The 57,671-nt window shown below is 52.1% G+C and carries 59 protein-coding genes (1 of these 59 running past the window's edge); 57 read left to right on the forward strand and 2 right to left on the reverse strand.

Annotated elements, in window-relative coordinates; genetic code table 11:
- The 5 genes from BLQ59_RS05755 to BLQ59_RS05775 all read left to right on the forward strand — a co-directional run.
- The coding region (locus BLQ59_RS05755) for an RNA-guided endonuclease TnpB family protein (RefSeq protein WP_143005300.1) at positions 1-319 on the forward strand (319 nt) is incomplete at its 5' end.
- 517 nt (positions 320-836) lie between these two features.
- The gene (locus tag BLQ59_RS05760; RefSeq protein ID WP_074571953.1) at positions 837-2,639 is read left to right on the forward strand and encodes a M48 family metallopeptidase; all 1,803 of its coding nucleotides are present in this window, start codon (positions 837-839) and stop codon (positions 2,637-2,639) included.
- 169 nt (positions 2,640-2,808) lie between these two features.
- Positions 2,809-4,728: a sigma 54-interacting transcriptional regulator gene (locus tag BLQ59_RS05765; protein ID WP_074571954.1), complete on the forward strand. Its 1,920-nt coding sequence runs from the start codon at positions 2,809-2,811 to the stop codon at positions 4,726-4,728.
- Positions 4,729-4,756: 28 nt separating this feature from the next.
- On the forward strand, positions 4,757-5,407 hold the full coding sequence (gene trmB / locus BLQ59_RS05770) for a tRNA (guanosine(46)-N7)-methyltransferase TrmB (protein ID WP_074571955.1): 651 nt from the start codon (positions 4,757-4,759) through the stop codon (positions 5,405-5,407).
- A gap of 24 nt (positions 5,408-5,431) precedes the next feature.
- Entirely contained in the window at positions 5,432-6,607 is a 1,176-nt protein-coding gene (locus tag BLQ59_RS05775) for an FtsW/RodA/SpoVE family cell cycle protein (RefSeq protein ID WP_074571956.1), read from the forward strand.
- A 41-nt stretch (positions 6,608-6,648) separates the two neighbouring features.
- Here the strand turns inward: BLQ59_RS05775 and BLQ59_RS05780 are convergent, their stop codons facing one another.
- Positions 6,649-7,110, reverse strand: a complete 462-nt coding sequence (locus BLQ59_RS05780) for a nitrous oxide-stimulated promoter family protein (protein WP_014423648.1) — start codon at positions 7,108-7,110, stop codon at positions 6,649-6,651.
- A gap of 154 nt (positions 7,111-7,264) precedes the next feature.
- On the opposite strand from BLQ59_RS05780, the gene BLQ59_RS05785 reads away from it, so the two are divergent.
- The 20 genes from BLQ59_RS05785 to sdhB all read left to right on the forward strand — a co-directional run bounded on the left by BLQ59_RS05785 (position 7,265) and on the right by sdhB (position 26,161).
- On the forward strand, positions 7,265-7,465 hold the full coding sequence (locus BLQ59_RS05785) for a hypothetical protein (RefSeq protein ID WP_074571957.1): 201 nt from the start codon (positions 7,265-7,267) through the stop codon (positions 7,463-7,465).
- Positions 7,466-7,508: 43 nt separating this feature from the next.
- On the forward strand, positions 7,509-8,792 hold the full coding sequence (locus BLQ59_RS05790; protein WP_074571958.1) for a sensor histidine kinase: 1,284 nt from the start codon (positions 7,509-7,511) through the stop codon (positions 8,790-8,792).
- Positions 8,789-10,249 (forward strand): aminotransferase class I/II-fold pyridoxal phosphate-dependent enzyme, encoded by a 1,461-nt coding sequence (locus BLQ59_RS05795; protein WP_074571959.1) that lies wholly within the window; start codon positions 8,789-8,791, stop codon positions 10,247-10,249. Before BLQ59_RS05790 ends, BLQ59_RS05795 begins: the two co-directional genes overlap by 4 nt.
- The gene (locus BLQ59_RS05800; RefSeq protein WP_256324619.1) at positions 10,246-10,923 is read left to right on the forward strand and encodes a dTMP kinase; all 678 of its coding nucleotides are present in this window, start codon (positions 10,246-10,248) and stop codon (positions 10,921-10,923) included. Before BLQ59_RS05795 ends, BLQ59_RS05800 begins: the two co-directional genes overlap by 4 nt.
- A gap of 9 nt (positions 10,924-10,932) precedes the next feature.
- The gene (rnmV, locus tag BLQ59_RS05805) at positions 10,933-11,490 is read left to right on the forward strand and encodes a ribonuclease M5 (RefSeq protein ID WP_074571961.1); all 558 of its coding nucleotides are present in this window, start codon (positions 10,933-10,935) and stop codon (positions 11,488-11,490) included.
- Positions 11,487-12,353 carry a 16S rRNA (adenine(1518)-N(6)/adenine(1519)-N(6))-dimethyltransferase RsmA gene (rsmA, locus tag BLQ59_RS05810; protein WP_074571962.1) on the forward strand — a complete coding sequence of 289 codons (867 nt, stop codon included), beginning with the start codon at positions 11,487-11,489 and terminating at the stop codon, positions 12,351-12,353. Before rnmV ends, rsmA begins: the two co-directional genes overlap by 4 nt.
- A gap of 273 nt (positions 12,354-12,626) precedes the next feature.
- Positions 12,627-14,609: a D-alanyl-D-alanine carboxypeptidase family protein gene (locus BLQ59_RS15575; protein ID WP_256324615.1), complete on the forward strand. Its 1,983-nt coding sequence runs from the start codon at positions 12,627-12,629 to the stop codon at positions 14,607-14,609.
- 374 nt (positions 14,610-14,983) lie between these two features.
- Entirely contained in the window at positions 14,984-16,486 is a 1,503-nt protein-coding gene (locus tag BLQ59_RS05825) for a Na+/H+ antiporter NhaC family protein (RefSeq protein WP_074571963.1), read from the forward strand.
- Between the two features lie 117 nt (positions 16,487-16,603).
- On the forward strand, positions 16,604-17,383 hold the full coding sequence (murI, locus tag BLQ59_RS05830; RefSeq protein ID WP_074571964.1) for a glutamate racemase: 780 nt from the start codon (positions 16,604-16,606) through the stop codon (positions 17,381-17,383).
- Positions 17,384-17,448: 65 nt separating this feature from the next.
- A complete protein-coding gene (locus BLQ59_RS05835; RefSeq protein ID WP_074571965.1) occupies positions 17,449-17,895 on the forward strand; it encodes an acyl-CoA thioesterase in 447 nt (148 codons plus the stop codon).
- Positions 17,896-17,920: 25 nt separating this feature from the next.
- Entirely contained in the window at positions 17,921-18,472 is a 552-nt protein-coding gene (locus BLQ59_RS05840) for a hypothetical protein (RefSeq protein ID WP_074571966.1), read from the forward strand.
- Between the two features lie 12 nt (positions 18,473-18,484).
- On the forward strand, positions 18,485-19,144 hold the full coding sequence (locus BLQ59_RS05845) for a coenzyme F420-0:L-glutamate ligase (protein ID WP_074571967.1): 660 nt from the start codon (positions 18,485-18,487) through the stop codon (positions 19,142-19,144).
- A gap of 52 nt (positions 19,145-19,196) precedes the next feature.
- Positions 19,197-19,943: a ribonuclease PH gene (gene rph, locus BLQ59_RS05850; protein ID WP_074571968.1), complete on the forward strand. Its 747-nt coding sequence runs from the start codon at positions 19,197-19,199 to the stop codon at positions 19,941-19,943.
- An 18-nt stretch (positions 19,944-19,961) separates the two neighbouring features.
- Positions 19,962-20,561, forward strand: coding sequence for an RdgB/HAM1 family non-canonical purine NTP pyrophosphatase (gene rdgB, locus BLQ59_RS05855; protein WP_074571969.1), 600 nt, complete (start codon positions 19,962-19,964; stop codon positions 20,559-20,561).
- Positions 20,558-21,043, forward strand: a complete 486-nt coding sequence (locus tag BLQ59_RS05860; RefSeq protein ID WP_074571970.1) for a metallophosphoesterase family protein — start codon at positions 20,558-20,560, stop codon at positions 21,041-21,043. Before rdgB ends, BLQ59_RS05860 begins: the two co-directional genes overlap by 4 nt.
- Before the next feature lie 273 nt (positions 21,044-21,316).
- Positions 21,317-22,159: a fumarate hydratase gene (locus BLQ59_RS05865; protein WP_074571971.1), complete on the forward strand. Its 843-nt coding sequence runs from the start codon at positions 21,317-21,319 to the stop codon at positions 22,157-22,159.
- A gap of 22 nt (positions 22,160-22,181) precedes the next feature.
- Complete coding sequence (locus BLQ59_RS05870; RefSeq protein ID WP_014423664.1) at positions 22,182-22,748, forward strand: Fe-S-containing hydro-lyase; 567 nt, start codon at positions 22,182-22,184, stop codon at positions 22,746-22,748.
- Between the two features lie 72 nt (positions 22,749-22,820).
- The gene (locus tag BLQ59_RS05875) at positions 22,821-23,447 is read left to right on the forward strand and encodes a succinate dehydrogenase/fumarate reductase transmembrane subunit (RefSeq protein WP_014423665.1); all 627 of its coding nucleotides are present in this window, start codon (positions 22,821-22,823) and stop codon (positions 23,445-23,447) included.
- Between the two features lie 36 nt (positions 23,448-23,483).
- Positions 23,484-25,391, forward strand: coding sequence for a succinate dehydrogenase flavoprotein subunit (gene sdhA / locus BLQ59_RS05880; protein ID WP_074571972.1), 1,908 nt, complete (start codon positions 23,484-23,486; stop codon positions 25,389-25,391).
- Between the two features lie 17 nt (positions 25,392-25,408).
- Positions 25,409-26,161 (forward strand): succinate dehydrogenase iron-sulfur subunit, encoded by a 753-nt coding sequence (gene sdhB, locus BLQ59_RS05885; protein ID WP_074571973.1) that lies wholly within the window; start codon positions 25,409-25,411, stop codon positions 26,159-26,161.
- A gap of 101 nt (positions 26,162-26,262) precedes the next feature.
- Here the strand turns inward: sdhB and BLQ59_RS05890 are convergent, their stop codons facing one another.
- The gene (locus BLQ59_RS05890) at positions 26,263-26,805 is read right to left on the reverse strand and encodes a hypothetical protein (RefSeq protein ID WP_074571974.1); all 543 of its coding nucleotides are present in this window, start codon (positions 26,803-26,805) and stop codon (positions 26,263-26,265) included.
- Positions 26,806-26,935: 130 nt separating this feature from the next.
- Between BLQ59_RS05890 and BLQ59_RS05895 the strand changes: the two genes are divergently transcribed.
- The 32 genes from BLQ59_RS05895 to fliY all read left to right on the forward strand — a co-directional run.
- Positions 26,936-27,349, forward strand: a complete 414-nt coding sequence (locus tag BLQ59_RS05895; RefSeq protein WP_074571975.1) for a hypothetical protein — start codon at positions 26,936-26,938, stop codon at positions 27,347-27,349.
- Positions 27,350-27,502: 153 nt separating this feature from the next.
- A complete protein-coding gene (locus BLQ59_RS05900; RefSeq protein ID WP_143005301.1) occupies positions 27,503-28,240 on the forward strand; it encodes a hypothetical protein in 738 nt (245 codons plus the stop codon).
- Between the two features lie 65 nt (positions 28,241-28,305).
- Positions 28,306-29,772 (forward strand): flotillin family protein, encoded by a 1,467-nt coding sequence (locus BLQ59_RS05905; protein ID WP_074572018.1) that lies wholly within the window; start codon positions 28,306-28,308, stop codon positions 29,770-29,772.
- Positions 29,773-29,920: 148 nt separating this feature from the next.
- Positions 29,921-31,618 (forward strand): bifunctional diguanylate cyclase/phosphodiesterase, encoded by a 1,698-nt coding sequence (locus BLQ59_RS05910; RefSeq protein WP_074571977.1) that lies wholly within the window; start codon positions 29,921-29,923, stop codon positions 31,616-31,618.
- A 5-nt stretch (positions 31,619-31,623) separates the two neighbouring features.
- Positions 31,624-32,118: a preQ(1) synthase gene (queF, locus tag BLQ59_RS05915; RefSeq protein ID WP_074571978.1), complete on the forward strand. Its 495-nt coding sequence runs from the start codon at positions 31,624-31,626 to the stop codon at positions 32,116-32,118.
- Between the two features lie 20 nt (positions 32,119-32,138).
- A complete protein-coding gene (locus BLQ59_RS05920) occupies positions 32,139-32,966 on the forward strand; it encodes a pyridoxamine kinase (RefSeq protein WP_074571979.1) in 828 nt (275 codons plus the stop codon).
- Between the two features lies 1 nt (position 32,967).
- A complete protein-coding gene (locus tag BLQ59_RS05925) occupies positions 32,968-33,627 on the forward strand; it encodes a TatD family nuclease-associated radical SAM protein (RefSeq protein WP_074571980.1) in 660 nt (219 codons plus the stop codon).
- Between the two features lie 744 nt (positions 33,628-34,371).
- Positions 34,372-35,214 (forward strand): selenium-dependent molybdenum cofactor biosynthesis protein YqeB, encoded by an 843-nt coding sequence (yqeB, locus tag BLQ59_RS05930; RefSeq protein WP_074571981.1) that lies wholly within the window; start codon positions 34,372-34,374, stop codon positions 35,212-35,214.
- Entirely contained in the window at positions 35,207-35,875 is a 669-nt protein-coding gene (locus BLQ59_RS05935; RefSeq protein WP_256324616.1) for a ComF family protein, read from the forward strand. Before yqeB ends, BLQ59_RS05935 begins: the two co-directional genes overlap by 8 nt.
- A 100-nt stretch (positions 35,876-35,975) precedes the next feature.
- The gene (gene dprA, locus BLQ59_RS05940; protein WP_074571982.1) at positions 35,976-37,082 is read left to right on the forward strand and encodes a DNA-processing protein DprA; all 1,107 of its coding nucleotides are present in this window, start codon (positions 35,976-35,978) and stop codon (positions 37,080-37,082) included.
- 4 nt (positions 37,083-37,086) lie between these two features.
- The gene (gene topA / locus BLQ59_RS05945) at positions 37,087-39,333 is read left to right on the forward strand and encodes a type I DNA topoisomerase (protein WP_074571983.1); all 2,247 of its coding nucleotides are present in this window, start codon (positions 37,087-37,089) and stop codon (positions 39,331-39,333) included.
- Positions 39,333-40,667, forward strand: a complete 1,335-nt coding sequence (trmFO, locus tag BLQ59_RS05950; protein ID WP_074571984.1) for a methylenetetrahydrofolate--tRNA-(uracil(54)-C(5))-methyltransferase (FADH(2)-oxidizing) TrmFO — start codon at positions 39,333-39,335, stop codon at positions 40,665-40,667. Before topA ends, trmFO begins: the two co-directional genes overlap by 1 nt.
- A gap of 4 nt (positions 40,668-40,671) precedes the next feature.
- On the forward strand, positions 40,672-41,214 hold the full coding sequence (gene hslV, locus BLQ59_RS05955; RefSeq protein ID WP_014423681.1) for an ATP-dependent protease subunit HslV: 543 nt from the start codon (positions 40,672-40,674) through the stop codon (positions 41,212-41,214).
- A complete protein-coding gene (gene hslU / locus BLQ59_RS05960) occupies positions 41,214-42,614 on the forward strand; it encodes an ATP-dependent protease ATPase subunit HslU (protein WP_074571985.1) in 1,401 nt (466 codons plus the stop codon). Before hslV ends, hslU begins: the two co-directional genes overlap by 1 nt.
- Before the next feature lie 210 nt (positions 42,615-42,824).
- Positions 42,825-43,601 carry a GTP-sensing pleiotropic transcriptional regulator CodY gene (gene codY, locus BLQ59_RS05965; protein WP_014423683.1) on the forward strand — a complete coding sequence of 259 codons (777 nt, stop codon included), beginning with the start codon at positions 42,825-42,827 and terminating at the stop codon, positions 43,599-43,601.
- 192 nt (positions 43,602-43,793) lie between these two features.
- Positions 43,794-44,216, forward strand: a complete 423-nt coding sequence (gene flgB, locus BLQ59_RS05970) for a flagellar basal body rod protein FlgB (protein ID WP_074572020.1) — start codon at positions 43,794-43,796, stop codon at positions 44,214-44,216.
- Between the two features lie 32 nt (positions 44,217-44,248).
- Positions 44,249-44,698: a flagellar basal body rod protein FlgC gene (gene flgC, locus BLQ59_RS05975; RefSeq protein ID WP_074571986.1), complete on the forward strand. Its 450-nt coding sequence runs from the start codon at positions 44,249-44,251 to the stop codon at positions 44,696-44,698.
- A gap of 27 nt (positions 44,699-44,725) precedes the next feature.
- Complete coding sequence (fliE, locus tag BLQ59_RS05980) at positions 44,726-45,028, forward strand: flagellar hook-basal body complex protein FliE (RefSeq protein ID WP_074571987.1); 303 nt, start codon at positions 44,726-44,728, stop codon at positions 45,026-45,028.
- Positions 45,029-45,068: 40 nt separating this feature from the next.
- Positions 45,069-46,658, forward strand: coding sequence for a flagellar basal-body MS-ring/collar protein FliF (gene fliF, locus BLQ59_RS05985; RefSeq protein WP_074571988.1), 1,590 nt, complete (start codon positions 45,069-45,071; stop codon positions 46,656-46,658).
- 3 nt (positions 46,659-46,661) lie between these two features.
- Positions 46,662-47,693 (forward strand): flagellar motor switch protein FliG, encoded by a 1,032-nt coding sequence (gene fliG / locus BLQ59_RS05990; protein WP_371118271.1) that lies wholly within the window; start codon positions 46,662-46,664, stop codon positions 47,691-47,693.
- On the forward strand, positions 47,686-48,477 hold the full coding sequence (locus BLQ59_RS05995; protein WP_074571989.1) for a FliH/SctL family protein: 792 nt from the start codon (positions 47,686-47,688) through the stop codon (positions 48,475-48,477). The genes fliG and BLQ59_RS05995 overlap by 8 nt, the downstream gene beginning before the upstream one ends.
- Positions 48,478-48,487: 10 nt before the next feature.
- On the forward strand, positions 48,488-49,828 hold the full coding sequence (fliI, locus tag BLQ59_RS06000) for a flagellar protein export ATPase FliI (protein ID WP_074571990.1): 1,341 nt from the start codon (positions 48,488-48,490) through the stop codon (positions 49,826-49,828).
- A gap of 6 nt (positions 49,829-49,834) precedes the next feature.
- Positions 49,835-50,302, forward strand: a complete 468-nt coding sequence (gene fliJ / locus BLQ59_RS06005; RefSeq protein ID WP_074571991.1) for a flagellar export protein FliJ — start codon at positions 49,835-49,837, stop codon at positions 50,300-50,302.
- Positions 50,299-50,925 carry a lytic transglycosylase domain-containing protein gene (locus tag BLQ59_RS06010; protein ID WP_074571992.1) on the forward strand — a complete coding sequence of 209 codons (627 nt, stop codon included), beginning with the start codon at positions 50,299-50,301 and terminating at the stop codon, positions 50,923-50,925. Before fliJ ends, BLQ59_RS06010 begins: the two co-directional genes overlap by 4 nt.
- 17 nt (positions 50,926-50,942) lie before the next feature.
- A complete protein-coding gene (locus BLQ59_RS06015; RefSeq protein ID WP_074571993.1) occupies positions 50,943-51,602 on the forward strand; it encodes a MotE family protein in 660 nt (219 codons plus the stop codon).
- A 153-nt stretch (positions 51,603-51,755) separates the two neighbouring features.
- Positions 51,756-52,958 carry an N-acetylmuramoyl-L-alanine amidase gene (locus BLQ59_RS06020; RefSeq protein ID WP_074571994.1) on the forward strand — a complete coding sequence of 401 codons (1,203 nt, stop codon included), beginning with the start codon at positions 51,756-51,758 and terminating at the stop codon, positions 52,956-52,958.
- 39 nt (positions 52,959-52,997) lie between these two features.
- Positions 52,998-54,197 (forward strand): YecA family protein, encoded by a 1,200-nt coding sequence (locus BLQ59_RS06025; protein WP_074571995.1) that lies wholly within the window; start codon positions 52,998-53,000, stop codon positions 54,195-54,197.
- Positions 54,197-55,555, forward strand: coding sequence for an MATE family efflux transporter (locus BLQ59_RS06030; protein ID WP_074571996.1), 1,359 nt, complete (start codon positions 54,197-54,199; stop codon positions 55,553-55,555). The genes BLQ59_RS06025 and BLQ59_RS06030 overlap by 1 nt, the downstream gene beginning before the upstream one ends.
- 123 nt (positions 55,556-55,678) lie before the next feature.
- Positions 55,679-55,879, forward strand: a complete 201-nt coding sequence (locus BLQ59_RS06035; RefSeq protein WP_074571997.1) for a flagellar FlbD family protein — start codon at positions 55,679-55,681, stop codon at positions 55,877-55,879.
- A 65-nt stretch (positions 55,880-55,944) separates the two neighbouring features.
- Entirely contained in the window at positions 55,945-56,457 is a 513-nt protein-coding gene (locus BLQ59_RS06040; RefSeq protein ID WP_074571998.1) for a flagellar basal body-associated FliL family protein, read from the forward strand.
- A gap of 35 nt (positions 56,458-56,492) precedes the next feature.
- The gene (gene fliM / locus BLQ59_RS06045) at positions 56,493-57,497 is read left to right on the forward strand and encodes a flagellar motor switch protein FliM (protein ID WP_074571999.1); all 1,005 of its coding nucleotides are present in this window, start codon (positions 56,493-56,495) and stop codon (positions 57,495-57,497) included.
- Positions 57,490-57,671: the beginning of a flagellar motor switch phosphatase FliY gene (gene fliY / locus BLQ59_RS06050; protein WP_074572000.1), read on the forward strand. The gene runs 1,090 nt beyond the window's last position; only the first 182 of its 1,272 coding nucleotides appear in the window; the start codon lies at positions 57,490-57,492; its stop codon lies off the right edge, out of view. Before fliM ends, fliY begins: the two co-directional genes overlap by 8 nt.

The raw sequence follows: 57,671 nt of genomic DNA on the forward strand, positions 1-57,671 counted from the left end.
TATAGCCATAGAACACCTGCAAATTAAGAACATGATGAGAAACCACAAGTTAGCTCGTGCTATATCAGACGTAAGCTGGTCTGAGTTCTTCCGTCAGCTTGAATACAAGGCAGAATTGCATGGCTCTGAAATCTTGAAGGTAGATACATTCTACCCGTCAAGCCAGACCTGTTCAAAATGCGGATACCAGAACAAGGAAACTAAGAATCTTGGTATCAGGGATTGGACTTGCCCTGCATGTGGTTCACATCATGACCGAGATGCCAATGCAGCAATAAATATACTGCGAAAGGCAATAGAACAAAAACAGGTTGCTTAACATAAATTAGTACCGTGGGACACACGGGAATTTAAGCTTGGGGAGAACGTGTAAGTCAGTCTGGCTACGGTCAAACCGCAGTGTTCAGCGAACCAAGAATCCCCTGCGTTTACGCATGGGGAGTGTCAAGACTTCGTGGGGGCTATGGTGGGCAGAAAAAATAAAATGACCGGCAGTTCTTATGAACTGCCGGTTTTTCCATGCAGAAAACACAAAAAAGCCACGGAGTGGGATTGACTCCGTGGCCTTCTAGGGAAGGGATGATAAAAAATTTGAGAAATGGGAAGCAAGAAGGGTGGGATTATTCCTTCTTGTTTAGGGAATCAATAGGATCAACCGCTTGGGGGATTGTCCAAGCATTTCCTATCGACAAACATATAATAGCAAAGTTTTATGAAAAAAATATGTAACTGTGGTTACAAAAGGATTAAAATTTGATTTTTTTTCGGGGAAAATAATTTTCTTTAACAACTATTTCCTCTGTGTTACAATAGATGAGAGAAGCGAGGTGTTGACTATGAAAAACTGTAAGATAAAACATTTTCTGCTGGCAGGGCTTTTGGCTGGAGGGGCTGTACTGGCACCGATGAAACCGGTGCAGGCTGTGGATGCCTGGTCGGCGGCGGCGCAGGCCTTGGGCGTGTTTGCGGCTTACAAGTCCAGCTTGAGCGGGCTGCTCGCTTTGGGCAATAACGTCAATGCACAGGTGCAGAGCCGCCTGCAGGATGTACGAAAAAACGGATTGGATCCCAATGCCAATGATGTGGCCGTGGTGGACAGCGTGATGAATCAGCTGGTATCGCAGGGGGATTATGTGCTGCGCACGAATTCCCTGCCTTTTGTCTGGGCGGTGACGGACAGCAAGGATTTCAATGCGGCCTGCTATCCGACGAATTACATCAGTATCAATCGGGCATTGGTGCGGGGGCTCAATCTTGATCCGGATGAACTGGCGGCAGTGTTTGCCCATGAGATGACGCATGGGTTGGAACAGCACAGTGCCAAGAACTACGCCAAGGCCGTGGCACAGGCTATGGGCATGAGCATGATCAATATGGATACGAATTCCATGGACTGGGGCAAGCTCAATGGCCTGGTGAATTATTCCATTGCCAAGAATGTTACCTTGCCCACGGAGCTTGACGCGGATGCGGGCGGTTTTTATCTGATGACCAGTGCGGGCTTCAATCCTGGAGGCGGGGCGGCAGCTATGGCACGCATGGGCTATTATCTGACCTATGAGACGCAGAATTTCCTGGAGTATCAGGACCCCAATCCCAAGAAGCAGGAACGGGAGTCATACAGTGATCATCCGGAAACCCGTCAGCGGGAGGATAAGCTCTCCCAGATGATGACGGATTACAGTTGCGGTCATGTGAGGGTGGCGAACCGTAAGGATGTTCTTATTGATGGGGAAAAGCTGCTGGAAGTGGAATGGACCGGTGACGATTACGATAACACGGCGGAGAATGCCTATTATGTGGCTGGGGGACTAGCCAAGGCTTTCCATGATTACGATAATATCAATGGCTGGAATTTCCGCCGGGATGCTCATGGCAGGCTGACCTGTCTGGCCGATGTGCGCGTCAATCAGAGATTGCAGGAATTTTTGGAGCTGCGGAGTGCAGGGGAAAAGCTGCAGGAGCTGGTGCAGAAGGCCTATGCCGCTGAGCAGGGCACAGGGGCGAGAAAGAACATGCGGGCTGCAGAGTTGAAGCGGGCACAGGCGCGTTATGAACTGCGGGAAAATATTTTGAACGCCGATGCTAAGACGGTTAAAAAAATGCGGGAAAATGCCGATACCTATAATGACTATGGTCTGGGCGATAAGGCCAACTTCCAGATGCAGCGGGTATTTGCCAGCAGGAAAATCGATGATCTGGCAGAAAGTCAGGCCATCAGTGCGCGGGCCAAAGCTGTGAGTGGCGATTTTGCCGGAGCCCTGCAGGAAGCGGATCAGGCGGTAGCCACGAATGGCAAGAATATCTATACCTATCTGAATCGTGCGGATATCTACCATATGCAGGGGGACACGGACAAAGCACTGTCCGATCTGCAGCGGGCTAAGGAAGTAGATAAGAAGAATATCATTTCCTACCTGCTGGCCGGACAGATCTATGATGAATTGGGCAATGCGGAGAAGGCCAAAGAGAATTTTGCGGAAATGTATCGGCTGAAGCCGGAGTCCTGGAAGCGCATCCCCGTGGACTATCTCAAAGATATTGCGCCCAAGGAATACAATAATTTAATGAAGGAAAAAGCCGAGGCAAAGGCGAAATTTGCAAAGGAGTGGAAAAAGCAGAAAAAAGAAAAAAGTTAAAAATCAGGCATAAAATTGGGCAAAATCGTAAAAAGATGTAAACTTTTTTCCACTAAGCCCTTGCGGTAAGTGAATATGCTTGTTAAAATGTAAGGTACGAAATTTTGTGACCGGAAATGATGCGGGCGGCTTGAGCCCGCTATGTAAGGCATATATAGGAGGACAAAAGATGATTAGAGAGCATCGCAGCCGTGCGAAACTCGAAGCTTATTACGAAAAATTTGCCCAGGAAGGTATACTGGATCCGAACGTTCATCCTTGGGTGGCAGAGTCCTGGCAGGCCAGTGAGAAATTCGGCGTGGGCAAGGAAAAGATGGCGATCAAGCACCTGATTTCCAAGGAAGAATTCCATGCTTTGCAGGAAAAGCATGCGGATGCAATCGAATATCTGAGTGACCTGTCTGATGGCATCAAGGAGTTTTTCCAGGAGTACAACCTGAGCCTCCTATTGATCGATGCAGACTGCACAGTGCTCAAGAGTTATTCCCTGCCGTTCTATCAGATGACGCCGGGCGAAATCGAAGGTGCCAATGTGGGCATCGATCAGGTGGGCACTTCCTCCATCAGCGTGGCTTTGGAGCACAAGGCACCGTTCTGGATGTTCGGCCCGGAGATGTGGGTGAAGGAATGTCAGCTGGGCGACGCCTGCTCGGCACCGGTAATCGTAGCTGGTGAGCTGACCTACATCATCACGCTGGTGTCCATGGAACAGGTGGCCATGCCGCAGGATGCCGTCATCTCGCTGCTCTTCACCATGCGCAAGGCATTGGAGCGTCACCTGAGTGAAGCCATCCGCATCAAAGCCGATGAGGCAATTCTCGATGCTACGCCGTTTGCGGTCTATCATGTGCTGCCCGGCGGTGAAGTGGCCTATGCCAACCGCCTCGGTCATACCCGTCTGGAAGGCATCGGAGCCAAGCGCGAAGCGGGCACGCGCCGCAGCGCTTCCAACCTCAACGATGTGATCATGAACTATCAGCATACGCCAATCTACAAAGGCTTCCGGGGAATCCCTTCCTATAATAAGGAGGTAACCTGGATCACGCCGGCCAAGACCTATGAGGATATCACGACGGTGGTGCCACTGGAGCGTGACGAAGATCAGGCTGTGCAGAGTGTGGTCGTTGTGTCCATGCCGATTGAGGATCTGCGCACTCTGGTTGCCCATGCCGCTGGCTATACGGCCAAATACAGCTTGGGCTCCATGGTGGGCGAGGGCACGACCTTTGCCAGCGTGCGGCATAAGGAAGAGCGCACGGCCAAGAACAAGCATCATGTACTGATTCAGGGCGAAGCCGGTACGGGCAAGCAGCGTATGGCCCATGGCATCCATCAGGCCAGCGGCCGGGCAGCCGGTCCGCTGATCACCCTGCGCTGCGGCGATACGACGCCGGAACTTCTCGAGCAGGAACTCTTCGGTGTCGTGCTCAATTCCGAGGTCAGCCATCAGGGCCGTCTGGAACTGGCTTCCGGCGGTACGCTGTTCCTCGATGAGATTGAAAAGATGCCGAAGAATATCGCCAAGACACTGGCCGAAGCCCTGAAGACAGGCAAGGCCTGCCGTGTCGGCGAGCAGGTGGAGCGCAGCATTGATGTGCGCATCATTGCTGCCTGTGACAGCGATCTGAAACGCCTGACAGAGCGCGATCTTTTTGACCGCGATCTCTATGAGGCACTGTCCAAGAGCGTGATCCGTGTGCCGGCTCTACGCAGCCGCAGGGAGGATATCCCGAAACTGGCAGCCCATATCATCAGTGAACTGGCAGAGCAGCATCAGATGCAGATTAAAAAGATCCTGCCGGAAACGGAAGAGGTGCTGAAGAATTACGACTGGCCGGGCAATATCAAGCAGTTGCAGAGCGTGCTGGAGTATGCCTTCTTCAACACGACGGAAGATGTGATCAACCCCAATGACATCAGCCTGATGGGCGATGTGAAGCCGGATAACAAATGGAAGGAAGACCGGGAAGTGTTCGTGAAGGCCTGGCAGGCAGCGGGGGGCAATGTCAGCCGGCTGGCCAACCTCTTGAATGTCAGCCGCGTAACCCTCTATCGTTATCTGAAGAAGTATGGATTGGATAAGAAGTAAGGAAACAGGAAAGTAAGGAGAAAAGCAAGTGCGTTTACGGAGAAAACCCTGGGTGGATGAAGCCATCCATGAATTTGATGACTTTGTGGTGAGCAAGGAGCAGGAAATCGGTGAGGAAAGAAAGGGCCATTGGAGTGAGATCTTTGGCCGCAAGGCTCCGCTGCATGTGGAGCTGGGCACGGGCAAGGGCGATTTCATCACCCAGCTGGCAGAGCGCAATCCCGATATCAACTATATCGGCATCGAGGCGCAGCAGGATGTGCTTTATTCTGCTGCCAAGAAGGTCGCGGAAAAGGAACTTAAGAATGTGCGCCTGCTGGTCTTTGATATCAACAATATTGAAAATATCTTTGGTGAGGGTGAAGTTGACCGCTTCTACGTGAACTTCTGCGATCCCTGGCCGAAGAAGCGTCATGCGAAACGCCGGCTGACGCATGTGGGCTTTTTGGAAAAGTATCGCCGTCTGCTCAAGAAACCCGGTGAACTGCATTTCAAAACGGATAATCGTCCGCTCTTTGATTTTTCTCTGGAGCAGTTCGAGGAAGCCGGTCTCAAGGTGCAGGATGTGTCCTTTGACCTTCATGCGGAAAACCGCCCGGACAATATCATGACGGAGTATGAACGGAAGTTCAGTGGCTTCGGCGAAAAAATCAACCGCTGCGAGGTAATCTTCGCATAAGCACCAATACAAGGAGGCTTTTTCGTGCGGATTCGGAAGAAGTTATGGAATAACGATGCCGAGCCCATTCTCGTCATCATGGTGGTGCTGATGGTTCTCGGCACCATCAATGTCTTCAGTTCCAGCTTTGTACTAGGCACCACGGATTACAATGATCCTTATCATTTCCTGACGCGCCATCTGATGGTTATGGTGGGCGGCGTCATATTGTTCTTTGCCTTTCGGAAAATCAACTACCGGCGCTGGCAATCCCTGCGCGGCCTGATGTTCTGGGTGATCCTGGGCACATTCCTGGCGCTGGTGGGGGTGCTGATTCCTTCTATCGGTACGGAAGTGAATGGTGCCCGGCGCTGGCTCTTTGGTGTCCAGCCGGCGGAATTGGCCAAGCTGATATCGCTGATGCTGGCCTCATCCACGCTGGTGGCGCGGATAAAGAGAGGTAAGGCGGATTCCTTGTGGAACGTCATAAATCCCCAGTATGGTCTTATCCTGTTGATGGCTATTCTCATCGAGTTGGAGCCGGATATGGGGACGGCGGCTATTGTTCTGGGCGTTCCCCTGATCATGGCCGTGGTGGCGGGAATGTCGCCTAAGTATGTGCTTGGCCTGTTGGGCGCAGTCGTTATGATCGTGGTGGCGGCGGTCAATATCCAGCCCTATCGCATGGCCCGTCTGAAAGTCTGGTTTGATCCCTGGGCTGATGCGCAGGGCATGGGGTATCAGACGGTGCAGTCTCTGTCCACCATTGGTTCCGGTGGTTTTTGGGGCATGGGGCTGGGAGAAGGCGTCAGCAAATACGCCTATCTGCCCGAAGCCCACACGGACTTTGCTTTCGCGATTTTCAGCCAGGAACATGGCTATATGGGAAACCTGCTGGTGTTCCTGCTGCTGACCATGCTGGTGCTGTTCTGCGTGCGCATTGCCAACCGGGCGCCGGATGAATACGGCCAGATACTGGCGATGGGCATTATGGTGCTGATTGCTGGCCAGGCCGTGGCCAATATTATGATGGTAGGCGGCATCCTGCCCGTAGTCGGCGTGCCGCTGCCCTTTATCAGTTACGGCGGTTCGTCGCTGATGGTCACGATGATGGCCATGGGGATGCTCATGAATATCTGTGACCATGGGAAAGATCGGAAGAAAGATACACCTGAGGAAAAAACGCAGGCGGCAAAGCCGAAATTGCGTTTAGTGAAATAAAAAATCGCCAGAGCCTGGTGCTCTGGCGATTTTTGTCTTCATTATTTCTTTTCTTTGCGTTCTTTGGCGCGTTTTTTGGCGGCTTCTTCCTTGGCCTTGACCTTATCGTCGATTTTCTTGGCCTGCTGATACTTGGCGTAATCGACGCCCATGCTGGCCAGCTTGTGTTTGATTGCCATCATGGGATGGGACAGGAACATGCGCTTCTGGGTGCCGTTCATGATGGTCATGAATTCCTGGGCCTGTTTGGCACCAAAGCACATAGCAGCGCGGTCACAGCGGTCACAGATGGGTTTCGTGATGCCGTAGGGGCAGCGGTTCATCTTGGTCATGACCGTCGCGAGCAGGGCTGTGCATTTTGGGCAGAGTTTGTCGCCTTTCGTATCGTGATGACCATGGCAGTAGATGCCGAAGGTCTTTTTGATGTTTTCCTTTTCTTTGGGAATATTGTTTTTGATCTCTACCGGCTTACGCTTGGGCAGAAAACGCGAAAAAATGCTCATTTCGTATCACCTTTCGATTAATGGATATATAATACACCATTCTATTTTAATGGTATTTTAAGAGAAAAGCAAGGGCGCAGGCAATGAACTCTTGACCTGTAGCTGTTTTTTAGTATAATTTAAAGTGTAGGATTGTATAATAAGGAATTAGAGGGTGGAGACAATAGAATTCATTAAAGCTCATAGTAAGCTCATTACAAATATATTGGTTGTACTCTTGGTGGTGGCAGCAATTTTCACCAAACTGCAGGAGAATGGTATGGATGCGCTGTTCAAGCCGACGGACTTATATATCCTGGCTGGCGGCCTTTTAGGTCTGCTGGTGATCCGTTATTTCAGCAAGCGCAAAAAATAATTTCTCGTAGATCCCAAGGTACAGCGGCGTCAAGGAGGCCAATATGGCAGACCAGCATAGCGGGAGCCTCCCCCCCGAATTGGGCGGGCTGCAGGCACAGTCCCTGAAGAAGATATTAAACAATACGATCAGCACTATTGAAAGCAATAAATCACAGATATTTGAAATCTACGAGACGGCCCGTTCAGAGGTTGAGAGCAGCCGCAAACTGCTGGCGGATTTAAAAGAGCAGGCACGGCAGACCATTGAACGGGTGGACGAGCTGGCGAAAAAGGAACAGCAGGAAAAGCAGAAACTGGTCAAAGTCAGCAGCAATTTTCAGGATTACTCCGAAGAAAAGGTGCGGGAAAGCTATGAAGCGGTAAAGAACGTGCAGGTTTCTTTGGGGGTAGAACGGGAGAAGGAAGCGAACCTGCGGGCGCAGCGTGATAAGCTGGAGGTTCGTCTGCGCAATCTGCAGACCATGCTGGCGCAGGCTGAACATCTGGCGTTGGCCGTGGGTTCGGTACTTTCCTATCTCAGCACGCAGGTCAATGGCGTTATCTGGAAAATCGAGGCGGTACAGAAGGAAAAATTCATCGGGGCTCGGATCATCAAGGCACAGGAAGAGGAGCGCTACCGCATTTCACGGGAAATGCATGATGGTCCGGCACAAGATCTGGCTAACCTGATATTCCAGGCATCAATTGCGGAAAAACTGGTGGATTATGATCCGGACGAAGCCAAGCGTACCCTGCAGGAACTGCGGCAGCAGATGCGGGATTGTCTGGGCAGTGTGCGGGAAGTCATCTTTGATATGCGTCCTATGGCCTTGGATGACTTGGGCTTGGTGGCGGCACTCAATCAGCTGATTGGGCGTATGGCCTCCCGGGGAATTTTGGCAATTGATTTTTCCGTGGATGGCACGGTGTATGAATTGCCCAAACACGTAGAAATTGCCATTTTCCGTATTGTCCAGGAAGCACTCAACAATATCAAACATCATGCGGAAACAGAGGCAGCCAGGGTGCGCCTGTTATTTTCGCCGGTGGCAGTGTCAGTCTTGATCGAGGATAACGGCAAGGGTTTTGATCCCGAGGCCAGGGCGGAAGTGACGGACGAAGAGGATGGTGAGCCTGCCGCAGAGGATGCGGCAGGAGTGCATCATCACTTTGGCCTGATGGGAATGCGGGAGCGCGCCAAGATCATTGGTGCAGAGCTGGCCATAACTTCGGCGGTTGGCGAGGGAACCCGGGTGCATTTGCGGGTGCCGAATCGTGAGTCGCAGCAGAATACCAAAGATGTAAAGGTGGTTAATACGCCCAATAAGAAGGGCAGAGGTAAATGACAGAGTTGAAGGATCAATTGCGAGCGCCGGTGGCGGAGGCTATGAAAGCCTACGCGGGAGACGGCGCTCTCGCTTTTCATACGCCGGGGCATAAGCAGGGGCTGGGCGCACATAAGCTCCTGCAGGAACTGATTACCCCGTTGGGCTTGCAGGAGGAAGTTTCCCTGATGGAGGAACTCGATGACCTCCACGAGCCCACCATGTGCATAAAAGAAGCCCAGGACCTTGCGGCAGAGCTCTATGGAGCCGATGCCGCTTATTTCATGATAAATGGCACGAGTGGGGCCATCCATGCGATGATCATGGGTACGCTGCAGCCCGGTGATACGGTGCTCGTGCCGAGAAATGCCCATCGTTCCATGATTGGCGGGCTGATACTTACGGGCGTAAGCCCCGTCTTTATCCAGCCCCGCATTGATCAGAAATTGGGCATTCCCATGGGGCTGGAATATGAGGATATCGTGGCGGCGGCCGAGGCGCATCCCGAGGCCAAAGCGCTGATTTTGGTCTATCCCACCTATTATGGCGTGACCATTGATTTGCGCAAGGTCGCAGATTTCGTTCATAGCCGCAATATGCTGTTATTGGTGGATGAAGCGCATGGCCCGCATCTGAAATTCAGCAGCCGGCTTCCCCTGCAGGCTCTCGACGCCGGGGCGGATATGGCGGCGCAGAGTACGCATAAGATATTGGGTTCGATGACGCAGACTTCCATATTACTGGCGCGGAAAGGCCGCGTGGACCTGGAGCGCGTGCGCTCTGCGGCAAGCCTGCTGCAGTCCACAAGCCCCAATCAGCTTCTATTGGCTTCCCTCGATATCGCCCGTCTGCAGATGGCAGAACAGGGCGAAGAACTGGTGGGACGGGCCGTGGAGCTGGCCGAAAAATTGCGTCAGGCCGTCAACGGGATTCCGGGGCTATGGAGCTTTGGGGCAGATGATTTGCCGGACAGCGAAGGCCTCGACCTGACCAAGGTCACGGTCAGTGTCCGCGGGCTGGGCATTACGGGCGTGCAGGCGGAGTCCATCCTGCGCCACGAGTACAAGATACAATGTGAGCTGTCCGATGCCTATAATCTGCTGTTTATCATCTCCTATGCTGATACGGAAGCACAGGCAGCGATCCTGGTCAAGGCATTGCAGGGCTTGGCGGCAAAATTCGCCGGGGCGAAGGAACTGACACTGCCAGTAGAGGTGCCGCCGGTTCCGGCAGGAGGCATTAGCCCGCGGGAAGCCTTCTTTGCGGGACGGGAGACGGTGGATTTTGAGGATGCGGAAGGCTTGACAGCCGCGGAACAGATCATGTTCTATCCGCCGGGTATTCCCATTCTGGCACCGGGCGACCGCATTGAACCGGAGTCACTTTTCTATATACGAACCATGCAGCGGCTGGGACTTAAAGTCGTAGGCCCTGCCGATACAACACTGGCAACCATCCAGATCGTGAGGGAGAACTGATGAAAGGCAAACTGATTATAATCGAAGCCGGGGACGGCAGTGGCAAGGCCACCCAGACCAAGGCGCTGTATGACCATCTGAAGGCGGACGGACATCGGGTACATCGTATTGAGTTCCCGGATTATGCTGATGATTCCTCAGCACTCGTGCGCATGTATCTGGGCGGGGCGTTTGGCGATAAGGCCGCGGATGTCAATGCTTATGCAGCATCGACGTTCTTTGCCGTTGACCGTTTTGCCTCCTATCAGCGCAAATGGCGCGATTACTATGAAGCCGGGGATATCATCCTAGCGGACCGCTATACCACGAGCAATATGGTGCATCAGGCGGTCAAGCTTACGGATAAGGCAGAACGCGAAGCCTTTTTGGACTGGCTTTGGGACTTTGAATTCGGCAAGATGGGACTGCCAGTGCCCGACAAGGTGATTTTCCTCGATATGGCACCGGAGGTGGCCGATAAGCTGATTGCCGCCCGCGCCGAGGAAACCGCCACGAAGAAGGACATCCATGAGCGGGATACGGACTATCTGCACCGCTGCCATGCGGCTTATCTGGAGCTGGCGGCCAAGTATGAATGGGATAAAGTTATCTGCAACGAGGGGGAATATCCCCGCAGCATCGAAGCTATCCACACGGATGTATATGCGATTGTGGAAGCATTGTTGAAGAAGTAAGGAGTTACCATGATAAAGGAAGTTCTGGTGGTAGAAGGCAAGATGGACGTTGTGGCCATCGACAAGGCCGTAGAGGCCGACTGCATCATCACCGAAGGATTCAATCTGAAAAAACAGGCCCTCAAGAACATCGAGCAGGCCTATAAGAAACGCGGCATCATCATCCTGACCGATCCGGATTCGGCCGGGGAGCGGATTCGCTCTTATCTGACCAAACGGTTCCCGAATGCCAAGCATGCCTTTGTGCCCGTGGAAGATGCCACAGACAATGACGATATCGGCATTGAACAGGCCAAGCCGGATGCCATCCGCAAGGCTTTGGAAAAAGTCCGTACGATGGACTGGGAGCCAACCAACAATTTCAGTGGGGCAGACCTTATTATCAATGACCTGTCTGGGGCGAGTACCGCCGCCAGCCGTCGGGCTAAACTGGGTGCGAAGTTAGGTCTGGGCTTTGCCAATGCCAAGACTTTTTTGAAGCGTCTCAATCATTATGGTGTGACGCGGGAAGAATTTGCGCGGGCTGTAGCCGAATTGAATGCAGAAGAAGCGGAGGATGCGAAATGAGTGAAAAAGCGATACAGCCGAAGATTGCCAACCGGGAAGTGACCATGCATATCCTGAAGGCCTTCGGCCTGCGCATGAGCAAGAAACTGGGCCAGAACTTCCTGATCGATGCCAGCATCGTGCAGGGCATTGTGGATGCAGCCGAGATTGAAGAAGGCGATAGAGTACTGGAAATCGGCCCGGGTATCGGCACGCTGACGCAGGGCCTGGCTGAAGCTGGTGCCGATGTGACGGCGGTGGAACTCGATAAGAAACTGCCCGCAGTGCTGGCTGAAACCCTCAAAGGCTATGATAATGTCCGCATCGTGCCCGGGGATATCCTCAAGGTCAATATCCCCGAAATCATGGGCGATGCGCCCTTCAAGGTGGCAGCAAACCTGCCCTACTATATCACGACGCCGATTCTGATGGCTCTTCTGGAACGCCATCTGCCCATCACCCATATGGTGACCATGGTGCAGAAGGAAGTCGCCCTGCGCATGGTGGCAAAACCTGGCGGCAAGGATTACGGTGCCCTGTCGGTGGCCGTGCAGTATTACACGGAGCCGGAAATTGTGCTGGATGTACCGCCGAGAAGCTTTATTCCGGCTCCGGAAGTGGACAGCGTCGTTATCGCCTGCAAGGTGCGGGAGACGCCTGCTGTTGAAGTAGTGGATGAAAAGATGTTCTTCCGCGTGGTCAAAGCTGCCTTCGGCCAGCGCCGCAAGACGCTCGCCAATGCCCTGAAAGGCGGCGGCCTGCCCAAAGAACAGGTTCGCGATGCTATGGAACGAGCCGGAATAGATCCAACTCGTCGAGGAGAAACGCTGACGTTGGCAGAATTCGGTGAATTGGCCGATGCGTTCAGTGCGATGGCACAGTAAGATATCGTTACATCTGAATACAGAGAACGCCCGTGGGGTGATGATTGTTTTCTTTCGCTATAGACAAAGCTGGCGAGGCAGACGAAAATCATTGGCCCGCGGGCGTTTTAGCATGTTGAGACAAATGAAGCAGGACTTTAAGGAGGGATAGCGAATTATATACATTATAATGTCTGCGGCAAGCGGATTTTAGGGAAAACAACCAGTTTCCGATTGTGACAATACGTTGCTGGATATTGTTTATGTTTTTGATTTTGGAGGATGTTGAGAAGAATGGATTTGTTCAATACGAAGAAAAAGAGTATTATTGCCATGTTATCGGTCTGTGCGTTGGCACCGATTCTGCCAGCATATACGCCGCTGCCTGTCGTACCACAGATAGCAGAAGCAGCATCGGAACAGGCAAAGGGTATCGATTATCTGGTTCTGGTCAATAAAAACCATAAACTTCCGGATGACTATGAGGCGAATGTTCCGCTGGTAATTGCAAAAAATTCCATGGGGCGTGAGTTCCAGATTGAGCGGGATACCTATGCACATTTTGTAGAGCTTCGTGATGAATTGTTGAAACAGGGCATACAGATTGAACTGGATTCCATTTATCGGAGTGTTGCCCGGCAACAGGAAATTGTCAAGGAATTCACCGAAAAATACGGGGCAGATTATGTCCGGCAGTATGTAGCCGTTCCTGGCTATTCCGAGCACCATACGGGATTGGCAGTGGATATTTGCCTGGTGGTGGACGGCAAGGTGATTGATGATAACGACGAGATGATTGCACAGAAGGAAATCTTTGCCAAAATCCATCCGTTGCTTGCGAAACATGGTTTTATCCTACGCTATATGCCGGGAAAAGAGAATATCACCGGTTATAGCTATGAACCTTGGCATTTTCGTTATGTGGGGCAGGAGATTGCCCAGGAAATCAGCAGTAAGGGGCTGACACTGGAAGAATATCTGAACGCGAAGAAATCGTCCGCAGATTCGCTGGCCATAAAAGATGAAAGAGCTACAGCAGATTATTGGGTGAAGAAAAACCAAAAAGGTGATACGGAGTGCCTGACACAGGCGGAGATTGTTGCCGCCAATCAGGAGATGCGTACAAAATCTGTGAGTCTGACAGATCTTGAGCATTACCCCAAAACGGTGGATGGTACCGTATTGAAAGAGATGATTTTGGATGCGCAGCAGGATTTCCGTGAAGAAGCTGAGCCGGGGGAACATTATGACAAAGGCGGCAAGCTGATCAGGCAAGCGGATTACGACCTGGACAAGGATAACTGTAATCTGGATAAGATTCCGGTCAGGACGGATATCCGCTATGGTGTGATTACCCAACGTTCGGATATGAGGCTGCTGCCAACTGCAAAATATTACTTCGATGATGCATCCTTCCAGCATTACGATGACCTGCAGGGGACAGCTATAGATCCCTGTGAGCCTGTACTGGTGATGCATGAAAGCAGGGACAGGCAGTTTGCCTTTGTTGTAGGACGGTATTACAAAGGCTGGGTGAATCGGAAAGACATTGGTTTCGCCGATAAGTCAACCTGGAAAAAATATGTTTCGCCTAAGAATTTCCTCGTCGTCGTAGATCATAAGAAAAAGGTTCATGTGAATGGCAGTCGGGACGTTCTTTTCCAGATGGGAAGCATCATTCCGTTGAAATCTTCTGCAGCCCGGGGCAGCGCTTATAAGGCAATACTTCCTGTTTCTGTGAATGGCCGGCTGTCGGAGGTGACAGTCCCGATAAAGAAGGATGATACGGTAAATCCGGGCTATCTTCCCTGCACGCCCAATAATTTCGTACGTCAGTCCCTGAAGTTCCGGGGGGACGTCTACGGTTGGGGTGGCATGGAGGAAAGTGTTGACTGCTCTGCATTCGTCCAGGATGTTTACCGCTCCATGGGAATCCTGCTTCCGCGTGATGCCGATCAGCAGGAATTGGCGATGAATAATTCGGTATCTTTGGCTGGGCTGGCTACTGCTGATCGTTATGGCAAAGTAGGGGAAGCACCGGTGGGAGCACTCCTTTTCAAGCCTGGTCATGTGATGCTTTATCTGGGACGTGATGCGCAGGGCACGCCATTGGTTATCCATTCTGCCAGCAGCTATTTCACCTTTGCGGGTGGGAAGGCAAGTAAGCATTACATACGTCAGGTGCTGGTTTCCGATCTATCCTACCAAAATGGTAAGGGGATCAAGACCATCGATGGCATGACTTCCATCGGATCAATAGCAAGAAGAAATCCTTGAACCGGAAGGGTTGGTGATAGTTCCCTCGCTATAGACAATTTTGTCAGAGACTTGGGGAATGTCATCAGCTCTCTTTGTTTTTAAGCGGTTGTTTTCTGTTTTATCTTGTGCTAAAATGGCATTGAGGTAGGTTTAAAGGAGTTCTATTCGGTCAGTGGCATGCAGGCTGATCATGCATCGGAGCAGGAGATCACAGTAGAATAAAATATGCTTGAGGGACTGTGGATTGGCAGTATGCTGGTTCACAGTCTTTTTCTATGATAACTTGCAAAAAATGCTTAATTCCTCTTGCTACTATGCAAAAAATGTTATACAATTAAGGTCGTGTATTATATGGAAAATATTAGCTAATCATAGCAGAAAGCAGGTAGCGTATGGCTGAATCAATCTGGTCCATCCTGCCGCCAATCATCACCATTGTACTGGCTTTGTGGACAAAGGAAGTCTACATGTCCCTGATCATCGGCATCTTCTCGGGTGCCATGCTCTTTACCGGGGGCAACTTCCTGGAATCTACCTTGACCATGTTCAAGGTTATGGCGGACAAGGTGGGCGGCAACGTCAACATCTTGGTATTTTTGGTAATCTTAGGCATCCTGGTCGCGGCAATCACCCGCAGCGGTGCGACGAGCGCCTATGGTGAGTGGGCGGCGCGGACCATCAAGGGACGCCGTCAGGCTTCTTTGATCACGGCGCTCTTAGGCCTCGTGATCTTCATCGATGACTATTTTAACTGCCTGACCGTTGGTACGGTCATGCGTCCGGTGACGGATAAGTTCCGGATTTCCCGGGCGAAGCTGGCTTATATCATCGATGCCATGGCTGCACCTATCTGTATCATCGCACCGGTGTCGAGCTGGGCGGCCGCCGTGGGCTCGTCCCTGCCGGAAGGCTCGGATATCGATGGGTTCGGACTCTTTATCCAGACGATTCCGTTCAATCTCTATGCGTGGCTGACGCTCGTGTTCCTGTTCTTCATCATCTGGACGGGCAAGGATTTCGGCCCGATGGCCCATGATGTGCAGCGCAGCAACAAGAATTTTGAGATTCCGAAGGAATACCAGGGCAATGGTGAGGTCCATAAGGATGAGCAGGGCAATGGCAAGATCATCGACCTGATCCTGCCGCTCCTGGTGCTGATTGCGGCCTGTGTCTATGGCATGCTCTATACTGGCGGTATCCATGAGGGCAAGACGATCGCAAACGCCTTTGCGGATTGTGATTCTTCCAAGTCTCTGGTGCTGGGTTCCTTCATTGCTTTTGTGTTTACCGGCCTTCTGTACCTGCCACGCAAGGTCATCTCTTTCAATGCCTTCTGCGACAGTTTCGGCTGGGGCTTCAAGGCCATGACGCCGGCTATCTTCATCCTGTGCCTGGCCTGGACGCTCTCCGGTATCTGCAGTGACAAATACCTGAACCTGGGCGGTTTCGTCGGCGGCATCGTCAGTGCCAATGCGGCCCTCATCATGCTGCTGCCGCCAATCTTCTTCCTCGTGGCCATCGGCCTGGCATTCGCTACCGGTACGAGCTGGGGGACCTTCGGTATCCTGATCCCGATTGCCGTAGCAGTTGTAGGCGGCGATCCGCAGATGCTGACCATCTGCGTGGCGGCTATTCTTTCCGGTGCCGTAGGCGGCGACCATGCTTCGCCGATTTCCGATACGACGATCCTGGCATCGGCGGGCGCACAGTGTGACCATCTTGACCATGTGAGCACTCAGCTGCCCTATGTCATGACCGTGGCAGGCTGTTCGTTGGCTGGCTATGTGGTGGACGGTTTGACCGGCAATGGCTGGTTGGGCCTGGGCACAGCGCTTGTCTGCCTGTGCATTGCCATGGCGGTGATTTCGTCCAAGGTGAAATCTCTGGATCAATAAAGTTTTTGCAAACCAGCTGCCTGCGGGCGGCTGGCTTTTTCTTTGCCTTGTCAAAAGCGGTCAATTGCGTTATACTAGCATTTGTTTGCAAAATTAGATTTTCAGGAGTTGAGGGCGTTGAAAATTGCCTTTTTTGATTCCGGCATGGGGGGGCTGTCTGTTCTCCATCATGCCATGAAGGTTCTGCCCCATGAGCAGTTTGTGTTCTATGCTGATGAAGACCATGTGCCCTATGGCACGAAATCCACAGCAGAAGTGCAGAAGTTTGTGGGCGAGGCCTTTGACTTCTTATTGAAACAGGATGTGAAGGCCATCGTGGTGGCCTGCAATACGGCAACCTCCGTGGCCGTGGCTGAGATGCGCCGCCGCTATGACATGCCCATCATCGGCATGGAGCCGGCGGCGAAAAAGGCGCTGGACCTGGATGGTACGCATCGGGTGCTCGTGACGGCTACGCCCATTACCGTCAAGGGGCGCAAGATGGAATTGCTGATTGAGAAAGTCGATAAGGACCATCTCGTGGATCGGTTAGCCCTGCCGGAGCTTGTGACCTTTGCCGAGCGGCAGGAATTCAATTCCCCGGCAGTGACGGATTACCTTCGGGAGCAGCTGGCTCCCTTTGACCTGAAGGAGTATTCTTCGCTGGTTTTGGGCTGCACCCATTTCAACTATTTCAAGGACACGCTGCGGACACTGCTGCCGGAAAATGTTGCCTTTGTAGACGGCAATGAAGGCACGGTCAATGAACTGATCCGCCGTCTGAAGGAACGCAACCTGTTGGAGAACAATCCTCAGCAGGTGGAGTATTTCTACTCGGGCCGCAAGGTCACGGATCTGATGGAGTTAGAGCGCTTGCAGAAATGCCTGGGCCGGCTCGAAAAGATGTACCGAATTTAACTTGACTTTGCAGTGCTTTTGTTCTAGTCTATACAATGTGCCTAAAGTGTTAAGGGGGACGCAATATGCCAGTAAATATCGAACATCATGTAAATTTCTATGACACCGATGCCATGGCCGTGGTACACCATGCCAATTATATCCGTTGGTTTGAAATTGGCCGTGTGGCGTACCTTAGGGAGATTGGCATCACGCTGACGGAAATGATGGACGATGGCTATGTGTTCCCCATTACGGATATCAGTGCCAAATACGTTTCGCCGGGCAAGTTCGATGACAACCTCATCATTGAGACCACGGCCACGGCACTGACTAAAGCGAAGATGTGCTTCAAATACCGCATCCTGCGCAAGGAGACGGGGGAAGTGCTGGTGACGGGCAAGTCCCAGAACGTCTACACCAGCAAAGAGACGGGTCATATCGCCCGCCTGTCGGAAAAGTATTATACGCGTCTGCAGGCAGCTATGGAAAAGGAAAAGGCTGTTGCAGAGGCGCAGAATAAAGCAAAATAAGCAGGGATTCTAGGGAGGAATTATTGTGGAATTTTTAACCATAGTGTTATTGGTCATCCTGATTTTGATCTGTGTGACCAGACTCTTTTTGGCTTATCTGGGTACGGAGGACATCCGCGTGGATGCCAGCGCTCCGGTTGAGCTCGAAAGCAAGGACGAAAACAGCCTCGTGCTGGTAAAGAAGCTGCGCTTCTATAATGAAGGCAAACAGTGTGCCACCATTATGGATGCTATCTGCCGCAGCCAGCTGCCCTATGAGCAGTATGACGGCATTGAAGTGTGCCCCAAGGCTGAACGCGAAGGCGAAGTCCGTGAGGACGATTACTTCGAGGCCGTAATCATCCAGAAGAAGGGTTACAAGGGCGGTTTGGACAGCCTGAACCTCTTTGCGAAAATCAAGCTGACGCCGCGCAAGGGCATGAGCCTGGAGGAAGCACTGTCCCATATGGTTGACCTGCCGGTTGACTTCATCTGGCAGGAGACGGGCCGCGCTGTGCAGCATTACAACAAGCTGCGTATCGAGATTACGGCAGATGAGATTGCAAAACTGGCTGGCGTAACGCTGGTCAAGGACTAAGGAGGCACTGACATGCAAGACGAAATGAAACTTATTCCGGTGCCGACGCGCATCCTGACGGAAAAAGACGATATTGTGGATGCCATTGAGCATTACACGAAAGATAAGATCGGTGAGAACGACCTGCTCTGCTGCGCAGAGTCCGTAGTTGCCATCACTCAGGGCCGCTTTGTGCGCCCGGAGGATTTGAAGATCTCCAAGCTGGCCAAGTTCTGCTGCCGCTTTATCCCGGACTACGGCTCTCTGGCTTCGCCGCATGGCATGCAGTCTCTGATGGACGTGGAAGGCAAATGGCGTGTAGCCTTTGCCCTGCTGGCCGGTTCCGTGGCTAAGCTCTTTGGCAAATCTGGTATGTTCTATGTCTGGGGCGGCAAGGAAACTGCTATGATCGATGACGTCACGGGTACGATGCCGCCGTTTGACAAATGCATTGTCTACGGACCGGGTGAACCGTATGAAGTCGTGAAGCGCATCAAGGAACGTCTGGGCTGCTTTGGCGCCATGATTGCCGACGTAAATGACCTTAAGCGCAGCCGCGTGGTGGGCATCACCGAGGGCACGGACGGCGAGATCGCCCGCAAGCTCCTGATTGATAACCCCTTCGGCAACGCTTCTCAGAAGACGCCAATCTGCATTATCAAGAATTACAAGCAGTATCAGGAAAGCAAATAAGTGGTGATAAAAGCCTCCCCACAGGGGAGGCTTTTAAAAAAGGAGTGATTGCATGGAGCGTTTCAGACACCGCGCTGCGGACGCTTTGCGACCCTATAAGATCCACCGCAAGTTCCAGAAGTATCCGGCCGGTTCGGTACTGATTGAGATGGGCAATACCAAGGTCATCTGTGCCGCTACCGTGGAAGAGCGGGTGCCGTTCTTCCTCAAGGGGACAGGCGAGGGCTGGATTACGGCGGAGTATTCCCTGCTGCCCAGCGCTACAGGCACGCGCACCCAGCGGGAAGCCGTCAAGGGCAAGCAGACCGGGCGTACTCAGGAAATTGAGCGCCTGATTGGCCGTTCCCTACGCTCCGTGGTGGACACCAAGGCCTTGGGCGAGCGCACCATCATGATTGACTGCGATGTGATCCAGGCCGATGGCGGCACGCGCACAGCGGCTATTACCGGTGCCTTTGTGGCTTTGGTGGAAGCCTGTGCGAGCTTCTATCAGAAGGGGAATATCTTTCCTGTCAAGGATTTTTTGGCGGCTATCAGCGTGGGCATCAACAAGGAGGATGAGCCAATCCTTGATCTATGTTATGAGGAAGATTCTACGGCCATGGTGGATATGAATGTGGTGATGACGGGCTTTGGCAAGTTCGTCGAGGTGCAGGGCACCGGCGAGGGCCGGCCCTTTGACCATCAGGAGCTCACGCGGCTGCTCGCATTAGGGGAGAAGGGCTGCCGCGAGTTGATTTCCTATCAGAAGGATGTTTTAGGCGGTCAGCTGGTCTGGCTGGTAGGCCGCGAAGGTTGATATTAGGGGAGTTATTTTATGAAGAAGATTGTCATTGCCACGAAGAATGCGGGCAAAGTTCGGGAAATGAAAGACGCTTTTGCGCATCTGCCCGTGGAAGTGGTGGCTCTGTCGGAGTTTGGGGATTTGCCCAATGCCATTGAGGATGGGGGAACCTTTGCGGATAATGCCGCCATCAAGGCCCGCTTCTATATGGAAAAGACGGGGTGTGCCTGTCTGGCCGATGATTCCGGTTTGGAAGTCGCGGTGCTCGGGGGCCGTCCGGGGGTGTATTCCTCCCGTTTTGCCGGCTATAACGCCGAGGACTGGGCCAACAATCAGAAGATGCTCGAAGAACTCTGCATTGCCGATGTGGAAGAATCGCCGGCCGATTATCGCTGCTCCCTGTGCTTTATCGATACGGATGGCACTATCCTGCGGGCCGATGGCCGCTGTGATGGCGTCGTGCGCAAGATTCCCCGGGGCAAGAACGGCTTTGGTTATGATCCCTATTTCTATACCAATGAGTATGCAGGCCGTACCATGGCGGAACTGACCTTTGAGGAGAAGGACCGCATCAGCCATCGCGGCCGTGCCCTGCGCAAGCTCACGCAGCAGCTGGAGGAACATCTGGCATGAGGGTAGGTATTCTGAGCGACAGCCATGGCGATTACCGTTATATCGATCAGGCTTTGGCGCATAAGGAAGCCCAGGATGTGGAAGTCTGGCTGTTTGCTGGGGATATTGCCATGGATGCCGATTACCTGGCCATGGTGACAGATAAAGAAGTCATCAAAGTGGCGGGCAATAACGACTGGCCTGGCGGCCGCCTGCCGGATTATGAGACGGCGGATATTGCTGGTCATACCATTTTCCTGACGCACGGCCATCTCTTTGGCGTGGGCTTTGGCCTTCATAATCTGGCACAGGCTGCCGTCGATGTGGGGGCAGATATTGCCGTCTATGGCCACACCCATATAGCGGTGGATACATTGCTGGATGATGTACGGATCTTGAATCCCGGCAGTATATCCCGTCCACGGGATGCGCGCAATGGTTCATTCATGGTGATGAATCTGGAAGTAGATAAATCCCCTCGTGTAAAACTGTTAAGGATATAATTATTATCTATTGTATAATAATTATCAAATAGAAAAAATCTATAAATTTTTTAAAAAAAGTCCTGCTTTTAGCAGGATTTTTTTTGCGAATATCTAATATAAATATTGATGTGATAGTAATCACGCGAAGAGGTAACTAAGATGCAGAAAAGTGAATTGGATTCACTATTTTCGCGGTTTGCGGGCATCATACGAATGCTTGAAAATCAATAGGAAATGTGTTATTATGTGCCTGCTGATGTGTGATAAAGTGTATTTATGGGAGGGATTACTTTGCGAGAAATCGACGCAAAACAAATCACGGAAACCGTAGCACAGATGTGCAAAGAAGCGGCCTATTACCTTCCGGATGACGTCTACAACGCCATGAAGAAGGCGCGGGAGACGGAAACTTCTCCGGTAGGTCAGAATGTCCTCGACCAGATTATCCGCAATGCGGAAATCGCTAAGGCTGAAGATCGTCCTTACTGCCAGGATACTGGCATGACGATTGTCTTCCTTGAAGTTGGCCAGGACCTGCACATTACGGGCGGCCTGTTGGAAGATGCAGTCAATGCCGGCATTTCCAAGGGCTATACCGAAGGCTACTTGCGTAAGTCCGTGGTCGGCGAGCCGCTGTTCAATCGTGTGAATACCAAGGATAACACGCCGGGCGTCATCTACACGAAAATCGTAGCAGGTGACAAGCTCAAGATTACCGTGGCACCGAAGGGCTTTGGTTCCGAGAACAAATCCGGTGTCAAGATGCTGGTACCGGCTGATGGTGTGGAAGGCGTGAAGAAAGCGGTTATGGACATTATCCTCCATGCCAGTATGAACCCCTGCCCGCCGATGGTTATCGGTGTTGGTATCGGCGGTACCATGGACAGAGCTGCCCTCCTTTCCAAACTGGCTCTGACGCGTTCCGTTGACGAACGTAATCCGATGCCGGAATACGCCAAACTGGAAGGCGAACTCCTCGAACTCATCAATCAGACGGGTATCGGCCCCCAGCTGGGCGGCAATACCTCGGCACTGGCTGTAAACGTAGAGTGGGGCCCCACTCATATCGCAGGCCTGCCGGTTGCAGTAACCATTTGCTGCCATGCTATGCGCCATAAACAGCGTGTACTTTGATTTGAGACGGGAGGAAATATAAATGGCTGAACAGATTCGGATTCAGACTCCGTTTACGGAGGAAATGAGCCGCAAGCTCAAAGCAGGCGATGCGGTACTTATCTCTGGCGAAATCATCGCCGCTCGTGACGCTGCCCACAAGGCAATGACGGAAGCTCTTGCCCGCGGCGAGAAACTGCCCGTTGACTGGCAGAATCAGATGGTTTACTACCTGGGACCGACGCCGGCAAAACCGGGCGATCCCATCGGTTCCTGCGGCCCGACGACTTCCGGTCGTATGGATGCTTACACCCCGACCATGCTCGAACAGGGCATCAAGGGTATGATTGGCAAAGGCTCCCGCTCTAAGGAAGTGGTGGAATCCATGAAGAAGAACGGCGTGACCTATTTCGCCGCTGTTGGCGGTGCTGCAGCCCTGATTGCCAAATCCGTCAAGAAATACGAAGTCCTCGCATACCCGGAGCTCGGCCCTGAGGCCGTAGCTCGTCTCACCGTAGAGGATTTCCCGGCTATCGTCGTCATCGACTGCGAGGGCAACAACCTTTACGAAACGAATCAGGCTAAGTATCGTACGCTGAAAGGCTACTGATAAAGGTATAGTGGAACAAGGCGGGCACGAGATCTTGCCCGCTATTCCAGGAATTATTTTAGGAGGTATAGAATGTTTCACACAACTTTTTACGTGCGTCGTCTGCATTCACTAGTGGGCCTCTTGGCGCTGGGCATGGTTCTCTTTGAACACATCTTCACCAACTCCATGGCTCTGGGCGGCGCTCCTGCACTCAACGGAGCCCTGGCAATGATGGAGCTCATTCCGCATCCGATCTTCCTCGGACTGGAAATTGGCGCTATTGCAACGCCGCTGCTCTTCCATGCCATCTATGGTATCTACATCTGCCTGCAGGCTAAGAACAATCCGGGCCGTTATGGCTATGTCCGCAACTGGCAGTTCGCTCTGCAGCGCTGGACGGCATGGTTCCTGGTAGTATTCCTGGTTTGGCACGTATTCTATCTGCGTATCCTGACCAAGGGCATTGCCGGTGTTCCCATTTCCTATGAACTCCTGCAGAACTACTTCGTAGCAAATCCTGCCTATGCTCTTCTCTACATCATCGGTATGTTTGCTGCCATCTTCCATTTCTGCAATGGTATCACGACCTTCTGCATGACCTGGGGTATCGCTAAAGGCCCCCGCGTCCAGAATGTGGTAAGTGCACTGAGCATGGGCCTCTGCGCTGTGCTGTGCCTCGTGACGCTGGCATTTATGGGCAGCTACTTTGTGATGTAATTGCCTTTGTGTATGGCAAAGTAAAGGAGAATTTCAATGGCTAATAAACCTGAAAAAAAGATTATTGTCGTAGGCGGCGGCCTTTCGGGCCTCATGGCTACGCTGAAAATCTGCGAAGACGGCGGTAAGGTTGACCTCTTCTCTTATTGCCCGGTAAAACGCTCTCACTCTCTGTGCGCACAGGGCGGCATGAACGCCTGCATGGACACCAAGGGTGAGCACGATTCCATCTATGAGCACTTCGATGATACGGTATACGGCGGTGACTTCCTGGCTGATCAGCTGGCTGTCAAAGGCATGGTTGAAGCAGCTCCGAAGCTCGTGCATATGTTCGACCGCATGGGCGTGCCCTTCACCCGTACGCCGGAAGGCGTTCTGGACCTCCGTAACTTCGGTGGCCAGAAGAACAAGCGCACCGTGTTCGCCGGCTCCACGACGGGCCAGCAGCTCCTCTACGCTCTCGACGAGCAGGTTCGCCGTTGGGAAGTTAAAGGCGGCGTAAAGAAATATGAATTCTGGGAATTCATCAAGATCATCAAGAACAAAGACGGTGTTTGCCGTGGTATCGTTGCGCAGAACATGAACTCCAACGAGATCCAGGCTTTCCCGGCTGATGTCGTAATCCTTGCTACTGGTGGCCCTGGCCAGGTATATGGCCGCTGCACGGCTTCCACTATCTGCAATGGTTCTGCCGTATCCGCTGTTTACCAGCAGGGCGCAGAAATCGGTAACCCCGAGTTCCTGCAGATCCATCCGACGGCTATTCCGGGTTCCGATAAGAACCGCCTGATGTCCGAAGCCTGCCGTGGTGAAGGCGGCCGCGTCTGGGTATACCGCAAGAACCCCCAGACGGGCGAAAAAGAACGCTGGTACTTCCTCGAAGACATGTATCCGGCATACGGCAATCTCGTACCCCGTGACGTTGCATCCCGTGCCATCTACAAGGTCGTTGTGCACATGGGCCTCGGCATGACCAATCCGAACCGCGTATACCTCGACCTGTCCCATATCCCGGCCGATTACCTCGAGCGCAAGCTCGGCGGTATCCTCGAAATGTACGATGATTTCGTAGGCCAGGATCCGCGTAAGGTGCCGATGGAAATCTTCCCGTCCATCCATTATTCCATGGGTGGTATCTGGGTAGACCGTGAGCATCACACGAATATCCCGGGCCTTATGGCTTCCGGCGAATGCGATTACCAGTATCATGGTGCAAACCGTCTGGGCGCAAACTCCCTGTTGTCTGCTACTTACTCCGGCACCATCTCCGGTCCGGAAGCTCTGCGTCTTGCTCGCAGCGGCAAGCTCGGTGCTGCGCTCACCAATGAAGAGCTCGAAGCAGCCCGTCAGGAATGCGTTGCTGAATTCGATAAGATCCGTAACATGAACGGTGCCGAAAATGCTCATCAGATGCACCATGAACTCGGTGACATCATGTACAAGTACGTGTCCATCGAGCGTGATAACAACGGCCTCAAACAGTGCATGAAAGAACTCCATGCCCTGCTCAAACGTTGGGATAACATCGGTGTTACGGACCATGGCAACTGGGCAAACCAGGAAGCTATGTTCGTGCGTCAGCTCCGCAACATGATTATCTATGCAATGGCCATCACGAAGTCCGCTCTGCAGCGTGATGAAAGCCGCGGCGCCCATGCGAAGATCGTCCTCAAATCCGACTATGACAGCTGGGATGCAGCCAAGAAGAAGGCCTTCGATGAGAAGAATGGCAAATACCATTTCGATGCTGAGACTGGCCGTGCCATGACGGATGATGGCAATGATGACCTGCTGTTCTTTGGCCGTGATGATGAGAAATTCATGCGTACCACGGTGGTATCTTTTGACGCTGCCAACAGTGAACCGGAAGTTTCCTATCGTGAATTTGAACACTCTCTCATTAAGCCGCGTCTGCGTAACTACGCTGTAGCTAAGAAAGAGTAAGAGGGAGGACAACAGAAATGGCAGAACAGAAAAAAGTAAGATTTATCATCGAGCGTCAGGATGGCCCTGATTCGGCACCCTACACGCAGGAATTCGATGTAGATTACCGTCCGGGCCTCAACGTTGTTGCCGCCCTGATGGAAATCCAGAAGAACCCGGTCACTGTTGATGGCAAGAAGGTTGCTCCTGTCGTTTGGGAATGCAACTGCTTGGAAAAAGTCTGCGGTGCCTGCATGATGGTTATCAACGGCAAGGCTCGCCAGGCTTGCTGCTCCCTGATCGACAATCTGGAACAGCCAATCCGTCTGCAGCCGGCCCGCACGTTCCCGGTTATCCGCGACCTGCTCATCGACCGCTCTGTTATGTTTGAAAGCCTCAAACGCATTCAGGGCTGGGTGGAAGTCGATGGTTCCTGGGAAGTCAAGGATGCCCCGATTCAAAACCCGTACACCGCACAGACGGCTTACGAGATTTCGCACTGCATGACCTGCGGTTGCTGCATGGAAGCATGCCCGAACGTTGGCCCGCAGTCCGACTTCATCGGCCCGTCCCCGACGGTTCAGGCTTATCTCTTCAACCTGCATCCGCTGGGAAAATTCGACGCTCCGAAGCGTCTGAATGCCCTGATGGAAAAAGGCGGTATCACCAGCTGCGGCAACAGCCAGAACTGTGTACAGGCCTGCCCGAAGAACATCAAGCTGACGACTTACCTCGCACAGCTCAACCGCGATGTCAACAAACAGGCTCTGAAGAATATCTTCAATCACTAATTGCATAAGCAATAGAAAGAAGGCCCCTGCCATTTTATTGGCGGGGGCCTTTTGCTGTTGGTACGTGTGTGGCGCCAAGGCGGATACGCTAACTGGAGGTCTTATGGCCGCCAATCCACGGTGAATGCGTGGCACCAGCCATGGTAGATGGTGGTGATGGTATTGTCTTCCAGATTCAGCACACGGTAGTAATAATCGGCATAGGGGGGATCTGAGGTATAGCCGTCGGTCACTTTTTCGGCATAGAGGATGTACTTCCCATCGGGAGAGAGGACACAGTCTTCGACATTCATACGGTTGTTACCAATCCGCTCTTGCAGAAGCTTGTTGGTGCTTGCAAATGGCTCTGTCTTTTTCCAGCGATAAAGATCGTCTGCGTATTTCCAGACTTTTTTCGGGTTAGCGGCCTCAGTCGCTGTGTGCGTGACGCCGGTGAAATCCCGAGTATAGATTTTGAAAGTATCCTCGCCAGAGTGCGATTCCAATACAATGCCTTCATAATTGTCAATGGAACGGTAGGACTGGTCGAAGTCAAAATGGAAGAAAAATGCTGCGATACCTGCGAGGAGATACAGTATCAGTACAGCGGATGCCAGTAAAAAAATACTTTTCAGGATTTTCCCTAGCAGTTTCAGTGTTTGCAAAATGTACAGCCTCCTTTGGTCAGATTTTATATGAGCTAGTCTAGCATGGGGATATTAGAGACGAATTAAAGCCTGGCTAATTTAAGAAAATCCTTTTTGCCGACGATATAGTAAGCAGGGAGGTGGCTTTATGAACGTGACGGATATCAAGGGGGCGGCTGGTATAACCAATATCGAGCGGACTAAGGCGGAAGGTACGGATGATTTCAGATGCTTGTTTTCCGGGATGGTGCAGGAGAAGCTCAACAGCCTCACGGAAACGCTGGAGGAGATGAATGCGCGGCGGCAGGAGGTCAAAGAACTGAGGGATCAGCAGAATTTCACGGAAACCGTGCGCCATGTACTGCCCGATGGCACGATACTGGTGCGGGAGTATGTGGATGGAAAACTTGACAGCAGCTATCGCAAAAAGCCGCATATGAAGGATGTTCCCGATGAAAACCAGCCCCTGCCCAGAGCATTGGATGGGACGGTGCTGGAAAGCCAGATCAAGATGAAGCAGGTGCCCACGGTACGCGTCTTTGAAGATTTTGCCGGGCAATAGTTGAAACGCGCCATTTCCACGCTGTTATGGCTGGAAATGGCGCGTTTGACTTTGAATGGAGGATGTTTGAAAAATATTATCAAATTTAAGGATAATTTAAGAATGTTATTGTACCATAACTGATAAGGGAATTTAGCAGGAGGATGGATGGTGATGGAAAGTCAGGGATTTCGGGAGCGTTGTGAATATGAACTGATCCGGCAGGAACTGGAAGTTTTGTTCAGGAAGTACCATCATCATGGATTGAATTCCAGTGCTGCTTATGTGGAATCGGGTAATTTGCTGGAATATGATCCCCTATGTGCTGAGGCGATGTTTTTCCGCTTCTATGCATTGCGGAAGCTGTTGCGGCCGGAGAAGAATCAGGATTTTTTTGCCCATGCTGGGCGCCCGGAAGTCCGGTTGCTGAAGCAGATGGCAATTAGCAGGGTGATGGATATGGATTATCCTATGGAGGATGAGGGGAAGCTGCATTACTATCTGTGCAATAGGCAGGAGCAGCTCGATTTGTGCAGTCGGGAGTTCTATGGCTATGTGCAGGAGGTTTATGTGCATGGTTCAGAAGCCTTGCTCGTGGATGTCATGCAGAAAATCTGCTTGTTTGAGGGCATATATCTGGATGATTGGCAGCTTTTTCAGGATGATGGCTGCAAGCGCTGGCTGGAACCATATCTGCCGTATATCCTGGAAATGATTGGCGGACTGCAAATGGAATATCTGCCGCGCCTGCATGATATCTTTGCCAAAGTAAGCGTGATTTTAGCTGCCAGGAAACAGGATGCAGCCCGCAAAAATAACGAGGAGAAGGAAATTACGCTGCAGGTTCTTGAAGCTGAATTGGCGGACATTATAAAGGATACGAATCTGTTTCGGCAGATTGGTCATAAATAATCGTATAGAAAGGATGTTGTTTTTTGGTTTATCTGGTTTTTGGTGCAGTATTTTTATTTATCATCATGGCAATTGCTCTTACCTGCTGGGTAAAGGCCCCGCCTGATGTGGCGTTTATCCTCTCTGGCTGGCGGGCTAAGCCCCGGATGCTGGTCGGACAGGGCGGCGTGAAGGTGCCGCTGTTGGAACGCGTGGACCGTCTGTATCTTGGGCAGATGACGGTTGATATCCGCACGCAGCAGAGCGTGCCGACCAATGATTTCATCAATGTCAAGGTGGATGCGGTAGCCAAGGTTTCGGTAGATGATTCGGAAGAAGCCCGCCTACTGGCGTCCAAGAACTTCCTGAATCTGACGCCGGAACTCATCGCCGACCAGCTGCGCGATTCGCTCGAAGGCAATATGCGTGAAATCGTGGGCACCCTGTCCCTCAAGGAAATCAGCACCAACCGCGATTCTTTCTCGGAGCAGGTCAAGGCCGCAGCTGCCCAGGATATGGAGCGGCTGGGCATTAAGGTGATTTCCTGCAATATCCAGAATATCACCGATGAAACTGGGCTGATTACGGACTTAGGTGCTGACAATACGGCGCGCATCCGCAAGGATGCTTCGATTGCCAAGGCGCTGGCTGACCGGGATGTGTCGGTGAAGCAGGCTGAGGCCATGAAGGAAGCCAACGATGCCAAGGTCAAGGCCGAACTGGAGATTGCCCAGCGGCAGAATGAATTGGCCATTCGCAAGGCTGAACTCAAGCGGGAGTCGGATATCAAGCAGGCAGAGGCTGATGCGGCGTATGCCATTCAGGAACAGGAACAGCGCAAGGCTATCGAGACGGCCACGGTGGATGCGGAAATCGCCAAGGCCAACCGCGAAGAGGCCCTGCGCAAGCAGCAGGTAGCGGTTCGCGAGCAGGAACTGGCCGCCGAAGTGCAGAAAAAGGCCGATGCGGAAAAGTACAACATCAGCAAGCAGGCCGAGGCAGAATTAGCCAAGCGTCAGCGAGAGTCCGAGGCAAAGCTCTATGAACAGCAGCGTGATGCCGAAGCCCAGAAGGCGCAGGCTGAAGCAAAAAAATATGCCATGGAGCAGGAAGCTGCCGGTATTACGGCAAAGGCGCAGGCTGAAGCCGAAGCTATCCGCCTGAAAGGTGAGGCCGAAGCTGCCGCCATGGATAAAAAGGCTGAGGCTTTGAAGAAATACGGCAAGGCCGCTATGGCGCAGATGGCCATTGAAATCCTGCCGAAGGTGGCAGCCGAGGTGGCCAAGCCATTGGGCACCATCGATAAGGTCACGATTTTTGGTGGCGGCAATGGCAGCGGTATGTCCACGATGTCTGACAATGTGCCGTTGGTCATGGCCAAGACCATTCAGACCATCAAGGAAGCGACTGGCGTGGATATCGCCGAGATCATGCGCGCTGAATCCTATGAGGCCAAGGTGACGAAGAATGTCAATGTCTCCGGGATGGATGAGGCAGAGGCTCGGGAGGCTATAGCCACAGCTGCGATGACAGAAGCAGTGGCTGCCAAATAACGGATAATTATAAGTCCGGGATGTCAATTTGTTGATATCTCGGGCTTTTTCTTGTTTTCACTTGCTTATTGTCCCTGTTTAGGTATAAAATATTAGTAAGTGGGTATGTTGCCCTAAGGATGATGGTCGGCAATGTAGGATGATAATTATGAGAAAAAATAATCGTATTCCCTTAAGCCCGTGTTTACGCCGGTTTCGGTTCTATTTTGACCTGTTGGGCAGGACGACAAAGGATTACCTGTTCTTTACGGATCTGCAGGAGAACCTGGTGATGGTGTCACCAAATCTGGTCAATGATTTTGACCTGCCCGGCGAAATCATGCATGATTTTGATACGTATTGGCTGCCATTGGTGCATCCTGAGGAACGGGGCCCTTATCAGGCATCCATCAGCAAGGCACTGAATTCGCAGGGCCCCTGCGAGCACAATATGGAATATCGTGTCAAAAGCCGTAAAGGCGAGTTTGTCTGGATTTCCTGCCGGGGCAGGGTAGGTCTTGATCGGGATGGCAAGCCCTCGATGTTTGTAGGCACTATGTCACGGATGGCCCAGCGCAACCAGGCCGATGAAGTGACAGGACTGCTCAATAAGTATCAGTTTGAACACGCTGTGAAGTTGGCTTTGGCCCAGTACCGTGCCACTGGTGAAGGTGGGGCGATTATGGTATTGGGGCTGGACAATTTCAAGATTGTCAATGAAACCTATAACCGTATGACTGGGGATATCGTCCTCAAACGGGTGGCAGATCTGCTTGCCAATGTGATTCCACCGCCTTTGACGTTGTTCAAGCTGGATGGGGATGAGTATGCCTTTATTTATCCGGGGGGGACGGCTGAGGACGTAGCAGAGATTTTTGCCAGTGTGCAGAGTGCATTGTCGCGTCCGCAGGACATTGATGGTCATCAATACTTCTGTACGGCATCCTGCGGTACGGTGTTCTATCCGGAGTCCGGCAAGGATTATCTCGTGCTGCACAAGCATGCTGAGGCGGCCATGGATATTGCCAAGAGGGAAGGCAAGAACCGCAATGTGCTGTTCAGCAAGGAACAGTACAACCGCTGGGTACGCTCGATTTCCATGCGGGACAGCATTTGGGAAAGCGTGGAAAATGGCTGTGTGGGGTTCAGTCTGTTCTTCCAGCCGCAGGTCAGTGCGGTGGAGCAGAAGCTGATTGGTGCCGAAGCACTGCTGCGCTGGAAGAATCCCAAGGGGCGTATGGTGGCACCGATGGAGTTCATTCCAATCCTGGAAGAAACTAAGCTGATCATTCCCGTGGGAAAATGGATCGTGGAGGAAGCTGTCAAAACTTGCAAGAAATGGCGGCGTTATGTGCCGGATTTCCGTGTCAGCATCAATATGAGCTATGAGCAGATCAAGGATCTGTCCTTCAAGAACTTTGTCGAAGAGTGTCTGGAACGTTATGATATGCCGACGGATTCCATCGTGTTGGAGCTTACGGAGAGCAAGATCGTAGCGGACTGGAGCTTCATCAACAAGCAGTTTGATGCCTTCCGCAGCCAGGGGATTGCCATTGCCATGGATGACTTTGGTACGGGCTATTCTTCGCTGGCATCGCTCAAGAATCTCTCCTGCGATATCGTGAAGATTGACCGGGAGTTTGTGAAGAAGATCCTGGAAAACGATTTTGACCGCCGTCTGGTGCAGTATGTGGTAGATCTTTGCCATAGCATCGGCATCTACTGTTGCATCGAAGGCGTGGAGGAAGAGGCCGAGTATGAACTCCTGACCAAGGAGTGCAAGGCCGATGCCATTCAGGGCTATCTGTTCGGCCATCCCGAGAGTGTGGCCGATTTTGAAGAGAAATTTTTAAGTTTGGAGAAATAAACAGAATGTCAAGAAACAAGGAACAAGAAGATATCACCTTATTGGGCAAGAAAAAGGTCAAGTACCATTATGACTACTGCCCGGAGATCCTGGAGACTTTTCAGAACAAACACCCGGAAAATGACTATTGGGTGAAGTTCAACTGCCCGGAGTTCACGGCCCTGTGCCCGATTACGGGGCAGCCGGATTATGCGACCATCTACATCAGCTATGTGCCGAATGAGAAGATGGTGGAGAGCAAGTCCCTGAAACTTTATCTGGTGAGCTTCCGCAATCACGGGGATTTCCATGAGGATGTGGTCAATGTCATCATGAAAGACCTCGTAAAGCTCATGGAGCCGAAATACATCGAGGTCTGGGGCAAATTCCTGCCTCGGGGCGGCATTTCCATTGATCCCTATGCCAACTACGGCCAGCCGGGGACGAAGTTCGAGGAACTAGCCTGGCGCCGTTTCGCAGAACATGACATGGTGGCCATGGATAAGGTAGACAACCGTTAACACTACTGGGAGGAGATTCCTTGCTAAGACGTCAAAAACGTATTGCCCTGATCAACGATATAACAGGCTTTGGCCGCTGCTCGGTGGCGGTGGAACTGCCTTTGATTTCGGCCATGAAGATTCAGGCCTGTCCGCTGCCGACGGCGATACTGTCGGTGCATACAGGCTTTGAGCATCACTATCTGGACGATTATACGGCAAGGATGAAGCCCTATATGGACAGCTGGGAGAAAAACCAGCTGTCTTTTGATGGCATTTGCACGGGCTTTATGGGTTCGGTGCAGCAGATTGCCATTGTGGAAGATTTTATCCGCCGCTTCAAGCAGCCCTATACCCGGGTGATGGTGGATCCCGTGATGGGCGACAATGGCAGGCTCTACAGTTCCTATACGATGGAGATGTGTGCGGAGATGCGCCGCCTGCTGGCTTATGCGGACTTAGTGACTCCTAATCTTACGGAAGCATGCCTGCTGTTGGATATTCCCTATCCCAAGGAAGGGCAGGTCACCAATGAGGAACTGGAGTATATGGCCAGTGAACTGGCTGCACAGGGACCTTCACAGGTCATCATCACAGGCCTGCATGGGCAGGATACCCTGCGGAACTTTATCTATGAAGCAGGCCGGGGCAAGGTGCTGACGGTGGAGAAGGTCGGCGGTGACCGTTCCGGTACCGGGGATGCCTTTGCAGCTATCGTGGCGGGGAGTCTCATCAATGGCGAGTCGCTGGAAACAGCGGCGGTGAAGGCGGCCGAGTTCATCAAGAAATGCCTGAGCTATGCCATGCAGCTGAATCTGCCATGGAATTACGGTTTACCATTTGAAGAATATCTTAGGGAGCTGAAGTGATTTGTTAGTCTATGCAACCCATAAGGGCGGCAGGTATCTGCCGTGGGATCAGAGCCTCAGGGAGCAGCCTGAGGGCAAGCGCAATCTCTATGTGAATATCACCAATGAATGCAACTGCGCCTGCACGTTCTGTCTGCGCAATATGAAGAAGATGGCGGAGGAATCCAGCCTTTGGCTGCACAAGCGGCCCACTGTCGATGAATTGAAAGCCGCGTTGGATGGCGTCCCTTGGGAGTATGTCCAGGAGATCGTGTTCTGTGGCTTTGGTGAGCCGACGATGCAGCTGGCAACGCTTACGGAACTCTTACATTACGTCAAGGAGAAGCATCCAGAACTGCCCACGCGGCTCAATACCAATGGTTTGGGTGAACTGGAATACGGCCGGGAGATCGCAGCAGATTTCCAGGGCGTTCTCGATACGATTTCCATCAGTCTCAATGCTTCCAATGCGGAGCGCTATTATGAGCTGACGCGGGCAAAATATGGCCTGAAATCCTACGAGGCCATGCTGGATTTTGCCGAGCATAGCAAGAAGTACGTGCCCCATGTGGTATTGACCATCGTGGATAAGGTGGAAGGCCCGGAGGAAATCGCCAAGTGCCAGGCTATCTGCGATAAGCGGGGGCTGACACTCAGGGTACGTCCTTACGAAGACAGCTGAACACAGTAAAATAATATCCATAAAGCAAGCCGGCACGCATCGCGTACCGGCTTTATTTATGGATATTCATAGATATTAACTTATCCTTCTCATATTCATTTGTCGGCAGGTATTTCCTCTCGAGCAGAAATCCTGCGCAGTGTTCCATAATATATGGATGTTCAGCTGAAACATGTTTGAATACACAGATTCACTTACTTTGCGCGCGCGTCCATCTCGTTCGATAACAATAGGTTCACTACAGTTTCGATGCTCATGATGTACGTAAAGACTTACCCGGGGTAGCAGATTGTGATCTTTTTTCCCTAAACGTTGTGCGCCTGACTTCCAATTGCTTTTGAGTACGTCTGGCGGTCTATAACCATCATCACGTCTCTTTTTCGCTGATTGGATATTCTTGTACTTCACCAATGCACTTGCTAGCTAGGTCTTAAAAGAACTCCTGCTAAGTGATTTCTTCAATAAACACTCACATCCTTTCGAAAAACAAGTATGTAAGGTTTTGAAGAGAGCCTGTTTCGGCTAGATACCCACCTGCTAAAATTTCAAACGACAGAATTACTATTCTAGTGGTTTGAGTACCCATCTCCTCTTTACAAGTACATAATAACATACTTATCAGATAATTGCAATGCTTTTGAATAATAAAATTTAGGATTTGAGAGAAATTATCGTAATGCAAAGTGCAAATTATATAGTATAATGGGTAACGATGACATTTGTAATGGATAAGGAGCAGAAGCGATGAAACATTTGGTTATTGTGCGAGGCGGCGGCGAACTGGCCAGCGGTACCATTCATGCATTATTCCGGGCAGGGTTCAGGGTATTGGTGCTCGAAAAGAAAGAACCATCGGCTACCCGGCGCCGGGTGGCTTATTCCGAGGCTATGTACCGCGGACAGGCCAAAGTGGAGCGCATAACCTGTTATAAGGCGGAGAACCTGCATGAGGCCAAAGCCAGGCTGAAGAAGGGCGAATTGGTCATGCTGGAAGATCCCGAGGCCCGCTGTGTGAAGGAATTGAAACCGCAGGTGCTGGTGGACGCAATCCTCTCGCATGATACCAATGGCACGACCAAGGATATGGCGGAGCATACGATTGCCTTAGGCCCGGGCTTCTGTGCTGGCCGGGATGTAGACGTGGTGGTGGAAACCATGCGCGGGCACAATCTGGGACGTCTGATTTATGAGGGGTATTCCGCCCGCAGCCAGGATATCGAGAGCAGTACCGTAGGTGTCAGTGCCAATATGGAGCATCTGATCTTCGCGCCGGAAGAGGGGACCGTGGATGTTTTGAGTACGATTTCCCTGATGGTGAAAAAAGGTGAGCCGTTGGCGCAGATCCATACGCCGGATGGCCGTACTATCGAGATGAAGGCCACGATTGATGGCGTCTTGCGCGGTGCGCTCCATCGGGGCAGCAAGGTGAAGAAGGATCAGAAGATTGCCGATATCCATCCCACCATGGGACAGGAGGAATGCTTCACGATTTCCGACAAGGCCCGCTGTGTGGCTGGTTCCGTGCTCGAAGCGGTGATGGTCTGGGAACACAAGCGGCCTAAGCGGAGGTTCTTTGGCCGTGGCTGAGATCATTGCTGCTTTGTTGGATTTTTTGTTTCCGCCGCATTGCCCCCTGTGTCATGCCTATGTGGAGAGCAGGGGCGGCTGGTGCCCGAAGTGCCTGCAGCAGGCGCTGCAGTTCCATCGATTGCCCCTTTCTGTGCCTATGCAGGCGGTCTTGGCCGATGCATGGGCACTTGGTGTTTATCGGGGAAGCCTCCGGGATCTGATACGCCATCTGAAATATCAGCGAAAGCGCAGCAATCTTCCCTATATTGAAACCCTGCTGCGGTCTGCGGAAGGAGAAATGCTGCTGCAAAAAATGCTGGCCTCCATAGACCTGGCAGTGCCTGTACCCCTTTATCCTGCCAAGGAGAAACAGCGTGGTTTCAATCAGACGGAACTGATTTTCGGCAGCTTCCTGTCTCGGCAGCATATTCCTCTGGCGAGATGCCTGCTGCGTATCCGCCCGACCAAGCCCATGTATGAACTGAATGAAAGAGAGCGGGCGGCTAATCTGCAGGGAGCCTTTGCGGTGACTGAGACAGCGCAGCTGGTAGGAAAAAATATCCTATTGCTGGATGATATCTTCACCAGCGGTGCGACGGCAGGAGAATGTGCCCGTGTGCTGAAAATGGCCGGGGCAAGGTCTGTCTCTGTGCTGGTGCTGGCCAGCGACCATCGTTGAGCGGGAAATTTTTTTGCCGTATAACCATAAATATTTTGACAATATGGTCATTTTATGTTAAATATGATAATATTGATATCAGACTGCAGGTGGCGATTCGATGATGAAATTAAATGAAGCAAATTTCTATCTGGCGGCGATGCTTCGCTGTCCGGGGATTGGCTGCCGCTATTTGCAACGGCTGCTGGAGGTTATGGAAAGTCCTTTGGCCATTTGGCAGGCAGATGCTCAGACGCTGGCTGATACGAAAGTCTTATCGCCGCGGCTGTCGGAGCGGCTGGCGGATTTTTGCCGTCAGCATAAGTCCGTGCCGGAGGAAATCCAAAAAGCTTGTGCGCAAAAGCAGATTCAGACGGTATCTATATTGGAAGAAAATTATCCGGAAGTTTTGCGGGAAATCTATGCACCGCCGGTCGTTTTATATTATAATGGCATATTGGAGCCGGATGCCCGGCGGGTGGCCATGGTTGGTTCACGGCGCTATTCCGGCTATGGGCAGTCCATTGCGCTGGAGTTTGCTGAACAGCTGGCGGCGGCAGGGCTTACCGTGGTCAGCGGCGCCGCCCGGGGGATCGACAGTTTTTCCCATCTGGGCGCTTTAAAGAGTGGCCGCACGGTAGCGGTATTGGGCTGCGGTGTGGATATTGCCTATCCTTCCGAGAACCGTAAACTGCTCTACGACATTGCTGACAGCGGCGGAGTTGTTATTTCCGAATATGAACCGGGGACGCGCCCCTTGCCGGCGTACTTCCCTGCGCGTAACCGCATCATCAGCGGCCTTGCCGAAGGAACGCTGGTGGTAGAGGCGGCATCCCGCTCAGGTTCATTGATCACTGCGGAGATGGCCCTGTCTGCCGGCAGGGATGTGTATGCCATTCCAGGCAGTATCTTTGCCCCTGCCTGTGCGGGCTGCAACCATCTGATCCAGCAGGGGGCAAAACTTGTGACAGAACCGGGGGATATCCTGGAGGAATTCAATCTGGCAAGGCCCAAACCGGTCAAAAAGTCAGGGCCGAAGCTGACGGCAGAGGAAGCGGCCATTTATCAGGTACTGTCCTTTGAACATCCGCTTTCCATGGATGAGATCATGCTGAGCCTGCCGGATGGTGAGATAGCAAATTTATCCTATCTGCTCCTGCAAATGGAGCTGAAGGGGATTGTCATAGAAAACGAATTGCACTGCTTCAGGCGTGCTGAGAGGGAGTGAAAGTTTGGCTGCAGAGAAAGTAAAGAAAAAGGCTAAACCGAAAGCTAAAGTTAAAAAGACATTGGTCATCGTGGAGTCACCGGCCAAGGCGAAGACCATTGAAAAATATTTAGGCAAGAAGTACATGGTGCGGGCTTCCATGGGACATCTGCGGGATCTGCCCAAGAGCCAGTTCGGCATTGATGTCGAAAATGACTTTGCCCCCAAATACATCAATATCCGGGGCAAGGGCGACCTGATCAAGGCCCTCAAGAAGGATGCCAAGAATGCTGATAAAGTGTATCTGGCAAGCGACCCGGACCGCGAGGGGGAGGCCATTGCCTGGCATCTGTCCTTTATCCTGGGGCTGAACCCGGATGAGGACTGCCGCATTGTCTTCAATGAGATCACCAAACCTGCGATTCAGGAGGCAGTCAAGCATCCGCGCGGTATCAACCTCGATCAGGTGGATGCCCAGCAGGCCCGTCGTATGCTCGACCGCATCGTGGGCTATAAGCTTTCACCGCTGCTCTGGCGCAAGGTACGCAAAGGGCTCTCGGCCGGTCGCGTGCAGTCCGTGACGGTCAAACTCATCTGTGACCGCGAAAAGGAGATTCAGGCTTTTGAGTCCGTGGAATACTGGACGGTAGGCATGAAGCTGCGCAAGGATAAGTCCGCCATGTTTGATGCCGAGCTTACTCATGTGGATGGCGAGAAGCTGGATCTCCATGATGAAAAGAATACCACGGCGCTGGTGGAGGACTTCCAGAAACAGCAGCTTATTGTGGATACGGTAAAGAAGAGCGAGCGCAAGCGCAAACCGGCGGCGCCCTTTACCACGAGTTCCCTGCAGCAGGATGCAGCCCGGAAATTGGGTTTCACCTCCCGCAAGACCATGATGCTGGCGCAGCAGCTCTACGAAGGTATTGAGCTCGGCCGCCATGGTGCGACTGGTCTTATCACCTACATGCGTACGGACTCCACCCGTCTTTCAGATGTAGCCCTGCATGATGCCCGGGAATTTATCGGGGCTGAGTTCGGGGAAGATTATTTGCCGGCAAAGGCCAATATCTATGTGACGGGCAAGAAGGCCCAGGATGCGCATGAGGCAATCCGTCCGACCGATGTGAATCTCACGCCGGACAGTGTGGCCAAGCATCTGAACAAAGATCAGCTGAAGCTCTACACCCTGATCTGGCAGCGGTTCACGGCCAGTCAGATGGTGCCGGCCATCTACGACACCATGAGCATCCAGATCAAGGCCGGCGAACGCTATACGGCCAAGGCTTCCGGTTCCAAGCTGAAATTTGCCGGCTTCACGGCTGTCTATGCCGGGGCAGATTCCAACAAGAAGGAAAAGGACGTCCTGCTGCCGGATCTGGAAGCAGGCGATGAGCTGAATATCGCTAAGATGCTGCCGCAGCAGCATTTCACGGAGCCGCCTGCCCGCTATAATGATGCCTCGTTGGTCAAGACGCTGGAGGAAAAAGAGATTGGCCGTCCGAGTACCTATGCGCCGATCATCGAGACTATCCAGGCCCGTGGCTATGTGCAGCGCATTGACAAGCATTTCCAGCCGACAGAGTTAGGCTTCGTTGTGGTGGATATGCTGGAGGAATACTTCAAGGATATCGTTGATGTGAAGTTCACCGCGGATCTGGAAAATGAACTGGATGAAATCGCGGAAGGCAAGGTGGAGAAGAACCGTCTGCTCAGGGAATTTTACGATCCGTTTGCAGTGACCTTGGAAAAGGCGGATGAAGCCATCGGCCATGTGGAACTGCCCGAGGAAGTTTCGGACGTGCCCTGCGAACTCTGCGGCCGCATGATGGTGGTCAAGCAGGGGCGCTATGGCAAGTTCCTGGCCTGCCCGGGCTTCCCGGAATGCCGCAACACCAAGCCCTTGCTCGTGGATACCGGCGTCAAGTGCCCGAAATGCGGCGGTTCCATCGTGGAGCGCAAATCCCACCGCGGCCGCAAGTTCTACGGCTGCAAGAATTATCCGGAATGCGATTACACGACCTGGGATCAGCCTTTGCAGGAAAAGTGCCCGAAATGCGGCGCCTTCATGCTCAAGCATCATTATAAGAATGGCCGCGGCCTGACCTATTGCAGCAATGACGATTGCGAAACGCGCATCGACCATCCCATCAACAAGGAACTGGAGAAGATGCGCCAGCGGGCTGAAGCCCGGAAGGCCAAGGAAGCCGAGGCGGCAGCTGCAGAGGCTGCTGAGAAAGAAAGCAAGACAAAAAAAGGTAACAAGAAATAATGAAAGATATCATCATCATTGGTGCCGGTCTTTCCGGTGCCGAAGCTGCCTGGCAGGCAGCCAATATGGGCGCGAAAGTCACGCTCTATGAGATGCGTCCGGTGAAATCCACGCCTGCGCATAAGACCGCAGAGTTTGCAGAACTGGTCTGCAGCAATTCCCTGCGTGGCGCTGGCATGGAAAATGCCGTGGGCGTGCTCAAAGAAGAAATGCGCCGGCTGGATTCCATCATCATGGAAGCGGCTGATGCTACGAAAGTGCCGGCAGGCGGCGCACTGGCCGTGGACCGTCATGGTTTCAGCCAGTATATCACGGATAAGGTGAGCAATCATCCGAATATCACGGTTATCCACGAGGAAATCGAGACGATTCCCCTGCGTGATGATGCGATTACTATCGTGGCCAGCGGTCCGCTGACCGAAGGGAAGCTGGCTGAGGAAATTGCCAGACTTACGGGTAACGATTCCCTGTACTTCTATGATGCAGCCGCGCCTATCGTGAGCCTCGAATCCGTGGACATGACCAAGGCTTACCGTGCTTCCCGTTATGGCAAGGGCGAGGCGGCCTATATTAACTGCCCCATGACCAAGGAAGAGTATCAGGCCTTCTGGACGGAACTCGTCAATGCGGAAAAAGCACCGACCAAGGACTTTGAGAAGGAAAAATTCTTTGAAGGCTGCATGCCGGTGGAAGTCATGGCCAGCCGTGGGGAAGATACGCTGCTGTTTGGCCCATTGAAACCAGTGGGCTTAGAGCATCCGGAAACGGGCGTGCGCCCCTATGCCGTGGTGCAGCTGCGGCAGGATAATGCTTCGGCCACTCTCTACAACATCGTAGGGTTCCAGACGCATCTCAAATGGCCGGAACAGCGCCGTGTATTCGGCATGATTCCGGGACTTGAACATGCGGAATTCCTGCGTTATGGTGTCATGCACCGCAATACCTTCCTGAATTCGCCCACTCATATGCGCCCGACCTTCCAGTTCAAGGGCATCGACAATCTGTTCTTTGCGGGACAGATGACCGGTGTAGAGGGGTATGTGGAATCGGCAGCTTCGGGACTTGTGGCTGGTGTCAATGCAGCCCGCATGGCTGCGGGCAAGGAACCGCTGGTCTTCCCCGAGGAAACCTGCCATGGTGCGCTGGCGCATTATATCACGACCAGTGAGGCCAAGCATTTCCAGCCAATGAATGTGAATTTTGGCATTTTGCCCACCATTGTGATGCGCAATGAGAATGGCAAGATCATCAAGGATAAAAAAGCGAAGAAAATGAAACTAGCTGAGCGGGCTTTGGCAGCGATCGATGCCTTCAAGCCGGCTATTGGAGGCTGATATCATGGAAACACAATTTCATGCAACAACAATCTGTGCCGTGCGCAAGAACGGCAAGACGGCTATTGCCGGAGACGGTCAGGTGACCTTCGGCGAGCACACGATCATGAAGGCCAACGCCCGCAAGGTGCGCCGCCTGTATCATAATCAGGTGCTGGCTGGCTTTGCCGGTTCGGTGGCCGATGCCTTTACGCTGTTTGAGAAATTTGAAGCAAAACTGGAGACCTATAACGGCAATCTGCAGCGCGCGGCAGTGGAGCTGGCCAAGGAATGGCGCACGGACAAGATCCTGCGCAAGCTGGAGGCATTGCTGCTGGTAGCTGACAAGGACACCATGCTGATGCTTTCCGGTAACGGTGAAGTCATCGAGCCGGACGGGGATGTGGCGGCTATCGGTTCCGGCGGTTTCTATGCCCTGTCTGCTGGCCGGGCCATGGCCAAACATACGGAGATGAGCGCTGGTGAGATCGCAAAAGAAGCCCTGTCAATTGCGGCAGATATCTGCGTATTCACCAATCATAATATCAAGGTTGAGGAGTTAGACTGATGGAAGAACTTTTTGGCACAAATGAACAGACTCCACGCCAGATTGTGGAGGAACTCAATAAGTATATCGTAGGCCAGGATGAAGCGAAGAAATCCGTGGCCATCGCCCTGCGCAACCGTTGGCGCAGCCGCAAGCTCTCCAAGGATATGCAGGAAGATGTGGTGCCCAAGAATATCCTGATGATCGGCTCCACCGGTGTCGGCAAGACGGAGATTGCCCGCCGCCTGGCGAAACTTGTCAAGGCTCCCTTCATTAAAGTCGAAGCTACCAAGTTCACGGAAGTTGGCTACGTGGGCCGGGATGTGGAATCCATCATCCGCGATCTGGCAGAAACTTCTGTGCGCATGGTGCGTCAGCAGCGCATTGAATCCGTACAGGAAAAGGCTAAGGAAATGGCTGAAGAGCGCATTCTTGACGTTTTCGTGCCGGAACCGAAGAAGAATACCAATCCGCTGGGACGCCTGTTTGGTGGCAGCGATGATGAGGCAGAAGAGCAGGAGAAACCAGCTGAACCAAAGTATCAGGCTGGTCGCGAATGGGTGCGCAAACGTCTGCAGAAGGGTGAACTGGAGCAGGAAACCATCGAGATCGATGTGGAAGAAAACGGCAAGCCCATGGTGGGCATGTTTGCCGGCTCCAGCCTCGAGAGCATGGGGGACAATATCCAGGACATGATCGGTAACCTGATGCCCAAGCGTCATCGCAAACGCAAGGTGACAGTGGAGCAGGCCCGCAAGATATTCACGCAGGAAGAGGCAGAAAAGCTCATCGATATGGAAGCGGTCGCAGATGAGGCTGTGAAAGTTGCCGAGTACAGCGGTATCGTATTCCTCGATGAAATCGACAAAGTGGCAGTCAAGGGCAACAGCTCCGGTGCTGATGTGAGCCGGGAAGGCGTGCAGCGGGATATCCTGCCCATCGTGGAAGGTTCCACGGTCATGACCAAATACGGTCCCTTAAAGACCGACCATGTGCTCTTCATCGCCGCCGGTGCCTTCCATATGGCTAAGCCGTCGGATCTGATTCCGGAACTGCAGGGCCGTTTCCCGATTCGTGTGGAACTCAAGTCCCTGCGCAAGGAAGATTTCCAGAAGATCCTGACCGAACCGCAGAACGCGCTGATCAAACAGTATCAGGCCATGCTGGCCACCGAGGGCGTGGAATTGGAATTCCAGGACGAGGCTATAGCCAGATTGGCGCAGCTGGCCTGCGATGTCAACGAACAGGCGGAGGATATCGGTGCCCGCCGCCTCCATACATTGTTGGAAAAACTGCTGGAAGAAGTAAGCTTTACGGCTCCGGAGCTGGAGGAAAAGAAAGTGATCATCGATGGGGCCTATGTGGATAAGCAGCTGGCAGATATCGTGGTGAATCGCGATTTGTCTCAGTTTATCCTGTAATCTGTTTTGAACGATTTGTTTCATATGCTTTTGAAGGAAGAAGCGGCCTTTGCTTCTCCCTTCAGAAATAATATGAAAATTTAATTAAAAATATTATTCTGCATCTATGATTATTTTGAAAAATGTGATAAAATAACCATAGATGTGTATGTGATGTCCCGTTCAAGGTTGAACAGGACTGTCAAAATATTTTGTAAAGGAGAAAGCTACATGGCATCATTATTAGAGAAAACCAGAAAGATCAACCGGCTCCTGCAGCGTTCCGAGAATGTGGAATATGATGGGATTTCCCGCGTTCTGAGCAATGTACTCAACGCGAATGTCTATATCACGAATAAGAAGGGAAAAATCTTTGGCTATGCTTTTGTCGATGATTTTGAATGCGACCTCATGGTGGATAAGGTAATCAACCAGGGCGAATTCCCCAAGACCTATGTGAACTGGCTGATGCGCATGGACGAAACCAACGCTAATCTGCATTCCAAGACGGGCATGTGCGCTTACGAGGAAAATACGAAATGCCTCTTCAACGGCAAGAACACCACGATTGTTCCCATCTATGGTGTAGGTGAGCGTATCGGTACCTTGGTGGTAGCAAAATACGATGAGGAGTTCAGCGATGAAGATCTGTTGCTCTGCGAATACGGCGCAACGGTTGTGGGCATGGAAATGCTCCGTGACCATGCGGAAAAGATTGAGATCGAAGCCCGCAAGAAAGCTACGGTACAGATTGCCCTGAATACCCTCTCCTTCTCCGAGAGCCGGGCCGCTAAGGCCATCCTTGAGGCCCTGCCGGATACGGAAGGCCTGCTGGTCGCTTCCAAGATTGCGGACAAGGTGAAGATCACTCGTTCGGTTATCGTCAATGCCCTGCGCAAGTTCGAATCCGCTGGCGTGATTTCCTCCAAGTCCCTGGGTATGAAAGGTACCTATATCAAGGTGCTCAACGAATACCTGCTGGAAGAAGTACAGAAGCTGAAAATCTGATAGATGTCTGCTATAAGACTGGTGCAATAGCACTGGTCTTATTTTTTTCTGCTGGAGATGGATAGCCTGTTGTTTAAACAAGAAAAAAATGATAAAGTGGGAAGGAGTTAGAGTCCTTATGTAGAAATTAAACAAAAGGCAACTACAGAAGGAGATTTCTATTTGGGCATATGGAAAGGGTGTGATTCCGGCATGCTGGAGCAAATAATGAATGCAGCTAACTTCGATTATCTGTCCCGGGGGCTTGAAGCCGCCAATATGCGGCAGGAGGTCATCAGCAACAATATTGCTAATGTCAATACGCCCCATTTCAAGCGCAGTGCGGTGAATTTCGAGGATCTGCTGGCCAAGGAATTACATCTGGATGACGAGCCCATGAAGGTGGCAATTGTCCGCACCCATGACCGTCATCTGCCGATACCTATGCATGGCAAGGCACATGCCGTGATTGAGGAAGACAATACAACCACCATGCGTGTGGATGACAACAATGTGGATATTGATATTGAGATGGCTGGCCTGGCCAAGAACCATATGTATTACAACGCGATGACTACCCAGCTGGGTGGCTTTATGACCGATTTGAAGAATGTAATCACCAGCGGACAGACCTAAGCTGGGGATAGAAAGTGCAAAAGGGAAAGACGATGAGCATGTTTCTAGGGATTGATGCAGCGGCTTCTGGTCTTACAGCTGAGCGTCTGCGCATGGATGTTATCTCCAATAATATCGCGAATGCCAACACTACCCGTACGGAAGGGGGAGGCGCCTATCATCGCCGCTATGTGGTCTTTGAACCCAGAGTTAAGGATAGCGGTCCGTTTCAGACTTTTTTGAAAAAAGCGGCAAATAAGCTGGAAGCTGGTGATGGTGTACGTGCTGTGCGCATTGAAAGCGACACGACTCAGGGGCCACTGGTGTACGATCCGGGGCATCCTGATGCCAATGCGGAAGGCTATGTGGAAAGGCCGAATGTGAACATGGTGGCGGAAATGGTGGACATGATAACGGCTTCCCGTGCTTATGAGGCCAATACTACGACCATCAATGCTGCCAAGGCCATGGTGTCGAAGGCCTTGGAAATGGGCAATAAGTAAGAACTTGTGTTTTGAGAGGGAAAAGATATGGAAATAGCACCACTCGCGATAACTCCGGTGTCAATGAGTGCCACCAGTCATTTGGGCGAAACACAGGAACCTAAGGAAGTGAAGAATTTTGGTCAGTATCTGACGGATGCGTTGAAGAAGACCAATGGGCTGCAGTTGGAATCTGAACGGCAGAATGCGCTGCTGGCAGCTGGCAGGATAGAAGATGTGTCACAGGTGGTTATCGCGGCCAAAAAGGCTGAGATTGCCCTGCAGCTTACCCTTCAGTTACGGAACAAGGCAGTGACAGCATATCAGGAAATCATGCGCATGCAGGTATGACGGCTAAGACAGTGTAATTCGACGTGAAGGGATTGAGATCATGGGAGATTGGAAAGAGCGGTATAAGGAGCTGCTGGAGAGATTCAGTAAGCGCCAGCGCTATATCATGCTGGGCTCCGCTTTGGCTATTCTCATTGCCATAATTGGTGTAAGTGCGTGGTATGGCAATAAGCCGGATATGGTTCCTCTGTTCACCAACATGGAGACCAAGGATGCCGGTGAAGTAGCTGCAAAACTGAAAGAAGCTAAAATCGAATACGAAGTGCAGGAAACACGGCAAGGCACTACAATCATGGTACCGTCACGGGATGTGCACAATGCCCGTCTGGATTTATCGACTCAGGGACTCCCCAGAGGGAATAAGGGGTTTGAGATATTCGATGACAGTAAGCTGGGTGTCACGGAATTTCAGAACAAGGTAAATTATCTGCAGGCTCTGCAGGGGGAACTGACTCGGACCATTGAGCAGATTGCATCTGTGGAGAAGGCGCGGGTGCATATTGTTCTGCCGGAGGACAGCCTGTACAAGAAGAATGAGAAGCCGGCAACAGCTTCGATCATGCTGCATCTGCGGCCTAATATGGAACTATCCAAGAAGGAGATCAAAGGTATTGTCAATCTGGCTGCGAATAGTGTCCAGGGGCTGAAACCGGAAAATATCACGGTGGTGGATGCCACGGGCAAGATCCTCAACGATCCGGATGAGAATGAGGAACAGAATGTCAGTGTCAAGACCATGACGCAGTTGGATATGACCAAGAAGGTTCAGGACAATATCCAGAAGAACATCCAGTCCATGCTGGATGATTCCATGGGAGAAGGTAAGGCTTTTGCTCGCGTGAGCGTTGAATTAGATTTTGATGATCGCACTACGGACAAACAGACCTTTACGCCGGTGGTTGACGATTCTGGCATTATCCGCAGCCAGCAGGATATCAGTGAAGCCTATAATGGCACGTCCACGCAGCCTGGCGGAGCGGCAGGGGTACAGTCCAACGTGCCCGGCTATGTGGCGCAGAATGCCAATGCCAATGCGGAATATGAGAAGAAAGAATCCACGAAAAACTATGAGATAAATGAGGAAAAATCCAAGACGGTGGCTGCTCCTGGTTCCATCCGCCGCCTGACGGTGGCTGTGTTGGTGGATGAATCGGTTACGCCGCAGCAGCAGGACAGCATCATGCGGACGGTGACCAGTGCAGCAGGCATCAATGCGGATCGCGGTGATACGGTATCCGTGGAACCGCTGCCCTTCAGCACGGAACTTCGCGATAAGCGGGCAGCTGAGGAAAAGGCGGCCAAAGATCGGGAAGACATGATCTTCTATGGTATCATCGGGGGAATCCTGCTGGTACTGGCAGCTATCGGTGGATATCTGTACTATCGCCGCAAGAAGAAACTGGAAGCCATTGCGGCCGAGCAGGAGCGGATTCGCTTGGAGGAAGAAGCAAAGAGAAAGAAAGAAGAAGAAGAGCGGGCGGCCCTTATTGCCGCAGGTGCTATCGAACCGGACGAGCTTTCCGAAGAGGAACAGCAGCATCTGTCCGAAAAGCAGGCCCTGCAACAGCTTATCGATCAGCGTCCGGCAGAAGTGGCTATGCTTGTTAAGACTTGGCTGGCGGAGGAATGACAAATGGCATTTGAAGATATGTATGGCGATGGCGATGAGGGGCTATCCAACTCGGAGAAAGCGGCCGTTCTGTTCATTGCTCTGGGGCCAGAGTATTCGGCCAAGCTGTTTCAGCATCTGGCTGATGACGAGATTGAGCGTATCACGCTGGAGATTGCTAACCATAAGAAGGTCAGTCAGGAAGTCAAGGCTCAGGTGGTCAGTGAGTTCTATCAGATGGCCATGGCCAGCGATTACATTTCCTCTGGCGGGCTCGAGTATGCACAGAATGTACTGGAGAAGGCTCTGGGAGCAGAAAAGGCGATGGAGATCCTCAATCGCCTTACCACCAGCCTGCAGGTTCGTCCGTTCGACTTCCTGCGCAAGACCGATCCTTCTCAGCTCATGAACTTCATCAACAACGAACATCCCCAGACGATTGCCCTGATCATGGCCTATCTGGATCCGGATCAGGCAGCTACCGTCCTCGGGGCACTGTCGCCGGAGGCACAGGCCGATGTGGCACGGCGTATCGCGCAGATGGACCGGACATCGCCGGATATCATCCGCGAGGTAGAGAGGGTATTGGAGCGGAAGCTTTCTTCCCTGGTTACGCAGGACTTCACCACGGCTGGCGGTGTCAAGGCCATCGTGGAAGTACTCAACCGGGTGGATCGCACAACCGAAAAATCCATTATCGAAACCCTGGAAGTGGACAATCCGGAACTGGCCGAGGAAATCAAACGCCTCATGTTCGTATTCGAAGACATCGTACAGCTCGACGACCGTTCCCTGCAGATGGTTCTGCGCGATGTGGAAACCAAGGATCTGTCTCTGGCCCTCAAGGCTACACAGCCGGAAGTGGCAGAAAAGGTCTACAGGAATATGTCGAAGCGTGCTGCCGATATGCTGCGTGAGGAAATCGAGTTCATGGGTCCGGTGAAGATCCGCGATGTAGAAGAAGCACAGCAGAAGGTCGTCAATGTCATCCGGGTATTGGAAGAAAAAGGCGACATTGTAATTTCGCGTGGACAGGGAGACGAGATGATTGTCTAGAGTTATCAAAGCCGCGATATGGGAGGAGAATCCTCATCTTATCCATACCCCCGAGCCGCCTAAGCCCGAGGAAAAGGCGGCGGAGGATAATGGCCTGGATGAAGAAACCCGCACCCGTATGCTGGCAGAAATTGCTGCCAAGGAGCAGCGCGCAATCCAGCTCCTGAAGGATGCCAAGGTAGATGCAGAAATCATCAAGCAGGAAGCTAAGGCTGAACGCAATCGGCTGCTGGCTGAGGCACAGAAGGAGATTGAGCGAAAGAAAGAAGAAGCCGCTGAAATCGGGCGGCAGGAAGGCTATGATGCCGGCTATAAGGATGGGGAAGCCAAAGTACGGGAGGAAATGGAAGATATCCTTGTCCAGGGCAGTGCCCGGGCAGAAAAAACCCTGCAGGATGCCAAGGCAGCCTGCAGGGATTATGTCCAGCAGGCTGAGGAAGATGTGGTGAAGATTGCCATGGCTGTGGTGGAAAAGATCCTGCCCCAGCATTTCATTGATGTGCCGCAGGTGGTACTGCCATTGGTCAGGGAATCACTTTTGAAGGTCAAAGATCAGAAGACCTTGAAGATTCATGTATCGCCGGCAGATTACGATCTGGTTCTGATGGCCCGCACGGAGTTCCGCGGGCTGCTTACCTATGGTGATGCAGAGATCGATATAACCTCAGATCTCAGCATGAAGCCGGGAGATTGTTTGATTGAAACGCCTAACGGCACAGTGGATGCAAGGCTGGCCACGCAGATTGAACTAGTGCGGCAGGCGGTGAAGAATGTGATGCTTTGAGGTTTTCGCTATGGATGATATGGGGGAAAACAAGCCGTTTCAACTGAATATCACGAAATTTACCGATGCCATCTACGAGTGCTCCAGCGTGAAGCTTACGGGCAAGGTCACGCAGGTGATCGGCTTGGTCATTGAATCCCAGGGACCGACGGTAAGTGTGGGGGAGCTTTGTTATATCAGCTCGCATAATCCTGATGTTCCCCCCATCCCTGCTGAAGTCGTGGGCTTCCGGGAAGGTTACGTCATGCTGATGCCTGTCGGCGAGATGCAGGGCATCGGTCCAGGTTGCGAAGTCACGGCGGCCCAGAAGATGCTAAACGTCCGGGTGGGGGAAGAACTACTCGGACGGGTTTTGGATGGACTAGGCAATCCAATTGATGGCAAGGGGCCAATCCTTTGCAAGCAGGAGTATTCCCTGCAGGCGGATCCGCCGCATCCGTTATCGCGTCCGCGTATCCATGACAGCCTCTATGTGGGGGTGCGGGCCATTGATGGCCTGATTACCATGGGGGAAGGGCAGCGTATCGGCATCATGGCCGGTTCTGGTGTGGGGAAATCCACGCTGCTTTCCATGATTGCCCGGAATACGGAGGCTGATATCAGTGTTATCGCCCTGGTGGGAGAACGTGGCCGCGAGGTTAGGGATTTCATCGAGCGGGACTTAGGTGAAGAGGGCATGAAGCGTTCCGTGGTGGTGGTGGCTACTTCGGATCAGCCGGCTTTGGTGCGCATCAAAGGTGCGATGACCGCCACGGCCATTGCTGAATACTTCCGCGATCAGGGGCGCAAGGTCATTCTCATGATGGATTCGGTCACCCGTTTTGCCATGGCCCAGCGTGAGGTGGGGCTGACCATTGGGGAGCCGCCGGCAACCCGTGGTTACACGCCCTCGGTATTTGCGATGCTGCCCAGGCTGCTGGAGCGGGCGGGGACCAGTGCCACAGGTTCCATTACGGGAATCTATACGGTGCTGGTGGATGGTGACGATATGAATGAGCCCATTGCCGATGCAGTGCGTTCCATCCTCGATGGACATATCGTTCTATCCCGCAATATTGCGGCGCAGAATCATTTTCCCGCCATTGATATCATGCCCAGCGTCAGCCGTGTCATGAATGAGGTGGTGTCGCCGGAGCATCTGAAGGCGGCCCAGCAGATGCGGCAGCTGATGGCTGTGTATCGCGATGCGGAGGATCTGATCCATATCGGGGCGTATGTCAAAGGCTCAAGCGCCAAGATTGATGAGTCCATCCAGAAGATTGATGCGATAAATGAATTCCTTTGTCAGGGAATCTATGAAGTGGATACCTATGAAGACACGGAAAAGAAACTGATGCGCATTTCCGGGTGATGAGGCATGAAGAAGTTTAAATTCCAATTGGAAACCCTGTTGCGGGTGACACGCCGCAAGAAAGACGATGCGGAGCGGGAATTTGCCGCTGCTTCCCGCAGGCTGGAGGAAGCCCGGGAGGGCTTGCAGACCTTGCTGGCAGAGATGCAGAAGGGACAGCGGGACTATGATGCCCTGTCTCAGGAAGGTGTCAGGGTTACCGTGGGTCGGCTTATGGCGTTCAATAGCTTTTTTGCCTGGAAGCGGGAACAGATTGAAATGCAGCAGGGCATTGTGCTGCAGATGAAGGGTGAGAAACAGAAGAAGCTCAAGGCATTGATGGCCATCATGAGTTATCTGAAAAGCATTGAGCAGTTGAAAGAACGACGCTGGCAGGAGTATCAGGCCGAAGCCCTGCGGGAAGAACAGAAAATGCTGGATGAGATTGGTCTTCAGCTGACCATGCGCAGGAGAAGGGAAGGAGCAGTATCATGATGGATTTGACCGGCGTGCGTCAGGTACAGGCACGGATTGCCCAATTGCAGGAACAATTCGGTATGCCCGGGACTATTCCCGGTGCGGGCTTCTCTAAGACGCTGGAAAAGGAAATCCAAAAGACAATGGGCGGGGCAGATAAGACTGCAGCGCAGGTGGAAAAGACACAACCATTGCCGGATGTGCAGAAGGTGGAGCAGACGAAGGCAAGGCCTAAGACGGAAAAAGTGCTGGGAAATCTGCCGCTGGCTGATCAAAAACTCAGTACACTCATAGAGTCCGCTGCCCAAAAGTACAAGGTGGATCCCAAACTTGTGGCTGCGGTGGCAGAGGTGGAATCCAATGGACGGCAGGAGGCCGTATCCCAGGCCGGAGCTATCGGCGTCATGCAGCTGATGCCGGATACGGCGGCTTCTTTAGGCGTGGATCCGTATGATAAGCAGCAGAATGTGGAAGGCGGCGCCAAGTACCTGCGGCAGATGCTCGATACATTCGGCGGTGATCTCAAAAAGGCTGTGGCGGCTTATAATGCCGGCCCTGGAGCGGTAAAAGCCTATGGCGGGATTCCGCCTTACAAGGAAACCCAGAATTATGTGAATAAAGTATTGGATATCTATAGATAACGAAGGCAGGTAGGAAAATGGCAGCAGCGAAGAAGAAAAAAAAGAAAAAAGGCAGCAAAATAGTAAAAGTGCTATTGGTGCTCTTCCTGCTGTTGGTACTTATAGTGGGAGGCTTTGCCCTGGGCATCTATCTGCAGCTCATTGACACTAAGGATGCCAATGAGAAACTGAAACTCTATGATCTGCCGGTGGTGGGGGAATACTTTGTGCGCCCTGCTCCCAGCGAGGATGAGATGGAAAAATTGCCGGTGGAGGATGCTAAGCCGGACAAGGATAAAGACAAGAATGTAAAAAAGGACGACAAGGATAAGAAGGAATCCAAGAAAATCGTCATAACCAAGGAAGAAATCGAAAAACAGATGAAGCAGCGGGAAGCGGAGGAAAAGAAGCGTGTTTCCAAGCTGGCCCGGTTGTACAATCAGATGAAGCCCAAAGAGGCGGCTAAGGCTATGAATGAGCTCGACGATGATATGTGCATCGCTATCTTACAGCGTATGGATGAAGCCGTGGTGGCCAAGATCCTGACTGCCTTTGATGAGGGCAAGACTGCCAGGATCACCCGAATCATGTATGCGGGCACCCAGAAGGAAGTCAATACGGAGGAAGATATCCGCCGTATGCTGGAGGAAAAAGCCCAGAAAAAAAATGCGGAAGAAGAGCAGCAGCAACAACAGTGAATCCATCCCTGTTGGCAGAAATGCCAACAGGTTTTTTATTATGGCAGGGTTAAAATACCATTAAAAAGCGGTTAAATTGGGACATAGCCCCTTGCATTTTCAAAAGATAAATAAGATAATAAAGTATATGTGTCTGAACAGGGGAGGAGTTCCATGAAAAGACTATTCTTTTTGCTGTATATCACGGCGCTGGCCGTCGTGTTCCCTTTTGCTGCGCTTACTGCTGAGGCCAGTGATTTTGGGGACAGAGTCAGCAGCATGGCAGAGATAACTGGCATCCGGGACAGCAGTGATGCCGATAAAACCCGGATTGTCATTGATGCCAGCAAGCCGGTGACCTATAAAAAGATGGTGCTTTCAGCTCCTGACCGGGTGGTTATCGATATTGCCAACGCCTGGGTTTCACCCAAGCTTGACCGGCAGCTGGACCTTGATACGAACTTTGTGGGCACAGTGAAGATTGCTCAGTTCGATCCTCAGACGGTCCGTGTGGTGGTGGAGACCAAGGTGGGCCGGAATAATTACAAGGTTTTTGGCCTGAACAGCGGTACGGTTCCCGGCCGTATTGTGATGGATTTTGGCAATCTGACGGATTCCAGTGGGGCTAAGATCGATCTGCCGGAGAAGACGCCGGCAGCTAAGCCGAAGGCGGAAACGGTCAAGCCAAAATCCGCAAAACAAGAGCAGGCGCAAAAGCAGGAGAAAAAAGAGCCGGAAAAGAGCAAAGATCCCACCAATAAGGATGAGGAACTGGACGAGGAACTGGCAGGCATTACCGGCTTGAAGGGGCGTAAGATTGTCTTAGATCCCGGTCATGGCGGCAGTGACTCAGGCGCTATTGGTCCTACGGGCGTAATGGAAAAGAGCGTTACCCTGCGGGTGGCCAATGAAGTGCGCCGCTTGCTCGTGAAGGAAGGTGCCACGGTCTATATGACACGGGAGGCTGATATCGAGGTGTCGCCGAAACGGGCGAAGGCCACGGATATCGAGGAATTGCAGGCTCGCTGTGATGTGGCTAATGAGGTCAATGCGGATATCTTCGTCTCGATCCACATGGATTCCTTTACCAACCGGGCCGCCAAAGGCACGACAGGTTATTATTACTCGTTGGGAGACAAGCGCTCCCGGGTATTGGCGGACAAGATCCGTTCCGGGGTTATCGATCAGATCGGCACGCAGAGCCGGGGCACGCAGAGCTGCAATTTCTATGTAGTGAAGCATACGGATATGCCCGCAACTTTGCTGGAGGTAGCGTTTATCTCCAATGAGCAGGAAGAAAAGCTTCTGGACAGCGAAGACGGCATCCGCAAAGCAGCTCAGGGAATTGTGGATGGCATTGCCGATTACTTTGGTTAATGAGACAGAAGAATAAAAGAAAGGATTTTACAGGTAACAATGGAAGCACAGAAAACAGAAATGACACAGGCAGAAAGCCTGGCGCAGATGATGGAAGCAGATATGGAGGAGCGTAAGAAAGCGCTCTATCGCCATAAGATGCCGGCGAAGAACGACCTGCAGTCGATGCTGGAAGCCATGACCAGGGCAGAGTTGGATGATATCCGCTACAATCTCAACATCAGCGGTGCCAGCTCGCTGAAGAAGGCGGAGCTGGTTCAGAAGCTGATGCCGGAAATCATCAATTTCGCCCGTCTCTGGCTGCCTTCTATTCTGTTGGAGGAATACGAATGCTTCCAGCACCTTATCCTGGAAAAGGGGCAGAGTACCAAGCTGCGCGATGATGATGTGCGTCTGGACTATCTGCGCGGCCTGGGTTTCCTTTCCTGTGCCAAGGTTGAGGACCAGCTCGTCTGGTATATGCCGGAGGAAATCCGTGCTGAGTTCAAGAAGCTGGATTCCCCGAACTTTGAGGCGCTGGCAACCATGAATACGGAGATTACCCGCCTGACAGCAGGTGCGCTCTTCTATTACGGCTACATGAACTATGAAGAGCTGTATACTATGGTGGCCGGACATCTGGAAGCTGACCAGCGGGAAAATCTCTCCTTCAAGGATTTTGTCGGCGTGATGCTCAATGCCTCCTGCTGGACGAATACGATCGTGGCTTTGCCGCAGGGCGTGAAGTATTATACGCTGATCGATGAGTCGGCATTGGAGGATGAACAGCGCAAGCACAGCAATCTGGATTTTGCGAAGTTTACCTATGCGCAGCTTTTTGAAGCTGGCGCAGACAATCATATCGATGCTACGATGGAGTATAAGGATCTGGCACAGTTCTTCATGAAAGAACATGGCTGTGATGTGCTGAAGGCAGCAGATATTACAGGGGAGATCTTCATCCTTTTGCAGAATGGCGGCAATCTGCAGGAAGCAGCAGAATATCTGGAACAACTGGGCATGATGGACGATGAACGCAAGATGAAGGCTGTGGTGCCTTTGCTGATCGCATACAATAACGAAACTCATCTTTGGCCGCTCAAAGGACATACCCCCAGCGAGCTCTTTGCCAAGAGTGGTATGGGCAAGGTGATTCCCTTTGCGGAAGTGCATCGTCAGAAGGCTGGACGCAACGATCCCTGTCCCTGTGGCAGCGGGAAAAAATATAAGAACTGCTGCCTGGCGAAGGATGAAAACTGATGAAACAGACCTTTGGTTACAAGGCAAAAGCACGGCAATTCTTTGTGGTGCTTTTGCCCATCTTTATAACCCAGTTGTCCCTGATGGCAACGGGTTTTTTTAATACCGTGATGGCCGGTCATATCAGCCAGCAGGACCTGGCCGGCGTGGCGGTGGGGGTAAATCTCTTCATGCCTTTTTTCGGCAGTTTTTTGGGAATCATATCCGGTCTGACACCAACGATTTCCCAGCTTTATGGTGCGGATAAGGCACATAAGATCGGCTTCATCGTCAAGCAGGGCTTTTACTGGGCACTGGCTTTGGGGGCAGGTTTTGTGGCGCTGGGCTGGCTGGCAGTGCCTCATATCCTGCCGCTTTTGCATCTGGAGCCGAAGGTGGAGTACATCACCAGTCATTATCTGATGTTCCTCTCCATTGGCATCATGCCCATCTTCGTGTCCTCGGTGTTGCGGAATTTCATCGATGCCCATGGCTATACGCGGCTGACCATGTGTGTGACCATGTGTACCGTGCCCACTAACATCACGCTCAACTACATTTTCATGTACGGCCTGTGCGGGATGCCGGCCTTCGGCGGCGTGGGGGCTGGCCTTGGCTCAGCTATCACGCTGACGCTGAACCTGCTGCTGAATATCGTCGTGGTGACAACGATGAAACCGTTCAAGGAGTATCATGTGTTCCGCAATCTGCCGAAAATCGATCTGCAGGAGTGGAAAAAGCAGCTGAGTGTCGGGATTCCCATCGGAGCTACTATGTTCTGTGAACAGAGCATCTTTGGTGCTGTGGGGCTCTTCATGACCGCTTATGGCACCGCAATCGTGGCAGCACATCAGGCGGCCATGAATTTCACCACCATTGTCTATATGATCCCGCTGGCTGTGAGTATGACACTGACAATCCTGGTCGGTTTTGAGGCAGGGGCAAAACGCCTGGCGGATGCGCAGCAGTATATCCGGCTGAGCCGTTATCTGACGTTTTTCACGGTGGGCAGCATTGCCCTGCTGCTTACGCAGTTTCGTGAGGAAATCGCGGCTTTCTACACCACCAGCAGCGAAGTGCAGCCCATATTGGCTGGCTTTTTGGTCTATGCGGTGTTCATGCAGTTTGCCGACAGCATCAACGCGCCGCTGCAGGGGGCTCTGCGCGGATTCAAGGACGTTCATGTGACCTTCATGCTGGCGGTGCTCTCCTTCTGGCTCATCGGGCTGCCGTTGGGCTGGGTGCTGGCCAGATTTACGGATCTGGGCCCTTATGGCTATTGGCTGGGGCTGATTGCCGGCATTATTATCGGGGCAATCTGTTTGGAGATACGCTTGCGGCAGGTGCAGGAAAAGGCTGCGTCCACTGTTAAACAGTAGATTTTTGAAAATTTTGCCAGAAAAACTTTAAATTTTAAAAGGGAAAAAGGCGAACCTTGCCGAAATTAGAGAGAATAAGAAGACGTGCCGGATGAGTATGTGGAAGGTAAGGAGAGGAAGAGCATGATCAAGCTGACAAAGTTTAATTCGCAGACAAATAAAAAAGGAGAATTCGTGCTCAATGCCGAAATAATAGAAACGATAGAGGAAACGCCGGATACGGTGGTAACCCTGACTAATGGCAAGAAATTCATCGTGGAGGAACCCATGGATGAAATCGTCCGCAGGGTGATGAAGTATCGCCGGGCACTCCACCAATTTTGATGTGGACAAATCCTCATCAGCTGTTATAAAATTGAAAGACATTACGATTATGGAGGAGTAAACATATGGCTGACGAAGAAAAAGACACAGAGGAAGTGGCAGAGGAAGAACCGAAGAAGAAATCTCCGATAGTTCTGGTTGTCATTCTGGTGTTGATTGGTCTGGTGCTCGCCGGCGGCATCTCGTTCTTCATAACGACTAAGATGATGGCGGAGACCGCAACAGAGCAAGTCAACGAACATCACGATCCTGGCAAGTTCATCAAGCTAGGGGATGCAAAAGAGGGTATCCTGGTCAACGTGGGCGGCCAAAAGGCCGGCAAGTTCCTGAAGGCTGGTATTGTTCTGGAAATGAATCCGGGCAAGAAAAGCAATATTACAGAGGAAGGTGCATTGCTCCCTGAAGCCGAAACCAAGATCCTGGATACGACGATGCAGCTCCTGCGCAGTGCAAAGCTCGATGAATTTGATGCAAACCGGCAGGATGAACTCAAGAAGAAATTGAAGGATGAACTGAACAACAAACTGGGGCCGGGTTCTGTGTATGATGTGTATATAACGAGCTTCCTGCTTCAGTAAGCACGTTCGTATTCCAGCAGGGAGGAGGGCGTAGATTGGCAGATGAAGTACTATCTCAATCTGAGATAGATAAATTGCTTTCTGCACTGTCAGATGGAACAGTATCGGCAGAAGAAGTCAAAGCAGACGAAGAACAAAAGAAAATCAAGACATACGACTTCAAGCGTCCGGATAAATTTTCCAAGGATCAGATACGAACGCTGTTTATGTTGCATGAGAGCTTTTCCAGGCTCTTGAATACGTATTTATCCACGCACCTGCGCACGCTGGTGAATGTAGAGGTTGCCTCCGTTGAGCAGCTGACCTATCAGGAATTCGTCCAGAGTCTGGCCAATCCTTCGGTGATCAGCATTGTGGCGGTGCCGCCGCTCAAGGGCAATATCATCATGGAAATCAACACGGAGATTGCCTTTGCCTTCATTGACCGCGTCTTCGGCGGTGAGGGCCGGGTGGGGATAAAGCCCCGCGTGCTCACGGAAATTGAGGATGTAGTGGTGCAGCGCTTTATCAATACGGCGCTGGGGCATCTCAAGGAAGCCTGGCTCAATGTCGTGGAATTTTTCCCCGCACTGGAAACCACAGAATCCAATCCGCAGTTCACGCAGATCGTGCCGCCAAGTGATATGGTGGTCATTGTGACCATCCAGATGAAGGTGGGGGATGTGGAAGGCATGATGAATATCTGCATTCCGTATCTTGTGCTGGAGCCGGTTATGTCAAAACTCACCACGACATTCTGGGTGGCTTCATCCGTATCCAAGGATGATAACCCGGAACAGGTTAAACTCCTGCAGAAGAAGATCGAGCGTACCAAAGTTCCCTTTGTGGTGCAGCTTGGTTCGCTGGATCTGACCATCCATGAGTTCCTGACTTTGGGCTTTGGTGATGTCCTGCAGATGGATACACGTGTTAATGACAATCTCTTGTGTTTGGTAGGCAAGAGACCAAAATTCTACAGTCGTCCCGGCAAATCAGGGAAGAAAATGGCAGTACAGATTACCAAAATTATAAGCGAAGGAGATGAGATTGCTGATGAGTGACGACGGAAAGATCTCACAAGCGGAGATTGACGCCCTGCTTAATGGTGGTGCTATACCAGCGGCAGACGATGCGGCACCGGCTGAGGATGCAGCACCGGCTGAAGCAGCTGAAGAAGCAGCAGCTGAACCATCAGCTGGCTCCGACAGTAGTTCATCTCAATTTGATGATGTACT

This window comes from Pseudoselenomonas ruminantium, from assembly GCF_900104055.1.
GTDB lineage: Bacteria > Bacillota > Negativicutes > Selenomonadales > Selenomonadaceae > Selenomonas_A > Selenomonas_A ruminantium_C.

Coding starts and splice junctions, on each gene's coding strand:
- BLQ59_RS06025 (WP_074571995.1), top strand. CDS start 52,998: ATGGAAGCACAGAAAACAGAAATGACACAGGCAGAAAGCCTGGCGCAG.
- BLQ59_RS05835 (WP_074571965.1), top strand. CDS start 17,449: ATGCCAGTAAATATCGAACATCATGTAAATTTCTATGACACCGATGCC.
- BLQ59_RS05860 (WP_074571970.1), top strand. CDS start 20,558: ATGAGGGTAGGTATTCTGAGCGACAGCCATGGCGATTACCGTTATATC.
- BLQ59_RS05795 (WP_074571959.1), top strand. CDS start 8,789: ATGACAGAGTTGAAGGATCAATTGCGAGCGCCGGTGGCGGAGGCTATG.
- BLQ59_RS05910 (WP_074571977.1), top strand. CDS start 29,921: ATGAGAAAAAATAATCGTATTCCCTTAAGCCCGTGTTTACGCCGGTTT.
- sdhA (WP_074571972.1), top strand. CDS start 23,484: ATGGCTAATAAACCTGAAAAAAAGATTATTGTCGTAGGCGGCGGCCTT.
- rnmV (WP_074571961.1), top strand. CDS start 10,933: ATGATAAAGGAAGTTCTGGTGGTAGAAGGCAAGATGGACGTTGTGGCC.
- BLQ59_RS06020 (WP_074571994.1), top strand. CDS start 51,756: ATGAAAAGACTATTCTTTTTGCTGTATATCACGGCGCTGGCCGTCGTG.
- BLQ59_RS05780 (WP_014423648.1), bottom strand. CDS start 7,110: ATGAGCATTTTTTCGCGTTTTCTGCCCAAGCGTAAGCCGGTAGAGATC.
- rdgB (WP_074571969.1), top strand. CDS start 19,962: ATGAAGAAGATTGTCATTGCCACGAAGAATGCGGGCAAAGTTCGGGAA.
- sdhB (WP_074571973.1), top strand. CDS start 25,409: ATGGCAGAACAGAAAAAAGTAAGATTTATCATCGAGCGTCAGGATGGC.
- yqeB (WP_074571981.1), top strand. CDS start 34,372: ATGAAACATTTGGTTATTGTGCGAGGCGGCGGCGAACTGGCCAGCGGT.
- flgC (WP_074571986.1), top strand. CDS start 44,249: ATGAGCATGTTTCTAGGGATTGATGCAGCGGCTTCTGGTCTTACAGCT.
- hslU (WP_074571985.1), top strand. CDS start 41,214: ATGGAAGAACTTTTTGGCACAAATGAACAGACTCCACGCCAGATTGTG.
- BLQ59_RS05895 (WP_074571975.1), top strand. CDS start 26,936: ATGAACGTGACGGATATCAAGGGGGCGGCTGGTATAACCAATATCGAG.
- codY (WP_014423683.1), top strand. CDS start 42,825: ATGGCATCATTATTAGAGAAAACCAGAAAGATCAACCGGCTCCTGCAG.
- BLQ59_RS05870 (WP_014423664.1), top strand. CDS start 22,182: ATGGCTGAACAGATTCGGATTCAGACTCCGTTTACGGAGGAAATGAGC.
- fliG (WP_371118271.1), top strand. CDS start 46,662: ATGGCATTTGAAGATATGTATGGCGATGGCGATGAGGGGCTATCCAAC.
- rph (WP_074571968.1), top strand. CDS start 19,197: ATGGAGCGTTTCAGACACCGCGCTGCGGACGCTTTGCGACCCTATAAG.
- fliJ (WP_074571991.1), top strand. CDS start 49,835: ATGAAGAAGTTTAAATTCCAATTGGAAACCCTGTTGCGGGTGACACGC.
- fliF (WP_074571988.1), top strand. CDS start 45,069: ATGGGAGATTGGAAAGAGCGGTATAAGGAGCTGCTGGAGAGATTCAGT.
- BLQ59_RS05760 (WP_074571953.1), top strand. CDS start 837: ATGAAAAACTGTAAGATAAAACATTTTCTGCTGGCAGGGCTTTTGGCT.
- fliI (WP_074571990.1), top strand. CDS start 48,488: ATGGATGATATGGGGGAAAACAAGCCGTTTCAACTGAATATCACGAAA.
- BLQ59_RS06040 (WP_074571998.1), top strand. CDS start 55,945: ATGGCTGACGAAGAAAAAGACACAGAGGAAGTGGCAGAGGAAGAACCG.
- fliE (WP_074571987.1), top strand. CDS start 44,726: ATGGAAATAGCACCACTCGCGATAACTCCGGTGTCAATGAGTGCCACC.
- dprA (WP_074571982.1), top strand. CDS start 35,976: ATGATGAAATTAAATGAAGCAAATTTCTATCTGGCGGCGATGCTTCGC.
- BLQ59_RS05900 (WP_143005301.1), top strand. CDS start 27,503: ATGGAAAGTCAGGGATTTCGGGAGCGTTGTGAATATGAACTGATCCGG.
- BLQ59_RS05825 (WP_074571963.1), top strand. CDS start 14,984: ATGGCTGAATCAATCTGGTCCATCCTGCCGCCAATCATCACCATTGTA.
- queF (WP_074571978.1), top strand. CDS start 31,624: ATGTCAAGAAACAAGGAACAAGAAGATATCACCTTATTGGGCAAGAAA.
- BLQ59_RS05845 (WP_074571967.1), top strand. CDS start 18,485: ATGCAAGACGAAATGAAACTTATTCCGGTGCCGACGCGCATCCTGACG.
- BLQ59_RS06015 (WP_074571993.1), top strand. CDS start 50,943: ATGGCAGCAGCGAAGAAGAAAAAAAAGAAAAAAGGCAGCAAAATAGTA.
- flgB (WP_074572020.1), top strand. CDS start 43,794: ATGCTGGAGCAAATAATGAATGCAGCTAACTTCGATTATCTGTCCCGG.
- BLQ59_RS06030 (WP_074571996.1), top strand. CDS start 54,197: ATGAAACAGACCTTTGGTTACAAGGCAAAAGCACGGCAATTCTTTGTG.
- rsmA (WP_074571962.1), top strand. CDS start 11,487: ATGAGTGAAAAAGCGATACAGCCGAAGATTGCCAACCGGGAAGTGACC.
- BLQ59_RS15575 (WP_256324615.1), top strand. CDS start 12,627: ATGGATTTGTTCAATACGAAGAAAAAGAGTATTATTGCCATGTTATCG.
- trmFO (WP_074571984.1), top strand. CDS start 39,333: ATGAAAGATATCATCATCATTGGTGCCGGTCTTTCCGGTGCCGAAGCT.
- BLQ59_RS06010 (WP_074571992.1), top strand. CDS start 50,299: ATGATGGATTTGACCGGCGTGCGTCAGGTACAGGCACGGATTGCCCAA.
- BLQ59_RS05790 (WP_074571958.1), top strand. CDS start 7,509: ATGGCAGACCAGCATAGCGGGAGCCTCCCCCCCGAATTGGGCGGGCTG.
- BLQ59_RS05765 (WP_074571954.1), top strand. CDS start 2,809: ATGATTAGAGAGCATCGCAGCCGTGCGAAACTCGAAGCTTATTACGAA.
- BLQ59_RS05875 (WP_014423665.1), top strand. CDS start 22,821: ATGTTTCACACAACTTTTTACGTGCGTCGTCTGCATTCACTAGTGGGC.
- hslV (WP_014423681.1), top strand. CDS start 40,672: ATGGAAACACAATTTCATGCAACAACAATCTGTGCCGTGCGCAAGAAC.
- BLQ59_RS05905 (WP_074572018.1), top strand. CDS start 28,306: ATGGCAATTGCTCTTACCTGCTGGGTAAAGGCCCCGCCTGATGTGGCG.
- BLQ59_RS06035 (WP_074571997.1), top strand. CDS start 55,679: ATGATCAAGCTGACAAAGTTTAATTCGCAGACAAATAAAAAAGGAGAA.